Annotated in this window: 54 protein-coding genes (2 of these 54 running past the window's edge); 21 read left to right on the top strand and 33 right to left on the bottom strand. The window is 71.6% G+C overall.

The features are described from left to right. Positions 1–382 carry the 5' portion of a hypothetical protein gene (locus ABH935_RS37285; protein ID WP_370382681.1) on the bottom strand. The gene continues 1079 nt to the left of window position 1, outside the view, so the window shows 382 of its 1461 coding nt (coding positions 1–382); it begins with the start codon at positions 380–382; the stop codon falls past the left edge of the window. A 226-nt stretch (positions 383–608) separates the two neighbouring features. Here ABH935_RS37285 and ABH935_RS37280 point away from each other — a divergent pair, with 226 nt between their 5' ends. Next, on the top strand, positions 609–1109 hold the full coding sequence (locus tag ABH935_RS37280) for a hypothetical protein (RefSeq protein WP_370382680.1): 501 nt from the start codon (positions 609–611) through the stop codon (positions 1107–1109). 102 nt (positions 1110–1211) lie between these two features. Beyond that, a complete protein-coding gene (gene ftsY / locus ABH935_RS37275) occupies positions 1212–2396 on the top strand; it encodes a signal recognition particle-docking protein FtsY (RefSeq protein WP_370382679.1) in 1185 nt (394 codons plus the stop codon). An 88-nt stretch (positions 2397–2484) separates the two neighbouring features. Here ftsY and ABH935_RS37270 read toward each other — a convergent pair whose 3' ends face one another. Further along, complete coding sequence (locus tag ABH935_RS37270; RefSeq protein ID WP_370382678.1) at positions 2485–3423, bottom strand: WXG100 family type VII secretion target; 939 nt, start codon at positions 3421–3423, stop codon at positions 2485–2487. A 5-nt stretch (positions 3424–3428) separates the two neighbouring features. Continuing rightward, positions 3429–3797: a hypothetical protein gene (locus ABH935_RS37265; RefSeq protein WP_370382677.1), complete on the bottom strand. Its 369-nt coding sequence runs from the start codon at positions 3795–3797 to the stop codon at positions 3429–3431. Positions 3798–3878: 81 nt separating this feature from the next. Between ABH935_RS37265 and ABH935_RS37260 the strand changes: the two genes are divergently transcribed. Further along, complete coding sequence (locus ABH935_RS37260; protein ID WP_370382676.1) at positions 3879–4307, top strand: OsmC family protein; 429 nt, start codon at positions 3879–3881, stop codon at positions 4305–4307. Positions 4308–4528: 221 nt separating this feature from the next. On the opposite strand, the gene ABH935_RS37255 is transcribed toward ABH935_RS37260, so the two are convergent. The 3 genes from ABH935_RS37255 to ABH935_RS37245 form a co-directional block, all read right to left on the bottom strand. Next, the gene (locus ABH935_RS37255) at positions 4529–5092 is read right to left on the bottom strand and encodes a GNAT family N-acetyltransferase (protein ID WP_370382675.1); all 564 of its coding nucleotides are present in this window, start codon (positions 5090–5092) and stop codon (positions 4529–4531) included. A 16-nt stretch (positions 5093–5108) separates the two neighbouring features. Beyond that, positions 5109–8783 (bottom strand): chromosome segregation protein SMC, encoded by a 3675-nt coding sequence (gene smc, locus ABH935_RS37250; protein ID WP_370382674.1) that lies wholly within the window; start codon positions 8781–8783, stop codon positions 5109–5111. 186 nt (positions 8784–8969) lie between these two features. After that, complete coding sequence (locus ABH935_RS37245; protein WP_194913159.1) at positions 8970–9179, bottom strand: hypothetical protein; 210 nt, start codon at positions 9177–9179, stop codon at positions 8970–8972. Between the two features lie 448 nt (positions 9180–9627). On the opposite strand from ABH935_RS37245, the gene ABH935_RS37240 reads away from it, so the two are divergent. Further along, the gene (locus tag ABH935_RS37240) at positions 9628–10452 is read left to right on the top strand and encodes a CAP domain-containing protein (protein ID WP_370382673.1); all 825 of its coding nucleotides are present in this window, start codon (positions 9628–9630) and stop codon (positions 10450–10452) included. 171 nt (positions 10453–10623) lie between these two features. On the opposite strand, the gene ABH935_RS37235 is transcribed toward ABH935_RS37240, so the two are convergent. Next, on the bottom strand, positions 10624–11145 hold the full coding sequence (locus ABH935_RS37235; protein ID WP_370382672.1) for a hypothetical protein: 522 nt from the start codon (positions 11143–11145) through the stop codon (positions 10624–10626). Here ABH935_RS37235 and ABH935_RS37230 point away from each other — a divergent pair. After that, on the top strand, positions 11138–11545 hold the full coding sequence (locus tag ABH935_RS37230; protein ID WP_370382671.1) for a CAP domain-containing protein: 408 nt from the start codon (positions 11138–11140) through the stop codon (positions 11543–11545). The two genes, ABH935_RS37235 and ABH935_RS37230, sit on opposite strands and share 8 nt — an antisense overlap. A gap of 76 nt (positions 11546–11621) precedes the next feature. Next, complete coding sequence (locus ABH935_RS37225; RefSeq protein WP_370382670.1) at positions 11622–13271, top strand: hypothetical protein; 1650 nt, start codon at positions 11622–11624, stop codon at positions 13269–13271. Positions 13272–13339: 68 nt separating this feature from the next. On the opposite strand, the gene ABH935_RS37220 is transcribed toward ABH935_RS37225, so the two are convergent. Both ABH935_RS37220 and ABH935_RS37215 read right to left on the bottom strand, forming a co-directional pair. Beyond that, positions 13340–14899 (bottom strand): NAD(P)/FAD-dependent oxidoreductase, encoded by a 1560-nt coding sequence (locus ABH935_RS37220; protein ID WP_370382669.1) that lies wholly within the window; start codon positions 14897–14899, stop codon positions 13340–13342. A 59-nt stretch (positions 14900–14958) separates the two neighbouring features. Then, positions 14959–17004 carry a DUF2142 domain-containing protein gene (locus ABH935_RS37215; RefSeq protein WP_370382668.1) on the bottom strand — a complete coding sequence of 682 codons (2046 nt, stop codon included), beginning with the start codon at positions 17002–17004 and terminating at the stop codon, positions 14959–14961. Positions 17005–17232: 228 nt separating this feature from the next. On the opposite strand from ABH935_RS37215, the gene ABH935_RS37210 reads away from it, so the two are divergent. After that, positions 17233–19590: a hypothetical protein gene (locus ABH935_RS37210; RefSeq protein ID WP_370382667.1), complete on the top strand. Its 2358-nt coding sequence runs from the start codon at positions 17233–17235 to the stop codon at positions 19588–19590. Here ABH935_RS37210 and mutM read toward each other — a convergent pair. From mutM to ABH935_RS37180, 6 genes are all read right to left on the bottom strand, one after another. Continuing rightward, a complete protein-coding gene (mutM, locus tag ABH935_RS37205) occupies positions 19538–20419 on the bottom strand; it encodes a bifunctional DNA-formamidopyrimidine glycosylase/DNA-(apurinic or apyrimidinic site) lyase (RefSeq protein WP_370382666.1) in 882 nt (293 codons plus the stop codon). The two genes, ABH935_RS37210 and mutM, sit on opposite strands and share 53 nt — an antisense overlap. Positions 20420–20551: 132 nt before the next feature. Continuing rightward, positions 20552–20821, bottom strand: a complete 270-nt coding sequence (locus ABH935_RS37200; protein WP_370382665.1) for a hypothetical protein — start codon at positions 20819–20821, stop codon at positions 20552–20554. Positions 20822–21388: 567 nt separating this feature from the next. Further along, on the bottom strand, positions 21389–22216 hold the full coding sequence (rnc, locus tag ABH935_RS37195; RefSeq protein ID WP_370382664.1) for a ribonuclease III: 828 nt from the start codon (positions 22214–22216) through the stop codon (positions 21389–21391). Positions 22217–22239: 23 nt separating this feature from the next. Next, positions 22240–22413, bottom strand: a complete 174-nt coding sequence (gene rpmF, locus ABH935_RS37190; protein ID WP_015796566.1) for a 50S ribosomal protein L32 — start codon at positions 22411–22413, stop codon at positions 22240–22242. Positions 22414–22417: 4 nt separating this feature from the next. Further along, positions 22418–23032, bottom strand: coding sequence for a DUF177 domain-containing protein (locus ABH935_RS37185; RefSeq protein ID WP_370382663.1), 615 nt, complete (start codon positions 23030–23032; stop codon positions 22418–22420). A gap of 197 nt (positions 23033–23229) precedes the next feature. Continuing rightward, positions 23230–24189: a hypothetical protein gene (locus tag ABH935_RS37180; RefSeq protein ID WP_370382662.1), complete on the bottom strand. Its 960-nt coding sequence runs from the start codon at positions 24187–24189 to the stop codon at positions 23230–23232. A gap of 226 nt (positions 24190–24415) precedes the next feature. Between ABH935_RS37180 and ABH935_RS37175 the strand changes: the two genes are divergently transcribed. Further along, positions 24416–26431, top strand: a complete 2016-nt coding sequence (locus tag ABH935_RS37175) for a hypothetical protein (RefSeq protein WP_370382661.1) — start codon at positions 24416–24418, stop codon at positions 26429–26431. 97 nt (positions 26432–26528) lie between these two features. On the opposite strand, the gene ABH935_RS37170 is transcribed toward ABH935_RS37175, so the two are convergent. From ABH935_RS37170 to ABH935_RS37150, 5 genes are all read right to left on the bottom strand, one after another. Continuing rightward, complete coding sequence (locus ABH935_RS37170) at positions 26529–27755, bottom strand: hypothetical protein (protein ID WP_370382660.1); 1227 nt, start codon at positions 27753–27755, stop codon at positions 26529–26531. 95 nt (positions 27756–27850) lie between these two features. Beyond that, a complete protein-coding gene (gene coaD / locus ABH935_RS37165) occupies positions 27851–28348 on the bottom strand; it encodes a pantetheine-phosphate adenylyltransferase (RefSeq protein ID WP_370348004.1) in 498 nt (165 codons plus the stop codon). A gap of 17 nt (positions 28349–28365) precedes the next feature. Then, complete coding sequence (gene rsmD / locus ABH935_RS37160; RefSeq protein WP_370382659.1) at positions 28366–28974, bottom strand: 16S rRNA (guanine(966)-N(2))-methyltransferase RsmD; 609 nt, start codon at positions 28972–28974, stop codon at positions 28366–28368. Between the two features lie 37 nt (positions 28975–29011). After that, positions 29012–31225, bottom strand: coding sequence for an ATP-dependent DNA helicase RecG (gene recG, locus ABH935_RS37155; protein WP_370382658.1), 2214 nt, complete (start codon positions 31223–31225; stop codon positions 29012–29014). A 16-nt stretch (positions 31226–31241) separates the two neighbouring features. Beyond that, a complete protein-coding gene (locus ABH935_RS37150; protein WP_370382657.1) occupies positions 31242–33086 on the bottom strand; it encodes a DAK2 domain-containing protein in 1845 nt (614 codons plus the stop codon). Between the two features lie 286 nt (positions 33087–33372). Between ABH935_RS37150 and ABH935_RS37145 the strand changes: the two genes are divergently transcribed. From ABH935_RS37145 to egtD, 4 genes are read left to right on the top strand one after another with little or no spacing between them, the layout of a single operon-like run. Beyond that, a complete protein-coding gene (locus ABH935_RS37145; RefSeq protein WP_370382656.1) occupies positions 33373–34464 on the top strand; it encodes a glutamate-cysteine ligase family protein in 1092 nt (363 codons plus the stop codon). Beyond that, complete coding sequence (egtB, locus tag ABH935_RS37140) at positions 34461–35801, top strand: ergothioneine biosynthesis protein EgtB (RefSeq protein ID WP_370382655.1); 1341 nt, start codon at positions 34461–34463, stop codon at positions 35799–35801. The genes ABH935_RS37145 and egtB overlap by 4 nt, the downstream gene beginning before the upstream one ends. Then, a complete protein-coding gene (gene egtC, locus ABH935_RS37135) occupies positions 35801–36547 on the top strand; it encodes an ergothioneine biosynthesis protein EgtC (protein ID WP_370382654.1) in 747 nt (248 codons plus the stop codon). The genes egtB and egtC overlap by 1 nt, the downstream gene beginning before the upstream one ends. Continuing rightward, entirely contained in the window at positions 36544–37515 is a 972-nt protein-coding gene (gene egtD / locus ABH935_RS37130) for an L-histidine N(alpha)-methyltransferase (RefSeq protein WP_370382653.1), read from the top strand. Before egtC ends, egtD begins: the two co-directional genes overlap by 4 nt. A 145-nt stretch (positions 37516–37660) precedes the next feature. Here egtD and thiD read toward each other — a convergent pair whose 3' ends face one another. From thiD to ABH935_RS37115, 3 genes are all read right to left on the bottom strand, one after another. Beyond that, positions 37661–38500 (bottom strand): bifunctional hydroxymethylpyrimidine kinase/phosphomethylpyrimidine kinase, encoded by an 840-nt coding sequence (thiD, locus tag ABH935_RS37125; RefSeq protein ID WP_370382652.1) that lies wholly within the window; start codon positions 38498–38500, stop codon positions 37661–37663. Between the two features lie 63 nt (positions 38501–38563). Then, the gene (locus tag ABH935_RS37120) at positions 38564–39088 is read right to left on the bottom strand and encodes an N-acetyltransferase family protein (RefSeq protein ID WP_370382708.1); all 525 of its coding nucleotides are present in this window, start codon (positions 39086–39088) and stop codon (positions 38564–38566) included. A 14-nt stretch (positions 39089–39102) separates the two neighbouring features. Continuing rightward, positions 39103–40005 carry a LysR family transcriptional regulator gene (locus ABH935_RS37115; protein WP_370347518.1) on the bottom strand — a complete coding sequence of 301 codons (903 nt, stop codon included), beginning with the start codon at positions 40003–40005 and terminating at the stop codon, positions 39103–39105. Between the two features lie 142 nt (positions 40006–40147). Here ABH935_RS37115 and ABH935_RS37110 point away from each other — a divergent pair, with 142 nt between their 5' ends. Then, entirely contained in the window at positions 40148–40435 is a 288-nt protein-coding gene (locus tag ABH935_RS37110) for a YciI family protein (RefSeq protein WP_370382651.1), read from the top strand. Between the two features lie 28 nt (positions 40436–40463). Here the strand turns inward: ABH935_RS37110 and ABH935_RS37105 are convergent, their stop codons facing one another. Further along, positions 40464–40751 carry a Dabb family protein gene (locus ABH935_RS37105; RefSeq protein ID WP_370382650.1) on the bottom strand — a complete coding sequence of 96 codons (288 nt, stop codon included), beginning with the start codon at positions 40749–40751 and terminating at the stop codon, positions 40464–40466. Between the two features lie 107 nt (positions 40752–40858). On the opposite strand from ABH935_RS37105, the gene ABH935_RS37100 reads away from it, so the two are divergent. Further along, positions 40859–42238, top strand: coding sequence for an MFS transporter (locus ABH935_RS37100; protein WP_370382649.1), 1380 nt, complete (start codon positions 40859–40861; stop codon positions 42236–42238). Between the two features lie 125 nt (positions 42239–42363). Here the strand turns inward: ABH935_RS37100 and ABH935_RS37095 are convergent, their stop codons facing one another. Then, positions 42364–43365, bottom strand: a complete 1002-nt coding sequence (locus ABH935_RS37095; protein WP_370382648.1) for a thiamine-phosphate kinase — start codon at positions 43363–43365, stop codon at positions 42364–42366. 131 nt (positions 43366–43496) lie between these two features. Here ABH935_RS37095 and ABH935_RS37090 point away from each other — a divergent pair, with 131 nt between their 5' ends. Continuing rightward, positions 43497–43736 (top strand): Lrp/AsnC family transcriptional regulator, encoded by a 240-nt coding sequence (locus ABH935_RS37090; RefSeq protein WP_015796587.1) that lies wholly within the window; start codon positions 43497–43499, stop codon positions 43734–43736. Between the two features lies 1 nt (position 43737). Further along, complete coding sequence (locus ABH935_RS37085) at positions 43738–44364, top strand: DUF3515 family protein (protein WP_370382647.1); 627 nt, start codon at positions 43738–43740, stop codon at positions 44362–44364. Positions 44365–44386: 22 nt separating this feature from the next. On the opposite strand, the gene ABH935_RS37080 is transcribed toward ABH935_RS37085, so the two are convergent. Then, a complete protein-coding gene (locus ABH935_RS37080; RefSeq protein ID WP_370382646.1) occupies positions 44387–45559 on the bottom strand; it encodes a D-alanine--D-alanine ligase family protein in 1173 nt (390 codons plus the stop codon). Between the two features lie 38 nt (positions 45560–45597). Here ABH935_RS37080 and ABH935_RS37075 point away from each other — a divergent pair, with 38 nt between their 5' ends. Beyond that, positions 45598–46908: an MFS transporter gene (locus ABH935_RS37075; protein ID WP_370382645.1), complete on the top strand. Its 1311-nt coding sequence runs from the start codon at positions 45598–45600 to the stop codon at positions 46906–46908. A 24-nt stretch (positions 46909–46932) separates the two neighbouring features. Here the strand turns inward: ABH935_RS37075 and ABH935_RS37070 are convergent, their stop codons facing one another. Next, positions 46933–47940: an NAD(P)H-dependent glycerol-3-phosphate dehydrogenase gene (locus ABH935_RS37070; RefSeq protein ID WP_370382644.1), complete on the bottom strand. Its 1008-nt coding sequence runs from the start codon at positions 47938–47940 to the stop codon at positions 46933–46935. Continuing rightward, positions 47937–48749, bottom strand: coding sequence for a lysophospholipid acyltransferase family protein (locus tag ABH935_RS37065; protein ID WP_370382643.1), 813 nt, complete (start codon positions 48747–48749; stop codon positions 47937–47939). The genes ABH935_RS37070 and ABH935_RS37065 overlap by 4 nt, the downstream gene beginning before the upstream one ends. A 74-nt stretch (positions 48750–48823) precedes the next feature. On the opposite strand from ABH935_RS37065, the gene cofC reads away from it, so the two are divergent. Further along, positions 48824–49561 carry a 2-phospho-L-lactate guanylyltransferase gene (gene cofC / locus ABH935_RS37060; RefSeq protein ID WP_370382642.1) on the top strand — a complete coding sequence of 246 codons (738 nt, stop codon included), beginning with the start codon at positions 48824–48826 and terminating at the stop codon, positions 49559–49561. 7 nt (positions 49562–49568) lie between these two features. Further along, a complete protein-coding gene (locus ABH935_RS37055) occupies positions 49569–49787 on the top strand; it encodes a hypothetical protein (RefSeq protein WP_370347540.1) in 219 nt (72 codons plus the stop codon). A 753-nt stretch (positions 49788–50540) separates the two neighbouring features. On the opposite strand, the gene ABH935_RS37050 is transcribed toward ABH935_RS37055, so the two are convergent. From ABH935_RS37050 to leuC, 4 genes are all read right to left on the bottom strand, one after another. Continuing rightward, complete coding sequence (locus ABH935_RS37050; protein WP_370382641.1) at positions 50541–51251, bottom strand: HU family DNA-binding protein; 711 nt, start codon at positions 51249–51251, stop codon at positions 50541–50543. Between the two features lie 131 nt (positions 51252–51382). After that, positions 51383–51667, bottom strand: a complete 285-nt coding sequence (locus ABH935_RS37045) for a hypothetical protein (protein ID WP_370382640.1) — start codon at positions 51665–51667, stop codon at positions 51383–51385. Positions 51668–51741: 74 nt separating this feature from the next. Continuing rightward, a complete protein-coding gene (leuD, locus tag ABH935_RS37040; RefSeq protein WP_370382639.1) occupies positions 51742–52341 on the bottom strand; it encodes a 3-isopropylmalate dehydratase small subunit in 600 nt (199 codons plus the stop codon). A gap of 31 nt (positions 52342–52372) precedes the next feature. Continuing rightward, entirely contained in the window at positions 52373–53779 is a 1407-nt protein-coding gene (gene leuC / locus ABH935_RS37035; RefSeq protein WP_370382638.1) for a 3-isopropylmalate dehydratase large subunit, read from the bottom strand. 128 nt (positions 53780–53907) lie between these two features. On the opposite strand from leuC, the gene ABH935_RS37030 reads away from it, so the two are divergent. Together ABH935_RS37030 and ABH935_RS37025 are read left to right on the top strand one after the other, a co-directional pair. Next, positions 53908–54624, top strand: a complete 717-nt coding sequence (locus ABH935_RS37030; RefSeq protein WP_194909796.1) for an IclR family transcriptional regulator — start codon at positions 53908–53910, stop codon at positions 54622–54624. 70 nt (positions 54625–54694) lie between these two features. Then, entirely contained in the window at positions 54695–55969 is a 1275-nt protein-coding gene (locus tag ABH935_RS37025) for a PQQ-binding-like beta-propeller repeat protein (protein WP_370382637.1), read from the top strand. Positions 55970–56041: 72 nt separating this feature from the next. Here the strand turns inward: ABH935_RS37025 and ABH935_RS37020 are convergent, their stop codons facing one another. Then, positions 56042–56360, bottom strand: the end of a protein-coding gene (locus ABH935_RS37020; protein WP_370382636.1) for a bifunctional 5,10-methylenetetrahydrofolate dehydrogenase/5,10-methenyltetrahydrofolate cyclohydrolase. 518 nt of this gene lie beyond the right edge of the window; only the last 319 of its 837 coding nucleotides appear in the window; its start codon lies beyond the right edge, outside the window — the gene reads right to left on this strand; its stop codon occupies positions 56042–56044.

The raw sequence follows: 56360 nt of genomic DNA, 5'->3' as shown, positions 1-56360 counted from the left end.
GCGAGGTGCCGAGGAAACCGCGGCGGTTGAGCATGAGGTCGCTGCGGGCGAAGTCGCCCAACAGCTCGATCGACCTCCGACCGGCCCACGGCAGGTCCACGCCGGAGGTGGCGGGCGGCGCCGCGGGCTCGCGCAGCCCGAGTTCGGCGTGCGTGATGACGGTGCCGAAGCGCTCGGAGAACAGCTCGACGAGGATGCGCGGGGCGGGGTCGCGGGGGTGTTCGCCGTCCAGCCAACGGCGTACCCGCGAGGTGTCGGTGGAGACGTGCGCCGCCCCCAACTGTCTCGCCCGTTTGTTGACCAGTCTCGCCAGTTCCCCCTTCGACCACCCGGAACGCTGGAACCAAGAATTGAGGAGTTCGTTGGGCGGCTTGCCGGTCATTCTTTGTTGCCCCCTGGAGATTCACGCCGGTCCGGCCGGAATGCGAAACCCTGTGTTGCAGAACGTAACCGCACCGCGACGATGCCCGCAGCCGAACGTTTTCGAACACCGGGATTCGCCAGAGTTCGCCACCTTGTCGAACCAGAAGTTGTCGGACAACACAGGTCTAACGACCATCCCGGGCGGGCAGCGTGACCCCGAGGCGTCCGTCGGCGTTGGAGGAAGCATGCGAGTGCGCCTGGGGGGCAGGGGGCCGGTACCGACACCGTGCGCCGGATCACGGCTGCCCGCAGCCTACGACCTGCTCGACGTCCCGGGCGGCGCGGGACACCGGGTGCTGCTGCAGTTGGAGCGGTTGGGGACGCCTCTGGGCCCGGTGCTGACGGTACAAGGAGCGGGGCGGGGGCTCCTGCACGGCCGGGAGGCCGGAGACGGCACCGGAAGCCGGCTGCAGTTCTTCGTGGAGGCGGGAACGACGGCGTCGTTCCTCGCGGACTTAAAGGACCTCGGCTGGGACCCGGCGGACACGGACATCCGCACCGTTGGCGTGGTACTCGCGTCCGAAACGCCGCTGCCCGCAGCCGCGAGCCCCCGCTGGGTGCGCCCGCCGGAGACCGAGCGGACGGCGGTGCTGCCGCCGGCGCGGTTGTTGTTGGGGGCGCTGGCGTACGCGTGCCGGCGAGCCGAGATGCGCCGATTCCTGCCCGCCGGAAGCCGCGCGCAGTAGCTCACAGCGCTTCGGGATCGCTCGTTCGCAGCAACTTTCGACGCTCATCACCGCCTTCCGAGCCGAACGAACCCCCCACCGCCGCGTGCGAGGATGTCTCCCATGGAGTTCCTCGTCATCGGCATCATCATCGCGGCCATAGCCATCATCGGCGCGGCCGCCCTGTTCTACCGGGCGCGGGGGCGGCGGGCGGTGGAGGCGCCGCCTGCGGCTCCGGCTGTGACGGGTGAGGCGCGGGAGGCGGCGGGCGGCGATTCCGCTACCGCCGTCGCCGAGCGGGCGCCTCCTGTTGTCGAAGCCGTACCGGTGCCTGCTGAGGCCGAGGTGGCGCCCGAGCTGGAGGTGCCCGAGCCCACCGCGGGACGGATGGTGCGGCTGCGGTCGCGGCTCTCGCGGTCGCAGGGGACGTTGGGGCAGGGCCTGCTCAAGCTGCTGAGCCGGGACAAGCTCGACGAGGCGACGTGGGAGGAGATCGAGGACACCCTGATCGCCGCCGATCTCGGGGTGGGGCCGGCGACCGAGCTCGTCGAGCGGTTGCGGACCAGTACCCGGGTGCAGGGGACGCGGACCGTCGACGAGGCCCGTACGCTGCTGCGCGGCGAGCTGATCGCGCTGATCGACCCGACGCTGGACCGGTCGCTGAAGGTGGCCAAGCACGCCGCGACCGACAGTGCGCCGGAGCGGCCCGCGGTGGCGATGGTCGTCGGGGTGAACGGCACCGGCAAGACCACCACCACCGGCAAGCTCGCGCGCGTGCTCATCGCCGACGGCTACACCGTCGTGCTCGGTGCCGCCGACACCTTCCGGGCCGCCGCCGCCGACCAGCTCCAGACCTGGGGGCAGCGTGTCGGCGCCTACACGGTGCGCGGGGCCGAGGGCGCGGATCCGGCTTCGGTGGCGTTCGAGGCCGTCAAGGAGGGCACCGCGATGGGCGTCGACACCGTGCTCATCGACACCGCCGGCCGCCTGCACACCAAGACCGGGCTGATGGACGAGCTCGGCAAGGTCAAGCGGGTCGCCGAGAAGCAGGGCAGCGTGGACGAGGTCCTGCTCGTGCTGGACGCCACCACCGGCCAGAACGGCCTGGTCCAGGCCCGGGTGTTCGCCGAGGTGGTGGACGTCACCGGCATCGTGCTCACCAAGCTCGACGGCACCGCCAAGGGCGGCATCGTGGTCGCCGTGCAGAAGGAGCTGGGCGTCCCGGTCAAGCTCGTGGGCCTCGGCGAGGGGTCGGACGACCTGGCGCCGTTCGACCCTGAGGCCTTCGTGGACGCACTGCTTCAGTAGAGCAGTAGAGGTGCAGTAGAGGTATAGACAAGCAAAGTACAGAGAAAGGGCGGCCGGAGACCCGGCCGCCCTTTCCATGTGGTCAGCGCTACTCGGTGTCCACCAAGCGCTCGATCCGCTGCACCACATCCGTCTGGAAGCAGCTGTGCATGTGCGTCAGCCCCTTGAACCCGCTCACGCTGTCCAGCACGTGCCGCGTGTTCGCGTAGATCCCCTGCAGCCGCCCGGCCGCCATCGCGATCTGCTTCAGCACCCACGTGATCTCCACCTGGGCCTGCGCCGCGACCGCCGGCGTCATCGTCCCCACCGACATCACCTCCTCGACCAGGAAGCCGCCGAGGGAGCCGATCAGCAGGTTGATCAGCCCGGCGACGGTGCCCTCGGTGAGCGCCGCCTCGCCGCGCAGGCCGCGCAGCGTCTCGGCGCTCGTGGCCAGGTTGTCCGCCAGGGTGTCGAGCTCGGCCAGGAAGTCGGCCAGCAGCGGGTAGAAGCGCTCCGCGGTCTCGCCGTCCCAGCTGCTGTGCAGGGCCGCGGCCGCCTTGCACAGGTCGGTGACCGTCTGCTGCACGTGGGTGTGCGCGTCGTCCCAGGCCTTGGCCGCCCGCTCCAGCTCGTCGGGGTCCCCGGTCAGCTTGTCCAGGAACTCGAACGGGCTGGGCAGCCCGGTGTGGTGCGAGACCCAGGCCAGCAACCGCTTCTCCAGGCCGGTGATGCCGACGAGATGGATGTGCGGGTGCGGCACGTCCAGGTGCGGGAAGTGGTGCTTGGCCAGCGCCTCCAACCGCTCCTGATCGCGCTCCCGCGCGTGCTCCGGACGCGGCTCCGGCTTCTGCCCCTCCGGCAGTGCCTCGGCCCGCGCGATGAACTCCTCGATGCTGTGGACCTCGGCGGCGGTCTCCTCGATCTGCTCGGTCAGCTCCGCGCCCGGCTCGTCCTGCATCTTGCGGCGCTGGTTGCGCACCACCAGGACGCCCAGGCCCCACATGCCGAAGATCAGGACCGCGAAGCTCAGACCCGTGATCAGCATGACCTTCACCCGTCCGCACCCCCCGCCTGCTGCTGCGGGATGGTCCGGCGCCAGGGGAAGCCGTCGGGGGTCCACTCGGTGGCCTGCGACACCGCCGGGTCCGGCCCCGCCGGATTGGCCCCGATCAGGTGCCCGGCCCGCAGCCCGGCGATGAAGTGGTCGATGACATCGCAAGCCTCGACGATGTCCTTCTCGGTCTCCGGCAGCCGCTTGTGATAGGCGTCGCGGACCTCGGTGGCCTCGAACATCTTCCCGAACGCGAAGTCGTGAACCCGGGCGCCCTCCAGCTTGCCGGGCACTTCCCGCAGCGACGCCTCCGCAGTGCGGAGCGCGGCCGCGAACGCGCCCATCGGGTCGGTCTCCTCCGTCGTCACCGTACCCCTCCCATCAGTAGGTTCGGCGCGGAGCCTACTCCGAGTTGCGGGGTTCGCAGCACCCCGCGAACACTGGTTCCCATGTATGAGATCAAGGTCGAACGCACAGATGACGGCCGCTACATCGCCACCAACGAACGCGGCGCCCGCATCGAGTTGAGCGGAGACGGCCAGGGCCCGAACTTCTCCCCCGTCGAGCTGCTTCTGGTCGCGGTGGCCGGCTGCAACATCGTCACCACCGAGCCCCTGACCGCGCAGCGCGGCCACCGGATGACGAAGCTGGCAGCGTCGGCGACCTCGGAGAAGATCGAGCGGAACAAGCTCGGGCCGGTGACCTTGAGCTACAGCGTGGAGCTGCCCGAGGGCGACGCGGACGCCGAGAAGGTGTTCCGGGACGTCGCCGAGCGCGTGGAGGAGCGGCACTGCACGGTCAGCCGCTCACTGCGCGAGGGAACGCCGGTGAACCTGGACCTGGGCCCGGACCTGGGCCCGGGCCTCGGCGAGGACTGAGAGGGCGGATTGTGGCGATTTGCGGCATACGGAACCGCCGGCTGACTACGAAACGAGCGAAACGGTCTAGGAGCAAGCATGGCTAGACAGGTGGCCTGCCGCATCCTGGTTGGCTGTAAGGGCCACCTGGCGACGCCAGGCGCCGCTCATGGGCCGTTTCGCGCCGCGAATTGTCACAATCCGCCCTCTGGGACCCGAACCGGGGACAGGCGGAGGGGATATCAGGGCTTGAGCGAGTCCGTGTGGAGGATCCGGTAGAACTGCTTGCTGTCGGCCCACCGGCCGTTGACATACAGGTGCGACCGGGACAGCCCGATCTCCTCGAACCCGCACTTCGCCAACACCCGCTGCGAGGCGACGTTCTCCACGTTCGTCCCGGCCTCGATCCGGTGCAGGTTCCAGCGCTCGCGGGCGTAGTCACACACGCCGTTCACAGCGGCGGTCGCCAGTCCCCGGCCGACCAGCTCGACGTCCACCCAGTAGCCCATCCGGGCGTTGAGAAAGATGCCCAGCTCGATGTTCGACAGGGTGAGGCTGCCGTACACCTCGCCGTCGCCGCGGTCGAAGGTCCAGCGCTCGATGTGGCCGGCACCGCGGTCCTGGTCGAGTTTCTTCAGCCGCGAGTACTGCCCCGGCTCGGTGTAGAAGTCGTCCGGGCGGATCGGGTCCCACTTCGCCAGGTGCGCGCGGTTGCGGTCGAAGGCACGGGCCAGGGCGGCGGCGTCCGTCAGTCGCATCGGTCGCAACAGCACGTCTTCGCTCAGGCGTATTTCCCCAGTGGTCATCGCAGCAGGGTAAGCCTCAGACCGTCTCGTCTTCCATTGCGTTCTCTGCCGCGGCCTGCGCGGACTCCTGCGCGGCGGCCTCCGCCGAAACCTCGGCCGCGGCCTGCGCCGGCACGACCTTCGGCGCGTCGCTTATGGCCCCGGTCTCCTTGTTGCGCAGCTTCTGGCTGATGACCGTGGTGACGCCGTCCCCGCGCATGGTGACGCCGTACAGCGCGTCGGCGACCTCCATGGTGCGCTTCTGGTGCGTGATCACGATCAGCTGCGAGGTGGCCCGCAGCTCCTCCATGATGTTGATCAGGCGGCCCAGGTTGGTGTCGTCCAGCGCCGCCTCGACCTCGTCCATGATGTAGAACGGCGAGGGCCGGGCCTTGAAGATGGACACCAGGAACGCCACGGCGGTCAGCGACCGCTCGCCGCCGGACAGCAGCGACAGGCGCTTCACCTTCTTGCCCGGCGGGCGGGCCTCGACCTCGATGCCGGTGGTCAGCATGTCCTCGGGGTCGGTGAGGATCAGCCGGCCGTCGCCGCCCGGGAACAGGCGGGAGAACACGCCCTCGAACTCGCGCGCGACGTCGGCGTAGGCCTCGGTGAAGACCTGCTCGACCCGGTCGTCGACCTCCTTGATGATGTCCAGCAGGTCCTTGCGGGTCTTCTTCAGGTCCTCCAGCTGCTCGGACAGGAACTGGTGCCGCTCCTCCAGCGCCGCGAACTCCTCCAGCGCCAGCGGGTTGACCTTGCCCAGGGCGGCGTAGTCCTTCTCCGCCTTCTTCAGCCGGCGCTGCTGCTCGGCGCGGTCGTAGGGCACCGGGATGTCGCCCTCGACGGTCGGCGGGATCGGCACCTCGGGCCCGTACTCGGCGACCAGCACGTCGGCCTCGACGCCGTGCTCGGCGAGCGCCTTCTCCTCCATCTGCTCGATGCGCATCCGGCGCTCGGCGCGGGCGACCTCGTCGCGGTGCACCGAGTCGGTGAGCTTCTCCAGCTCGCCGGACAGCTCGCGGACCCGGGCGCGCACGACCTGGATCCCGGCGTCGTGCTCGACCCGGGCCTGCTCCGCCTCCTCGCGCCGGACCTGGGCCAGCGCCAGGGACTGCTCCAGGTGCCGGATGACCTGCTCGAAGCCGTGGGCCACGGCCCGGGCGACCTCGGCCTCCTCGGCCAGCCGCTCGGCCCGCTCTATGGCCCGCTCACGGGCCTCGCGTTCCTGCTGCGCCGCGCGGTCCAGCTGGTCGGCACGGCCGGCCAGGGCGCGGGCCCGCTCCTCGGCGGTGCGCACCGCCAGGCGCGCCTCCATCTCCGCGGTGCGCGCGGCGGTGGCCTGCTGGGCGAAGTCGTCGCGGCGGCCGGTGGACAGCACGTCGTCGAGCTCTTCGGCGGCAGCCGCGACCTCTTGGGCTTCGAGCAGCTGCCCCTCCAGCTCCTCGACCTGCCCCAGGTCCCGGTCGCGCGCCTCCTCGGCCTTCTCGATCGCGGCGACGAAGCGCTCGACCTCGCTGAGCGCGGCGCGGGCCTGGCCGCCGAGCCGGCCGAGCTGCTGCGCGACGCCGGCCTTCTGGCTGTCGGCCTCGCGGCGCTGCGCCATCAGGGTGTCGACACGGGCCTTGGCGGTCTGCCGCTCGGCGGTCGCGAACTCCAGCTCGGTCCGCAGCCGCTCGGCGCGGGCCCCGGCCTCGTACAGCTTCTCGGTGGCCTCGTCGACCGCGGCCTGGACCTCCAGCAGCGTCGGCGCCGAGGACGAGCCGCCGCGCGCCGAGTCCCGGCCCAGCACGTCGCCGTCCCGGGTCACGGCCCGGACGTCCGGGATCCGCCCGATGAGCTCGGAGGCCTCCGACAGGTCCTCGACCACCGCCATCCGGTTCAGCAGCCGGGTGAAGGCCGGGCGCAGCTCCTCCTGGACCTGGATCAGGTCGATGACATAGCGGGCGTTGGCAGGCAGCTCGGGCCATTCGCCGTCGTCCGGGTAGGAGACGTCGCCGCCGACGATGACCGTGGCCTGGCCGGCGTCGTCGGCCTTCAGCAGCCGGATGGCGTTGACCGCGCTGTCCACGCTGGTCACGGCGACCGCGTCGGCCGCGGTACCGAGCGCGGCGGCGACCGCGGCCTCGGCGCCGGATTCGACGGTCAGTATCGCCGCGACGCTGCCGAGCAGGCCGGAGAGCCGGTCGGTGGCGGCCAGCAGGGCGCCGGCGCCGTCCTTGCGGTTCAGGCCGAGTTCGAGGGCTTCCTTGCGGGCCGCGAAACCGGCCTGCTCCTTCTGGGCCTCGCGCTCGGCGGCCCGCAGCTCGGTCAGCTTCTCCTCGGACTCGGACAGCGCCTGGGAGGCTTCTTCGACCTCGTCGTCGAGCCCGCCGCCGTCCGTCTCCAGGCTCTCGACCTCGGCCTTGAGCTCGTCGTACTCGCGCTGCACGCCGGCTGCCCGGCCCCGGGCCTCCTCGGCGGCGGCGCCGAGGCGGCCGATCTCGGCGTCGGCGGCGGCGGCCTTGGACCGCATCGCGCCGACCCGGCCCTCCAGCTTGGCCAGGCTCTCGCGCTGGTCGGCGGCGGCGCGCACGGAGGCGGCCAGCCGGCGCTCCTCCTGCTGCAGCGCGGTCTCGGCGTCGGTGCGCTGCATGACCGCGCCGGCCAGGGTCTCCTGCGCCTCGGCGATCTCCTCGGCGAGCTCGGCCTCCTCCTCGCGGATGCGCGCGGCCTCGGCCTGCATCTCCTCGGGGTCGCGGCCGTGCCGCTCCTCGGGGGCGGTGCGCGAGGCGTTGCGGACCCGCTCGACGGCCAACTGCGCCGAGCCGCGGTAACGCTCCTTCAGGGAGCTGAGGCGGTACCAGGTCTCCTGGGTCTGGGCCAGGTACGGGACCAGGGCCGCGCCGCGCTGTTCGAGCTCGGATTCCTGGGCCTGGGCTTCGGAGTACTCGCGCTCCAGCTGTTTGCGCCGGACCTTCATCGCCTCTTCGTCGGCGGACTCCTGCTCGAAGGCCTGGCGCATGGTGACCAGGTCGTCGGCGAGCAGCCGGAGCCGGGCGTCGCGCAGGTCGGCCTGGATGACCACGGCGCGCCGGGCCACCTCGGCCTGCCGGCCGAGCGGCTTGAGCTGGCGCCGCAGTTCTCCGGTGAGGTCGGTGAGCCGGGTCAGGTTGGCCTGCATCGCGTCCAGCTTCCGCAGCGCCTTCTCCTTGCGCTTGCGGTGCTTCAGGACGCCGGCGGCCTCCTCGATGAAGGTGCGGCGATCCTCGGCGCTGGCCTGCAGCACCGCGTCGAGCCGGCCCTGGCCGAGGATGACGTGCATCTCGCGGCCGATACCGGAGTCGGAGAGCAGCTCCTGGATGTCCAGCAGCCGGCAGGGGTCGCCGTTGATGGCGTACTCCGAGCCGCCGTTGCGGAACATGATCCGCGAGATGGTGACCTCGGAGTAGTCGATGGGGAGTGCACCGTCGCCGTTGTCGATGGTCAGCGCCACCTCGGCGCGGCCCAGCGGCGCGCGGCCGGTGGTGCCGGCGAAGATGACGTCCTCCATCTTGCCGCCGCGCAGCGACTTGGCACCCTGCTCGCCCATCACCCAGGCCAGGGCGTCCACGACGTTCGACTTGCCCGAGCCGTTGGGGCCGACCACACAGGTGATGCCCGGTTCCAGGCGCAGGGTGGTGGCCGAGGCGAAGGACTTGAAGCCGCGCAGGGTCAGGGTCTTCAGGTACACGTGCGGCGACACTCTCCTGCGCTGCCCGGCCGGCGGGCCTGGTTAGGGGTCCGGTAGTAGATGCTTCGCCAGTTCACAAGCCCGGCGACGCTACTCGGAGCGTACCCCCTCCAATGCAAGGGACGCCGGAGGTCGCTCCAACGTCCCTTTAGTGGAGATGCCGCTGATGGGACCGGCTTTCGCCGATCAGCGGGTCAGAGCGGGTTCCCGCTCCAGCTCGCTGAACTCGGAGTCCAGCCCGGTCGAGCTGTACTTCGAAGCGGCCAGCGCCGCGTTCTCGTCCTCGAGGCGGGACACATACGCCTCCAGGTCGACGACGCGCTGCTTGAGCCGCCTCATCTCGGAAACCATGCGGTGGTCCACCGCAGCGACATGCCCGAGAAGCGCCTTAGCCATAGTGAGGGTCCTTCACGATGAGTGTCTGGCGTCTTCGCCAGAACCTCTGTAGGTGTCAACCTGCCAGACAAGGTGGTGCCGTGGTCGCGCACCGGCTGCGGGGTGGCAGCGTCGGAAGCGTTATGAATCAGCGATGACCCCGGCGTTTAGCCGGTTTCACCACAGGGCATACCGCGCCGACAAAAAGGAGTGCGCGACTACCAGGGTCGCACCGAATGGGGTCTTGGGTCAACACGAAGGCAGGCACCGCAAAGCGGACCGCGCGGGCCGTGAGGCCACTCGATCACTTCGGGCACCCGGCCGTCAAGCTTTATCCGTGCCGGATCCGCCTTATCCGGAGCGGGAATTCACCCTGGAGAGGTCACTCACGAGGTCCGGGACGGCAAGGGTCCGCAAAGGTTTACCCAAGTCACTCGAACGGACTAAAAGCCCTTTGTAGCTTGGCGATATGGCCTCAGTGCTTGACGCCGGAGAGCGGTACGACCGCCCCCGCCGCCCCACCAGCCACCGCCGCCGGGCGCCGCGCCGGCACCGGGGGCTGCGCCGCCCGGTGATCACCGCGGTGGTCGGCGGGCTGGCGATCGTGACGCCCTTGATACTGCGCCCGCACGTCGACACCGAGGTCGCGCTCGGGCCGGGGAGTTCGGCGCCGGTCGTCCCGCCGCCGGCGTCCTCCAGCGGGAGTACGCCGGGCCCGATGCCGTCCGCGGACGCCTCAAGCCTCAGCGGCAGCCGCGGCGCCTCGCCGGTGTCCCGGGACGCGACCCGCTCCTCGTCGCCGCCGGCGCCCTCACGGACCGTGACCACCACCACGACGGCGACCTCGCCGGCGATCACCAAAGGGGCCTCCGCCGGGAACGGCGCGCCGACGGCGCAGATCTCCTCCGACCAGGCGGCGGCGTACGAGGCCGAGGTGGTCACGCTGACCAACGACCAGCGCGCGGCACACGGCTGCCCGGCGCTGCGCGACGATCCCCGGCTGCGCGCGGCGGCGATCGGGCACAGCGTCGACATGCGGGCCCGGAACTATTTCGCCCACAACACCCCGGACGGCGTCACGCCGTGGACCCGCATCGAGGCCCGGGGATACTCAGATCCCTCAGCTGAGAACATAGCGATGGGCCAGCAGACGCCGCAGTCGGTCGTCGACGCCTGGATGAACTCCCCGGGGCACCGCGCCAACATCCTGAACTGCTCGTCCAAGGCCATCGGGGTGGGGGTGCAGTTCGGTCCGGGCGGGCCGTGGTGGACCCAGGACTTCGGCTATTCCTGAGCCGTCGCCGATAGGCAGATCCTGCCCCGGAATTCCTGGCCGGACCTCGAATTCTCTTACGCCCCACCCGCCCCGGCGGTAGCATCTGGTGACTTCGGCGCCGGCGGGACAAGGGGGATATCAGTATATGGACATACGCACCTGGCAGGAGGCCGGCGTCCGGGCCGGCGCCTACAGCGCGCGCCATCGGGCCCGCAGCCCGTTCAGCCCGCTGCGGCCGACACCGATCGCCATCGGCAGCCTGTCCACGGCGGCCATCGCCGCGTTCGCCTTCGTCGCGCCGGGGATCCTGCACAGCCCGGCCGGATCGACCTCGACCGTCCTGGACGGCGCGCCGAACCGCATGGCTCCGCTGTCCCCGGGCGGCGGCGGCAACGCGGCGCCGGGGTACGTGAACGTCACCTCCCCGACGACGTCGGCGACCTCGGACTCCCCCGCCGCGCCGAGCAGCACGGCGACCTCCTCCGCCGCGCCCACGACGAGCTCGACCAGCCCGTCGCCGTACACGGTGCACACGCCGACCATGTCGTCCTCCGCGCCGCGGCCCTCGCAGCCGCCGCCGAGCCAGTCGCAGCCGCCGCCGTCCGGCCCGACCTCGCCGAGCCAGTCCCCGACGACGCCGACCACCGCGCCGACCTCGCCGACCACGCCGCCTCCGACCACTCCGACGGCGCCGCCGACCACCGTGAGCACGACCGCGCCTTTCAACTCCTCGGCCGCGGTCTCCTCGGCTCTGAACGAGATCAGCGGCGCGCGCTCGCAGCAGGGCATAGACCTGCTGAGCACCGACTCGCTGCTGGCCAAGCTCGCGCGGGTGCACTCCACCGACATGGCGCACACCGGCGACTTCAGCCACATCGGCTCCGACGGCTCGGACCCCTTCCGCCGCGCCGCGAACCTGGGCTGTTACACGCTCTCGCAGGAGCTCATCGCGCACGGCAAGCCCGGGGACGACGTCATCGGGGCACTGATGCGGGACCCGTCCTCGCGGCGGGCGCTGCTGTCGTTCTGGAACAGCTCGATCGGCGTCTCGGCGCAGCTGGACCCGGCGACCGGGGACGTGTACTGGTCGATCGAGCTCGGCTGGGGATAGCCCGCACCTCTTCCGAAGTTCACTCGCAGAGCGGACAAAACGTGCTGCCGCACGGCCTCGGTCGTTGAACCAAGGCGTGCGTAAACCAAGGATCGAAGATCTCCGTCCGTCCCGGCTCCCGGCGACCGTCCTCGCGGCGGCCGTCGGCGCGGGTTCGACGGTGTTGCTCATGCTGCGCCTGTTCGTGCCGCGGCCGGTCGGGGTGGCCGACAACTACGACGGTGTCCGGTTGATGTGCCACCTCGGCGTGGACGTGCGGCTGCCGCGGAACACGCCCCGGCTGCGCGACTACGTGTACTACCGCTACGACCACCTCGCGCACTTCAGCTGCCAGCGGCACGCGCTCGGCACGATCCGGCTGCCGGACGTGCCCTATCGCAGCAGCCAGTTGCTGGTGCTGTACGCCGCGCGGGGGCTCACGCGGGTGCTCGGGCTGCCGGGCTACCTGGACCTGCGGGCTGTGGGGATCGTGTGCTGTCTGCTGATCGGCGCGGCCGTGGGGCTGCTGTACCGGGTCGCGACGCTGCGGCACCGGTACCGGCTGCTGGTGTGCGCCGCGGTGGTGGCGGTCGTCGCGGACACGGTGTTCATCGACTACGCGGTCTCGCCGTTCAGCGAGATCGCGTCGGTCATCGGGCTGCTGTACGTCGCGGTCGGCGTGCTGATGCTGGCCGGGCCGAGCCGGCGGCGGCGGTTGGCGGGGATCGCGGTGACCGGGGCGTCCGGGCTGTTCCTGGCCACCGCCAAGACGCAGAACGTGCCAGCGGTGCTGCCGCTGGCGTTGGTTCTGCTGGCTCCGGCGGTGCCGGTGGCGGTACCGGAGCGCCTGGCCCGGCTCGCCGGGCTGGCCGACGCGCTGCGGCTGCACGGCCTGGACCGGCGGCTGCGGCACCGGCTGACCGGCCTGGTGGCCGTGGTCGTGATGGCGGCCGGGGCGTTCGCGGTGTCCGGCAACGAGGACAAGCGGACGGCCCAGCTGACCGAGGCCAACTTCGTGAGCGTCACGCTGCTGCCGACCTCGGCGCATCCGCAGCGGGACCTCGCGGAGTTCGGGGCGCCGGCGTGGCTCGCGCAGTACGCCGGGGCGCCGCCGTGGTGCGCGCCGACCGCGTTGCAGGACAGTGCCGGGTATCAGAAGTTCACCAAAAGCCTGTCGCACCAGCGGATCCTCGGCTTCTTCCTGAACCACCCGACGCGACTGCTGCCGGTGCTGGACACGGTCGCAGGGTACTTCTACGAGCCCCGGCCGACCGCGACGCTGTGCGGCGTCGGGCCGCACGGTACGCAGGTCATGGTCCTGCCGCGGCTGGGGAACTACACCCACCTCGGCCACACGCCGCGCGGCCTGCAGGACCACCGCTGGTCGCCGGTGACCGATGCGCTGGGGCTGCTGCGGGGCTTCGGTATGGGGACGCTGCTCCTGCTGTGGTTGATTCCGGCGGCCGCTGTGACCGCGGTGCGGCGCAGGAGGGCTCTACGGGGCGTCGGGGCGCTGCTCGGGCTGCTGCTGACGGTCGCGGTGACGCAGTTCGGGGCCTCGGCGTTCGCCGACGGGATCGACACCGCGAAGCATCTGGACCTCGCGGTGCTGGCGACGGCGCTGGCGTGGGTGTTCGCGGCGGTGGAGGTGCTGGCGGCGCTCACGGCGCGCGGTGCGCGGGACGAGGCCGGAGTCGCCAGCATCCCGCGCCCGGCTTCGCAGCCGGAGTCCGAGCCGGTGCGCTGAACGACAAACGGCGATGCCGCGGGTCCATTCGGATCCCGCGGCATCGCCAACGTCGTTCTGGGAGTGCGTCAGACCTTCTGGTCGGACTGCGCCTGCGTCTGCTCGACCCGGCGGCGCGGCAGGATCGGCGCGTCTCGGCCGGTGCCCGAGGTGCCGGCCGGCTTCTGCTCCGAGCCCTCCTCGTGGTACTCCTCCTCGACGTTCACCGACCACACGTCGTGCGTGGTGCCGGCGGCGATGTTCTCGGCGGTGAGCATCGCCGTCATCATCGAGTGGTCCTGGTTGTTGTAGCGGTGCATACCGTTGCGGCCGACCGGGTGCACGTTCGGCACCTCGCGCGCCAGCCACTCGCGGATCACCTCGACGTTGCCGCGGTAGTACTCGTCGTAGACCGGGTACGCCTTCGGCATCCGGACCACGTAGCCCTCCTCGACGGCGTCCGAGGACACCAGGCCGAGGGCTTCGAGCTCCTGCGCGCCCTGCTTGATCAGGACGTCGTCGGCGGCCTCCCACAGGTCGTCGCCCTCGGAGACGAAGTACTCCAGGCCCAGGCAGGTGCGCCCTTCCTTGACCAGGTACGGCGACCAGGAGCCGAAGTTCTGGATCCGGCCGACGCGCACGCCGGGGGTGTGGATGTAGATCCAGTTGTCAGGGAAGCCGGCGGACTCCGGCACCACCAGCGCGACGGTGAGGAAGTCGCGGTAGCGCAGGTCGTCGGCGGCGGCCAGGACCTCGGCCGGGGCCGGCGGGTCCATGGCGCGCACCAGGGCGGAGATCGGCATCGAGGACACGACGTGGTCGGCCGGGACGGTGCGCTCGCCGTCGGCGTCCTTCACGGTCACGGCGACGGCGCCGCCCTCGGCCCGGTGCACCGTCTTGACCCAGGTGTTCATCACGACCGAGCCGCCGCCGTCGGCGACCAGGTCGCGGCAGCGCTCCCACATCATGCCGGGGCCGTACTTCGGGTACTGGAACTGCTCGATCAGGCTGGTGATCTGCTTCTGGTTCCGCTTCGGGGCCAGCGCGTTGGCGACCGCCTTGAACAGCGACAGGTTCTTGATGCGCTGGGCGGCCCAGTCGGCCTCGATCTCGTTGGCCGGCATGCCCCACACCTTCTCGGTGTAGGTCTTGAAGAAGATCGAGTAGAGCCGGAAGCCGAAGCGCGCGGCGACCCAGCCCTCGAACTTGGTCTGGTCCTTCGGCGGCTTGATCTGCGCCCACATGTAGGAGCCGACGCAGCGCGCGGCCTCGACCAGGCCCAGGCCGGACAGCGCGTTGCCGGCCTTGAGCGGGTAGTCGAACAGCTTGCCGCGGTAGTGGATGCGGCTCATGCGCGGCCGCATCAGGAAGTCCTCGTCGGGCAGGATCTCGTGCCACAGCGCCTCGACCGGCCCGGCCTTGGTGAAGAAGCGGTGGCCGCCGATGTCGAAGCGCCATCCGCCGCGCTCCACGGTCCGGCTGATGCCGCCGACCACGTCGTCGGCCTCGAAGACCGACGGCCGCACGCCGGACTTGACCAGCTGGTAGGCGGCGGTCAGCCCGGCCGGCCCGGCTCCGATGACGACGACGGCGGGCGCGTCGGGCGCGCCCTGTCCGGATTCTGGCGCTTGCGAAGAGATTGTTGACACGACGCACCAACGATCCGAAAGGCGCCGAGTAACGCGTATTACGCCAATAGGTGATGGAACTAGGAGTTTGCCGGCTCTCGTACCACCTGCGGTTCGGCCGGCGCCCCGGCGGCCGCGGGGACGGTGGTCGGAACCGCGGCCGGGACCGTCCTCGCCACAGGCGCGGAGGGCGCCTCGACGACGGGCGTCTCGGCGGCGGTGGCGGCCCACACCACGGCGATCAACACGACCGCCCCGAGCCCCGCGACGACCAGCACAGCGAGCGAACCGACGGCCGGATGCCAGGAGCCCGCGAGCGGGTCCACCGGGGCGTGGGGCCCGGCCTGCACGCGCGACATCTCCACGGCGAGCACCCAGAGCTGGCAGAACGCGGCGCCGACAGCGACCAGGCGCGGAATCCGGCGCCGCAGCACCGGCGGCAGCTCCGTGGCCGGACCGGACGCCAGCAGCACGGCCGTACCGGCCAGCCCCGGCAGGAAGTAGCGGCCGTACTGGGACCAGCCGAGCGTGCCGAGGTACTTGATCTCCAGCACGACGGTGATGCCGAGCGACGCCGCCGCGACCCCAAGCGCCACGGCCACCACACGCCGGCTCCGCAGCATCGCCAACGGGATCAGCACCACAGCCGCGAGAGCAGCCCACAGCATCGGAGCCCACGAGGCGGGCACATCGAGCGCGAACGCCTCGGAGAACCAGCCGCCGACCCGGTTCACGACGATCACCCGCAGCAGGGTGCTGACGCGATGATCGGCGGGGTGCACGGCGATGAGGGTGTGGGTGACCTTGGAGTTGCCGGACACCACGTTCCACGCCACCGCCGCCACCCCGACGACGAACCACGCGGCGGCGACTCGGCGGACCGCACGCCAGCGGAGCAGCTCCCCGACCCGGCCACGCTCGGCCGCCAGCAACGAGCCGCCGACGGCCAGCGCGAACCAGAACGGGCCCTCGGCACGGACGGTGAGGACGACGACGCCGGAGATCGCGGCGAGGGCGAGGAGGGCGGGCTGGGAGACGGCTGCGGCGCCGGAATCCACGCGCATCGCCTGGCGGACCCGCTGCGGCATAGCGCCCAGGGACAACCGGGCCGCAGATCCGTGCTCGGAGGTCGGCACAGTAGACCTCGACTCGGCTGATGACCCGGTGGCAGAAACTCCGCGCGACCGCCGCCACTGCAATGCACCGACCGACAACCGACGGGCCGCAGACCCCGACACCGCCGAAGCCTGTTCGCCCGCGCGCACCATAGCGCCGGTCTCAGCCGCCGGCGCCGCCGAGGCCGCCCGCCGCCAATGCAGCCTTCCAGCTGGCGATTTTCCCGCCGCCGAGGCCAGTTCGGTCTGAGTCGCCGGCACCGCCCCGGCCACTCCGCGCCGCCACTCCGCCGCACTGCCCAGCGAAGCGCGCAGCGCCGCCCCCGGCCGCGCCAGGTCGACCATGCACACCCACAGCAGCAGCGCCGCCGAGATCTCGATCCCGTTCGGGTTCACCGTCGAGTTCAGCGCGATCGTCGTCGGGGTCAGGACCGTCAGCAGCGCGGCCAGCAGGAGCGGGCGCCGGGTCCGCAGGGCCACCATCGCGGCAGCCGCCACGAAGGCCGAGGCCAGCAGTGCCGCGAGGATGCGGCTCAGCAGGATGCCGGTCATGGTCGGCCAGAAGCGCAGGGGGCCGCCGACCGCGAGGTAGTAGAGCGGGTTGTAGCGCCCCACCCAGGAGACCACGCGCACCTTCGCGTGCGTCGTCGGAGCCGGGTGCTGGCAGTTCGCTGCGCGGGCGACCCAGCTTTCGTCCTGGTGGTAGTTCGGGAAGTAGACGCACAGGGCGTTCGGCGGCAGCAAGCTCTTGGGGACCTCGAAGGCTGCTCCCGGGCGGTGCACCAGCGGGTCCTCGCCCTGCGGTGCCAGCAGCTGGCCGGTCACCGCTCCGTAGGCGCGCTCCAGGTGCTGGCGCTCGTCGGTGGTGCCGTCCGGCGGCATCGCCAGGGACCAGGCGACGGCCAGCAACGCGAACGCCGCGAAGGCCGACAGCCAGGTGCGGCGGACGAAGGCTAGGCGGGACTGGCGTTTGAAGGCCTGGCGCTGCCGCGCGGGCACGGTCCGGGACACGGGTCAGCCTCCTGTGACGGGCGTGAACGGGCGCGGGGTGTCCTGCGGACGCTAGACCACCGGCGCCTCCGCGGGCCGCGCGGACACACGTGCGTCACCGGAAGCGGTGAACATCCCAGCCGTTCGGCGCAGCAGCCGGTGCCGGGGGCGGTTCTGGCTCGTTGAACAGCCTCGGCGCGCGTCCCCGTCCGCAGAGCGCGTCCTGCGCCCCGCCCGAGGAGTTCTGCGTTGAGTGTCACGCCCCCGGCCCTGCGGCCGCCGGCCCCCCGTCGTCCCCCCGCCGAGGCGGCGGTCGGCCCCGGCTCCGGCCTCCTGCCGAAGGGCCGGCTGTCCCGGCCCTTCGGCAGGACAGATCTCGGGACCGCCGCGCTGGTCGCGGTGGTCGTCGCGGTGCTGGCGCAGATCCCGCTGCTGACCAACCGGTTCTTCTACCTGTGGGACGACAGCGCCGCGGAGTTCCTGCCGGTCTGGCACCGCATCGGCGCCGATCTGCTGGCCGGGCACTGGAACCCGCTGGTGCCGGGGATGTGGAACGGCGGCAACTTCGCCGCCGAGGCGCTGTTCGGCATCTGGAACCCGGTCGAGCTGCTCGACTCGGTGTTCACCGCGCTGACCGGCGACCTGCTGATCGCCGCGATCGTGATCAAGACCCAGTTCCTGGTGCTGCTGACGCTCGGCATCTACGCGGTCTGCCGCGAGTACCGGGCCGGCCGGGCCGCCGCGGCCGTCGTCGCCGTCGCGCTGCCGTTCTCCGGCTTCACGCTCTACTTCGACGCCGCCTCCTGGATCGCCGGCCTGATGGGCTTCGCCTGGACCGCGCACTTCTGGTGGTCGGCGCGCCGGTACATGCGCGGCCGGCTGAACCCGGCGGTGCCGATCGTCTTCGGCCTGCTGATCGTCACCACCGGCAACCCCTACGGCCTGCTCGGCATGGTGGTCGTGGCGTGCGCGCTGGCCGTGGAGTCGCTGGCCGCCGACGACCGGCACGCGATCTGGCGGCTGGCCGGGGTGAGCGCGGTGGCGGCGTCGGCGGCCGCGCTGGTGTTCCTACCGCTGGTGCTCAGCGCCGCGGTCACCACGCGCTCGCCCGGCTCGGGCATCATGAACACCGGCTTCCTGGTCCCCGGCGTCGGCGACCTGCTGAACCTCAGCGCCCCGGCGTATCTGCCGCACTCGGTGTCCTGGCACATGGCGTTCTGGTCGGTGCCGGCCACGTACCTCGCCTGGTTCATCGCGCCGCTCGCGCCGTGGCTGGACTGGCGCCGCGTGATGCGCCAGCCGCGGACGCTCATCGGCGTCGGCCTGCTCGCGGTCGTGTACCTGGCGATGACCGTCGGCCCCTCGCAGATCTGGCTGTTCCGCTGGCCGCTGCGCGTCATCGAGTACGCCTACCTGGGCCTGTGCGTCGTCCTGGCCAGGGCGCTCACCGAGTCGCCGCGCACCGACCTGGCCCGCCGCCGCACCGTGGCCACCGCGGTGATCATCCTGGTCGGCGGCTACCTGTCGTGGTCGGCGCAGCCGGGCCGGGCCGGCACCGTCATCGCCGCGACAGCGCTGGTCGGCGCGCTGTCCTGGCTGATGGTCCGCAAGGTGCGCGCCGGACGTCCGCTGTCCCGGCTGCTGATCGGCGGGACGGTGGCCGTGCTGGGCTTCCAGGCCGTGGCGTTCCCGGCCAACCAGAACGTGACCGACTGGCACCCGCAGCACGACGTGGCCTCGATGAAGCAGCACTTCGGCACCCTGTACCAAGGCAACACCCTGATGGTCGGCGACCCGCTCACCGAGGCCGACCGGCTGGGCCGGCGCCGGGTCTGGCACGACCTGCCCGGCGGCAGCCTGCTCCAGGTGGCCGGGGTGACGAGCCTGAACAACTACACCGGCGTCTCCTACCGCGCCTACATGCGGCACCTGTGCATGTCGTACTACGGTGGCACCTGCCAGTCGCTCTACACCAACCTGTGGCGCAAGGACACCGACTCCCCCGCCGAACTGGCCGACCTGCTGCGGTTGCAGACCGTCGTGGTGCAAACGCAGCAGCACGTGCTGGACGCGCTGAATCCGCCGGTGGTGCCCGGCAAGAAGCCCGCGAAGCCGCTGACGGTTCCGGCCGGCTGGAGCGTGCGCGCGCTCGACGACCACACGGCGCTGCTGAACCGTCTCAAGCCCCTGCCCTGGCCGGACGGACGGGTGTCGTACACCGCGTCGAGCGCGCACGTCACGGCGGACGACGTCGCCTCGGACGGCGTCGGCGAAACCGTGCGCTACACCGGCTCCGGCGAAGTGCGGATCGCGGCGCTGCTCTGGCCCGGGTGGCGGGCCACGGTCGACGGACACCAGGTGCAGTTGAAGGGCACTGATGTCGGGATCATCAAGGTTCTGCTTCCGCAGTCACGCAAGGGCGGCAGCACGTTGAAGCTCAGCTTCCGGCCGCCGGGCTACAAGATCGGGCAGGCGATGGCGCTGCTCGGGCTGTGTCTGGCAGCGCTGATCATCGCGCTGTGGTACCGCGGCAAGCGCAGGCCGCGGGTGCGCGTCAGCGAGGCAGCCGCTGGCACTTCGGACAGAAGTAGCTCGACCGATTCATGAAGGACTCACGCTTGATCGGCGTACCGCAGCGTTCGCAGGGTTCTCCTTCGCGGCCGTACGCGTGCAGCGATCGGGCGAAGTAGCCGCTCTCGCCGTTGACGTTCACGTAGAGACTGTCGAAGGACGTGCCGCCGACGGCGAGGGCGGCGATCATCACCTCGCGCGCGCCCTGGAGCACGCGGTCGGTGTCGGGGCGCCGCATCTTCGAGGTGGGCCGGTCGTAGTGCAGGCGCGCGAGCCACAGGGCCTCGTCGGCGTAGATGTTGCCGATGCCGCTGACGCGAGTCTGGTCCAGCAGCGCGCGCTTCAGGCCGGTGTCCCGGCGGCGCAGTTCGCTGTGGAAGTGGTCGACGTCGAACTCCGGGTCCAGGACGTCGCGCGCGATGTGGGTGACCGAGGCCGGGACGACGACGCCGTGCCGGTCCTGCTCCAGCTTCTCCAGGGCCATGCCGCCGAAGGTGCGCTGGTCGACGAAGCGGAGTTCGGGGCCGTTGTCGGTGAAGGTGAAGCGGATGCGGAGGTGCTTTTCGTCCGGGGTGCCCGGGGGTTGGAGCAGGAGTTGGCCGCTCATTCCGAGGTGGCCGGTGACGGCTTCGCCGATGCTCACGCCGGTCGCGCCGCCTTCGCCGAGCGGCAGCCACAGGAACTTGCCGCGGCGCTCGGCGCTGAGCAGGGTAAGCCCGGCGACGTGGGCGGCGAAGTGCTCGGGGCCGTCGGCGTGGCGGCGGGTCGCGCGGTCGTGGAGGACCTCGGCGGTGGCGACGGTGCGGCCGACGGCCCAGCGTTCTAGGCCGCGGCGGACGACTTCTACTTCGGGTAGTTCGGGCACGGGGTGAGGGTATCGGAGGGGAGGGTTAGGGCGGGGCGGGGGTTTTTGGGGCGCGATTTTGGGCGGTGGGTGGGTGAGGTGGTGGGTGGGGTGCGCGGGGTGCGGTCGGGCTGGGGTTTTACAGGCGAATTTTTACGGCTTCGCGCAGGGGTTGATGGCCTCGCGGGGGGACGCAGTTCGGTTGAGCGCCGCGTGTTGCGCTGGCGGCTGGCGGTGTTCGTGGACAAGACCGCGCGGTGGTTCGGGTCTGAGCGTGGCGCGCTGGCGGCTGCCGGTGTTGGTGGCGGTGTCGGTGTCGGTGTCGGTGGCGGTGTCGGTGTCGGTGTCGGTGTCGGTGTCGGTGGCGGTGTCGGTGTCGGTGTCGGTGGCGGTGTCGGTGGCGCGTGCTATATCTACGTACAAGGGGGGATAATTCCGTAACAAAATGCCAGCATGCCCGACTCGAACGCTGGGTCACGTCGGCGGCTGCCGGTTTTCGTGTCCACAACCGCGCGCCGGTCCGAGTCACTGCGCACACGTTGCGTAGGCGGCAATCGTCGGGCGTGGTGGGCACCTTGAGGCCTCCGGCGGGCGCTCTACAGCGAGGGGGCGACCCGCGCGTCCGGCGCTTCGGCGGCGGCCCGCGACTGCTCGGCTTTCTGTCCGCTGTTGCCTGCGTTGCGTCGTTCGGCGGCGGTGTTGCTTGTGGTCGCCGAGGTTCTGTGCCCCTCGCCACGTCGTCGCCTTACGGAACCAGCCCGGTCCGGCGGCGTCAAGCCGCATCACACCTGCTGTGGTACAGCCTCGTCCGGCTTGACACCACCGAACCGGCCAGGTTGGCTTCGCCCGCCGACGCGGCGAGGGGCACAGAACCAACACCCCGCATGGTCCGGTCGGACACGACTCACCACGTGGCCGGCCGCACAGACCCGTCACCACTCGCAGGCGCCGGGAGTCGCCTCACCAGCCAGGGCGGCAGCCGCCGCACCCTCAGGCTACGTCCGCCGGGTCCGGCTCGATGTCGTAAGGGCCGTGCGTGAGCTTGCGATCGCCGGCGGCGCCGGGCAGTACGCCCTTGGCGGCCAGCGCCTCCGCGTGGGTCTCGCGGATGGTGCGCCATGCTTCTTCGGCGGCTTGCTGCTCGGCTTCTTTCTTGGAGCGGCCGGAGCCGTGGCCGTAGACCTCGCCGGCGACGCAGGCGTCGGCTTCGAAGAATTTGTCGTGGTCTGGGCCGGTTTCGGTTACTCGGTAGTCCGGGACGCCGATGCCGGCGACTGCGGTCAGTTCCTGGAGGGAGGTCTTCCAGTCCAGGCCGGCGCCGAGGGTGGCGGAGGTGGCGATCAGTGGGCCGAAGAGGCGGCGGACCAGGTCGAAGGCGACTTCGATGCCGTGGTCCAGGTAGACCGAGCCGATCAGCGCTTCCAGTGTGTCGGCGAGGATCGAGGCCTTGTCGCGGCCGCCGGTGGTTTCCTCGCCTCGGCCGAGTTTGACGTAGTCGCCCAGGCGCAGGCCGCGGGCGACTTCGGCTAGGGCCTTGGAGTTGACCACGGCTGAACGCAGCTTGGCGAGCTGCCCCTCGGGCAGCTCGCTGTGCGTGGTGTAGAGCGTGTCGGTGACCACCAGGCCCAGGACCGAGTCGCCGAGGAACTCCAGGCGTTCGTTGGTGGGCAGGCCGCCGTTCTCGTACGCGTACGAGCGGTGGGTGAGGGCCCGGTCGATGAGCCGGGCGTCCACGGGCAGGCCGAGTCTGGCGATGAGGTCCTCCGGCGGGGCGGAGGCTCCTGTCCCGCCCTTGCCGGACTTGTTCGAAGACGCCACAGCTATCGAGATCTCCGGGTTGCTCAGACCTCGACGACCTGGCGGCGGTCGTAGGTGCCGCAGTTCGCGCACAGGTGGTGCGGGACCTTCGTCTGGCCGCAGTTCTCGCAGGCCACCAGGGTCAGCGGGGCGGCCTTCCACTGGGCACGGCGGGAACGGGTACGGCTGCGGGACTTCTTGCGCTTCGGGACGGCCACGGGCCTACTCCTGGTCTCGGGCGGGCGGGGCGACCGGCGCCGTACCGCTGTTGCTTGCTACTTGGTCCTTCAGGTCCGCCAAGGCCGCCCACCGGGGGTCGGCGGTCTCGTGCGAGTGGTCCGGGTCGTCATTCAGGTTCGCCCCGCATTCGGGGCACAAACCCTGGCAGTCGTCCCGGCACAGCGGTGCCGACGGCAGTGCGAGCACCACCGCGTCGTGCACGACCGGCTCCAGATCGAGCAGATCGTTGACGAGGAACACCGCGTCCTCGTCGCCTCCCGTGTCTTCACCCGGGAAGAAGTACAGCTCCTGGAACTCCGCCTCGACCTCAAGGTCGAGCGGGTCCAGGCAGCGGACGCACTCCCCGGCGACGGCGGCACTGGCGGTACCGGTCACCAGGACGCCCTCGACGACGGCTTCCAGCCGCACGTCCAGGTCCACGTCCGAGCCCGCCGGCACGTTGGCGACCCCGTCCTTGTCCCCGAGGGACTCCGGCGCCGGGACGGTCTCGTGCAGCTTGCGCATCGAACCGGGGCGCCTGGCGAAGTCTTGGGTGTCCACGACATACGGCGAGCGGGGGTCGGGCTGCGCCGGATGCTTCGGCGTCGTGCCAGGCATGATCCCTCTATCGTCGTGTGTGGTGGACCTCAAGGCGAAAGGCGTGCGTCAGCCGTTCGGCAGTCAGGCAGACGACCACGATAGCCGAGGGCCGGGGTGTCGGCCAAACTCAGAGCCGCTCCGCCTGCCCAGGCCATGCTTCGAGGTGCCGCGGCGAGGTCCGCGGCACGCTCTGGGCGATCTTCAGATGGTGACTCTCAGTAGCTGACGACGACCTCGCCGCCGGTTCCGGGCTGCGGGTCCACGTTGTCGCCGCCGCCGTCGCCGCCGAGCCCGGTGCCGTCGGCGTTCCCGGTCCCGCCGCTGCCGCCCACCGCGCTGGTGGTGCTGCCGGCCGCGGAACCGCCGGTGGCGTCCCCGCCCGGGGTCACCGTGGCACCGATGGCCTGCCCCTGGGAGACGCAGGCTCCGTCCCGGCCGCCGAGCCCGGGCAGGCCGCCGTAGCCGCCGTCCTCCGCGCCGACCGAGCCGGCGCTGCCGCCCCAGCCGCCGGAGGCCACGACGTAGGTGTTCAGGTCCGCGGTGGCGAAGGTGCTGGCTCCGCCGCCCCCGGCCCCGCCGCCGCCGGTGTAGACGTCGGTGGCGCCGTTCCCGCCGGTGCTGGCGATGCCGGAGATCAGGGCCGAGCCGTTCCCGCCGTTCCCGCCGTGCGGCTCCATGCCGGTCGGCAGGCCGTTCGCGCCGCCCCCGCCGCCGCCCCCGCCGGTCCCGGGCGCGCCGTCGCCGCCGTTGGACGCCACGTCCTGACCGTCCTGGCCCGCCGTGCCGCCGCCGGTCCCGCCGCCGGGCGTGGCCGTGACCATGGCCGCGGCCTGGGACGAGCCGCGGCCGCCGTTCCCGCCCACCGAGACGGTGAAGACCTGGCCCGGCGTCACCGGGAGCACGCACTGCACGATCGCGCCGCCGCCCCCGCCGCCGCCGCCCCACGAGGCGACGCCAGGCTGGACGCTGTCCCCGCCTCCGCCGCCCCCGCCGCCGACCGCCGTGACGGTCAGCTGGGTGACGCCGTCGGGGACCGTGAAGGTGCCGTCCTGGGTGAAGGTCTGCGAGGTTTGGGCCCACGCCGGGGCGCTGCCCAGGCAGGCGGCGATCAGCGTGGCCGCGCCTGCGGCCGTCGCCAGGCGCCGGGTCAGGACCGGCTTCACGTCCTCGCGCACGATGGCTCCCTGGGTCACGGTCGATCAGGCATGGTCGAGCACTGTCGGCGCCCACTTGACTACCGCCGACCCCGCGCCGACAAGTCCCTTTGCGCCGAATGAGCGCATTGCGACGTGCCGGATCGGACTCCGCGTGTCGCGCCGGGGTTCAACCGCATCAGAAGTGTATGGATAGCCCGAAACGGCCCGAAGCTGTCAGTTTCCCACCATCGGACAGGACTTCTCCATGCGTCGCCATCTCAGATTCCGCGCCGCCGTGCTGGCGTTCGCGGCGGCCCTGCTCGGCGTGCCGCCGTCACCGGCCCGCGCCGACACCTTCGTCGCCTCGCCGACCATCGTCCAGGTCGTCGCGCACGCGGACGACACGTTCCTGTTCTTCAACCCGGACCTGCGCAAGGTCTACACCTTCCCGCTCGTCACGGTGTTCCTCACCGCCGGCGCGGCCACCACGCAGGTCGGGCCGGGCCAGCCGTTCGCCGACACCTGCCTGTACGGCGAGAGCCGCGACATGGGCGCCCGGGCGGCCGCCGCGGAGATCGCCGGCGTGCGCAACCCGACCTGGACCCAGACTCCGCTCACCTTCGCGGGCAAGGTCGTGGAGGAGGACACCCTCGACCAGGCGCCGCAGGTGAAGCTGGTGTTCTTCAAGCTGCACGACGCCGGGGACGCCAACTACGTCAGCGGCGTGAACCACCAGGGGATCCTGGAGCAGATCTACAACTCCGGCCAGATCACCGGCTGGCACGAGGCCACCATGGGCACGCTGGCCGCGGACGGCGGCTCGGACTGCGAGCGGCAGTACGCGAACCAGACGTACACGAAGTCCCAGCTGACCGCCTCGCTGACGGCCTTGTACGCGCACTACAACGCGACCGTCGTCTACGGCATGGACCCGCACCGGTTCGACAGCGACCCGGGGAACACCGACCACCTCGGCGCCGGCGGCTTCACACTGGACTCGGTCGCGGCCTACCACGGGCCGGGCAACAACGGCCACGTGCTGCTGCGGCCCTACCGCGACTACAACATCAGCAACGAGGAATCAGACCTCGACGCTGGCAACGCCGCAGCGAAGAACGGCGACTTCCTCAGCTATCTCGGCCCGGACCGCGGCGACATCCCCGGGGTCTACCACGGCTTGTACGACACCTCGCCGGATCCGAACAACTCGTTCTACTCGCCGTTCTACACGCGCCAGTACTCGCGCTGGCCGAACGGCTCGGTGTGGACGGCGACGGACGGGACCGGCAAGCTCAACGCCTTCGCCATCCTGGACAGCCAGATCCAGCAATGGGTCGAGACAGCCCCCGGCGGGGCCTGGACGGGCCCCGTACCGGTCCCCGGGAGTGCGGGGCTGACCCCGAGGCTGTCGGTCACCGTGGACCCCTCAGGCATGCTTCGGGTGTTCACCACGAGGCTCTCGGACTACTCCGTCATGACGGACGTGGAGACCGCGCCGGGCGTCTGGGGAGGCTGGAAGTCGCTGGGCACCCCGAACATGTCGAACCCGACGCTGGTCGGCGATCCGGCCGCGTTCACCGAGCAGAACGGGAACGTCACGGTGTTCGTGCGCAACCTCGGCACCGGGGTCAGTGCCAAGACCCTCAACCCCGGGAGCGCCTGGCCGAGCACCTGGGCCGACCTCAAGGGCTACCAGGTGCGGGACGACCTGGCGGTGGGCCTCGGCGGCAGCGGCGCCGGCGAGCTGTTCGCGCCGTCCGGCCAGGGCATCCTGCACTGGAAGCAGAACGCCCAGCGGCGGTGGGCGATGGACCCCGCGCCGCTGACCCCGGCGGCGATCGGCAAGACGCAGGTCTCGTTCGCGCTCAACGCTGACGGCCGGCCGGAGATCTTCTACGCCGATCCGGACAATCCGACGGTCGCGACGCAGTGGACGCAGCCGAACGGCGCCTGGACCACCTCGCCGGGGCTGCTCGGCGGCAGTCCGCCGATGCTGGAGAGCGTCGGCGCGGCGACCGCCGGCGACGGCCGGATCACCATCGCGATCCGGAACTCCGGGGGTGGGGTCAGCATCGTGTCGCAGACCGCGCCGAACGCCGGGTTCGCCGGGTCCTGGCCGGACCTGGGGAACGTGGTCGTCGGGGCGCCGGCGTTGGCGGTCGACTCCGACGGCTCGCTGGTGGTGCTGGCGTTCGAGCTGGACGGGGCCCTGCACGTCAATCGGCAGACCGCGGTGGGGACGGACAGTCCGTTCGGCGGATGGCAGTTGGCAGGGGCCTGATACCGCCGAACACCACTACGGCGAACGGCCCGCTCCCCTTCACCGGGGTGCGGGCCGTTCGCCGTTTCAGGCGGTGCTCAGTGCTGCTCAGTGCTGCTCAGTGCTGCTGGTACGGGTCGTCCCGGAACTGGCGGACGTCGATCATCCCGGTGTCGAAGAACCCGGATGCCTCGGGGTGCTGCTGGTGCGAGGGCTGCTGAGCGTACTGCTGTTGCTGCTGCTCGTGCTGCGGGTACGCCTGGTACTCACCGGTGTGGTACTCCGGCTGCTGCTCGTACTGGGTGCCGTAGGGCTGCACCGGGTACGGGACCGAGGCCGGGTCGTTGTAGTTCGCGGCGTAGCCGTTCTCCTGGTCGTAGCCGTAGCCCACCGCGACCTGCGCCGGCTGCTGCTGGTGCTGGTACTCCTGCGGCGGGTAGTCCTGGGAGAAGTCCGGACGCTGGAAGACGCCGCTCATGTCGGCCGCGGCGAACTCGTGCGAGAGCTCGGGCTCCGGCAGGCCGTACTCGCTGTGGCCGTACTCGTTCTGACCGTATTCGCCGGCCTGCGCGTAAGCGGGCTGCTGGCCGTAGCCGGCGTCGGCCGGGTAGGCGGCCTCCTGGTAGGCGGGCTGCTCCTGGTAGGCGGGCTGTTCCTGATACGAGGGCTGCTCCTGATAGGACGGCTGCTCCTGGTACGAGGGCTCCTGCCCCTGGTAGGCGGGCTCCTGCTGGTAGCCGTCCTGCTGGGCCTCGTACCCCTCGTCGGTGTACTTGGGGTACTCGCCGGTGTTGTACTCGATGCGGGCGCCGGCGTCGCGCTCGTTGAAGTCGTACTCCGGCCGGGTCGCGGCCTCGACGGCGTCCTGCTCGGCCATGTGCTCGCCGAGCTCGGCCATCGGGTCCTGGCCGACCATCTTGGCCCGGCCGCGGCCCACCGCCTGCAGCGTCTTGGTGAGCACCACCTCGAAGTTGGCGAGCTTGTCGTCGACGTAGTTGTCGGCGTCCTCGCGGATCCGGCGCGCCTCAGCCAGGGCGGCGCCGCGGATGCGCTCGGCCTCGCGGCCCATCTCGGTGCCCGAGAGCATGCTGCCGCGCTCACGCCGGGCGGCCTCGATGTGCTCGGAGGCGTCCCGCCGAGCCTGGGCTATAACCTCGTCGCGCTCGGCCACGAGGCGCCGCGACTCGGCGAGTTCCTCGGACACCCCGGCGGCGAGCTCGTGCAGGATCTCCAGGACCTCGGCGCGGTTGATCACGCAGGAGGCCGACATGGGGACCGCCTTCGCGGTCTCCACGATCTGCACGAGATCTCCGACCATCTGCTCCAGGCGGTCGCTTGTGGTCACTTCTCACTCGCTCCTCTAGCGGCCCTGAGGGGCCGCCCCTTCTTGGCGACGGTCGGTCTTCGCGGGGTCCGTTCGCGAGCCCCTAGCGGCAAAGGCTACGCGGACTTCTTCTTCCGTTCAGCCAGTCGGTCGGTAAGGGCCGAAAGCACCAGGTCCGGGACCAGGCCCGAGACGTCCCCGCCCAACGAGGCGACCTCTTTCAGCAAAGACGAGGACAGGTAGCTGTACAGCGGGTTCGAGGCCACGAACAGTGTCTCGATGCCGGACAGCCGGTGGTTCATGTGCGACATCTGGAGTTCGTACTCGTAGTCACTCACGGCCCGCAGGCCCTTCATGATGGCCCGGATCCGGTGCGTGGCGCAGAAGTCGACGAGCAGTCCCTCGAAGGGCTCGGCCCGCACGTTCCCGTACTCGGCGCTGACCTGCTCCACCAGATCGATCCGCTCCTCGATGGTGAACAGCGACCCGGCCTTGCCGGCGTTCACCCCCACCGCGACGATCACCTCGTCGAACAGCCCCGAGGCGCGTCCGATGATGTCCAGATGACCGTTGGTGATCGGGTCGAAGGACCCGGGACAGACCACTCGGCGGATGACGGGCTCGTCCATGGTTACTCCGGCGGATTGAGGGGACCGGTCGTTGACGCGCCGCGAACGTACCAGACAGCGAAGTTCATGCGGGCCTCCCCGTAGTCCTTGGTCCGCGTCGCCTCATAGCCCGCCGGCCAGCGGAAAACCTCATCGCGTGCTGATCGTTCCAGGACGACGACCGCGTCCGGAGCGAGCCAGCCGCCCGCACCGAGCGCTGTGAGGATGGTCACGACCTCGGCGTCCGGCACCGCGTACGGAGGATCGAGCAGCACCAGGTCGAACGGCGCCTCCTTCGGCACGCCGCCGGCCACCGCCCGCTCGGCCCGATCGGCGACGACCCGCGCGCCGGGCAGGTCGACGACCGCGACGTTGTGCGCGATCAGCCGAGTGACCCGCCGATCGGCCTCGACCAGCAGCACCCTGTCGGCGCCGCGCGAGAGGGCTTCCAAGCCCAGCGCGCCGGAACCGGCGAAGAGGTCGAGCACTGACAATCCGGACAAGCCGCCGAACTCGGATTCCAGGGCGGAGAACAGGCTCTCGCGCGCCCGGTCGCCGGTGGGCCGGGTGCCGTCGCCCGGCGGGACGGCCAGGCGGCGGCCCCGGGCGGTGCCGGCGATGATGCGGGTCATGAGTGGTGTCCCGGACTCCTGGCAGGCTGGCGCTTGATCATGTCTTGCCCAAGTATTCCGCGCGCTCCGGGTCCAGCAAGACGGCAATTGTCCGGGCGAGCGCCGGGTACGCGGCCAGCGTCGGGTCCGCCTCGACCAGGGGGGTGGCCTCGTCGCGGGCGGCGCGGATCACGTCCTCGTCGTCGATGACGCTCAGCAGGCGCAGTGAGCTGCGGTAGCCGGACTGGGTGGCGCCCAGGACGTCGCCTTCCTTACGGATCGCGAGGTCTATCTTCGACAGCTCGAAGCCGTCGAGGGTGGAGGCCACCGCCGCCAGGCGTTCGCGGGCCGGCGCGCCGTCCGGCGACTCGGTGACCAGCAGGCACAGGCCGGCCCACCGGCCTCGGCCGACGCGGCCGCGGAGCTGGTGCAGCTGGGACACGCCGAAGCGGTCGGCGTCGAGCACCACGATCACCGTCGAGTTCGGGACGTTCACGCCGACCTCGATGACCGTGGTCGCGACCAGTACGTCCAGCTCGTGTGCGGCGTACGCGCGCATCACCGCGTCCTTGGCGTCCGGCGCCATGCGGCCGTGCAGCATGCCGACGCGCAGGCCCTTCAGCGGGCCCTCGGCCAGCTTCGCCGCGACGTCCACCACGGCCAGCGGCGGGCGCTGCTGGCCGGGCTCGGAGACCAGTTCGGAGCCGTCGTCCGACACTTCGTCCGCCTCGCCGATGCGCGGGCACACCACATAGGCCTGATGCCCCGCGCCGACCTCCTCGCGGATCCGCTCCCACACCCGCGCGAAGTGCGACGGATGCTCGTGCGCGGCGACCACGTGGGTGGCGATCGGCGAGCGCCCGGCCGGCAGCTCGGACAGGATCGAGGTCTCCAGGTCGCCGAAGACCGTCATCGCCACGGTGCGCGGGATCGGGGTCGCGGTCATGACCAGGACGTGCGGCGGGTCCTCGCCCTTGGCGCGCAGCGCGTCGCGCTGCTCGACGCCGAAGCGGTGCTGCTCGTCGATCACCACCAGGCCGAGGTCGGCGAACTGGACGTGGTCCTGGATCACCGCGTGCGTGCCGATCACGATGCCCGCCGCGCCGGAGGCCGCGTCCAGCAGGTTGCTGCGGCGGTCCTTCGCGTTCTGCGATCCGGTGAGGAGCGCGACCTTCACCTGCTTGCGGGACGGATCAAAAGCCGGCGCGTCAGCCTCGGAGAACAAGTCCATCGGCACGTCCGCCGAGGCGCCCAGCATCTGCACGATCGACCGGTGGTGCTGCTGCGCCAGCACTTCGGTCGGGGCCAGCATCACGGCCTGCCCGCCGGCGTCCACCACCGCGAGCATGGCGCGCAGCGCGACCATAGTCTTGCCCGAACCCACGTCGCCCTGCAGCAGCCGGTGCATCGGGTGTGAGGAGGCCAGGTCCTGCGCGATCTCCACGCCGACCTGGACCTGGCCGGCGGTCAGGGTGAAGGGCAGGGCCGCGTCGAAGGCGTCGAGCAGGCCCCCGGCGACGCGCGGGCGCGGCACGGCCGGCAGCGCCTTCAGCGCCTCGCGCCGCTGCGCCAGCACGACCTGCATCGGCAGCGCCTCGTCCCACTTCAGCCGCTTGCGGGCGACCGCGATCTCCGGCCAGTCGTCGGGGCGGTGGATCTTGCGGAACGCCTCGGTCAGCGGGAGCAGGCCGCGCCGGGCCCGGACCGGGCGGGGCAGCGGGTCGTCCGCCAGATCGGCGTCGAGCTGGTCCAGGACCATCCCGACGCAGCGTGCGATCATCCGCGGCGACAGGCCGCTGGTCGTGGGATAGATGGGCAGCAGTTCGCCGGCCCAGCTGTCCACGTCGGTGTCCTCGGAATCCGGGTCCAGCTTCTCGAACTCCGGGTTGGTCAGCTGGATCTTGCCGTGGTACTCGCCGACCTTGCCGGCGAACATGCCGAGCATGCCGGGCTTGAGCGCGTTGGCCGCGCGCGGGTTGAAGAACGTGATCTCCACCGGCACGTCGGCGGCGTCCCGCACCTCGACCGTCATCATCTGGCCGCGCCGGGCCGCCATCGGGCGCCGACTGACCTTGGTGACCTGCGCGATGATCGTGGCCTCGCTGCCCGGCTCCAGCTCGGAGAGCTCGGTCAGCTGGCCGCGCTTGACGTACCTGCGCGGATAGTGGCGCAGCAGATCGCCGACCGTCTCCAGGTTGAGTTTGGTGCGCAGCACCTTGGCGGTGCGGTCGCCCACGGCCTTGTGCAGGGGCTCCTCCAAGCGGATGCCCATTCGGACACCTCCCGGACTACTCGACGCCGATCAGGAGCGGGTAGCCGGTCTGCCCGCCCTCGTACACCACCACGTCCACGACCGGATGCCGGGCGCGCACCCGGTCGGTCACGGTCTCGGGCACGCCGAGCTCGGCGTCGTCACCGACCACCAAGGTCACCATCTCACCACCCGCCGACAGCATCCGCTCCAGCACGGCCTCGGCCGCGGCGACCTGGTCGTCCTCGATCAGCGCGACATCGTTCTCGACGTGCCCGAGCACCTGCCCGGGCCGGCACACGCCAGCCATGGTCCAGGCCTCGGTGGCGGCCACCTCGATGGCCCCGTACCGGGTGGCGCCGGCCGCCGCGGTCATGGCCACCACGTCGGCGTCGAAGCGCCGGGACGGCTCGTGCACCGCCAGCGCCGCGATCCCCTGCACGGTCACCTTCGCCGGCACCGCCGCGACCCGCATCGACGGCTGCCCGGCGGACAGCCGCTCGGCCACGGCGGCGGCGACCGCGGTGGTCTCCGCGTCGTTGGACAGCAGCACCACCTCCGAGGCCCGGGTGGCGGCCACGGCCCGCTCGAAGTCGGCGGCGCTCGGCGGCCGGCCGGGCTCGGCCCGCAGCACGTGCGCCCCGGCCGACTCCAGGAGCCCGGCGATACCGTCGCCGTAGGCCACGGCGACCACGGCCCGGGTCGGGCGCACGGTGGTCGGACGCACGGCCGGCACCGCCGGGGCGCCCGAGCCGGCCGAGCCGGCCGAGCCGGCCGGGAGCGACGGCGGCTCGGCGTGCGACGCGGCCTGGGAGGCCAGGTGGGTGATCTGGATGTCGCGCGGACGCCCGGCGGCGATCCCGGCCTCCAGCGCGGCGCCGGCGTCGTCGACGTGCACGTGGACCCGCCACAGCCCGTCGCCGCCGACCACCACCAGGCTGTCGCCGCCGCCGCGCGCGCAGAACTCGTCGAGCTCGCGCCGCAGCTCGGCGATCGCGGTGTCGGTGGCCTCCACCAGGTAGATGACCTCGAACTCGGGGTCGGTCCGGGCCGGGGCGAGGGCGCGCCCGACGGCCGGGGCGGCGGCCAGCCGCCGCTGCCGGAAGGCGCCGCGCGGGTCCAGGCCGCCGGTGTAGGCCGCGAGGGTGTCCAGAAGCACTACCAGGCCGAGCCCGCCGGCGTCGACCACGCCGGCCTGGCGCAGGACGTCGAGCTGGTCGGGGGTGCGGGCCAGCGCCTCGCGGGCGCCGGCCGCCGTGGCCTGCGCGACGTAGGCCAGGGAGTCGTTCGCGGTGAGCTGCGCGGAAGCGGCGGTCAGCTCCCCGATCGCCACCACCGCCGCCGAAGCGGACTGGGCCGCCGCCGCGGCCACCGACAGGATCGTCCCGGGCGCGGGCCGCGCCACCGCGTCGTACGCCGATTCGGCCCCCGCCGCGAGCCCCGCGGCCAGCGCCGCACCGTCGACGGCGGAGCCGGTGTAGCGGGCTCCGGCAGCGCCGCGCAGCAACTGGCTGAGGATCACGCCCGAGTTGCCCCGGGCGCCGAGCAGGGCGCCGTGTGCCAGGGCCTGCAGCGCCTCCGGGACCGAGGGCGCGGGGCCCGAGGCGGCCAGGCGGTCGTCAAGCGCGCGGCACGCGGCCTCGAACGTGAGGTACATGTTGGTGCCGGTGTCGGAGTCGGCGATGGGGAAGACGTTCAGCGCGTCGATCTCCTCGCGGTGCCGGCCCAGCACCGCCAGCGCCGCCCCGGCCCAGCGGCGCAGCGCCCCGGCGTCGACGGGGGACGCGTCGGGGGTGGCGTCGGGGGTGGCGTCGGGGGTGGCGTCCGCGCGCGAAGGCGGCACGGCGGCGCTCGCGGCGGATCCGGGGACGCTGGGGGGCATGGCCGCCAGGGTACCGCTGCCACCCGTGAGGGCCGGCGCACGCGAGGTCGGGCGCCGCGTCCCGGACCCTGAAGGTCGCGCGCTGAGCGTGTGCTTCGGCGGAGGCGCACTGTGCCTTCGGGAAGCGCCTTCGGGAAGGCAAAGTGGTGGTAAAAGCCGCACGCCGTGACGACTTGAGAAACCGCAGGTCAGCCCCACCGGGGCGGACCTGCGGTTTTTCGTGTTCAGAAAACGGTAAGGCTCTCGACCCGCGACTGTGTCGGTACCGCATGTCACGATGGAGTGCATGACCCATCTCACGGTGGAAGGTGCTCTGGAGTACATCTCGGGCATCTGTTTCAAGACCGGTCCGCCGAGCCGCGTCGGGGTGGAACTGGAATGGTTCCCCCGGGACGCATGCCGTCCGGAGCACCTGCCGGAGCGTGACCGTCTCCTGCGTGCCTTCGCGGACGCGGCGGAGCAGCCGTTGTCCGGCTCTCTCACGATGGAACCCGGCGGCCAGTGGGAACTCAGCTCCTCCCCCGCCGACACGGTCCGCGATCTGATCGCCGCCACGGACCGTGACCTGACTCTTTTACGGCGATCGGCTGCGGAGGCAGGCTTAGAGCTCGTCGGCATGGGCCGCGAGCACGGCCACCCCCCGAGTCGCGTCATCGACCATCCCCGCTACGTCGCGATGGAGCACTTCTTCGACCGCGACAACGGCTCCGGCCGCGTCATGATGTGCTCGACGGCCTCGATCCAGGTGAACCTGGACGCCGGCACCGAGCACGACGGTCCGGAGGGTTTCCGCCGCCGCTGGCTGCTGGCGCACCAGCTCACCCCGGTCCTGACCGCCGTCTTCTGCCGGACCGACCGGCCGGCGGTGTGGGCCGCGATCGACCCCGGGCGCACCGCCGCCCCACCCCTGGAATCCCCCGACCTGCGTCTGGCGTACGCGCAGTACGCGCTGGACGCCAAGCTGATGTGCGTCCAGCGCCCGGACGGCGCGCCCTGGACCGCGCCGCCGGGGCTCACCTTCCGGGAGTGGATCAAGACCGGTGCGCTGGAACCCGGCGAGGACCGCGCCCCCACCCTGGACGACCTCGCCTACCACCTGACCACCCTCTTCCCGCCGGTCCGGCCGCGCGGGCACCTGGAGTTCCGGGTGCTCGACGCGCTGCCCGGCGATCTGTGGCGCGTGCCGACGGCACTGCTCACAGCCCTGTTCCACGACGCCCGGGCGGCGGACGACGCCCAGGCCGCCCTCGAACTGACCCCGATCCGGAAAGCCGCCGCGGCCTGCTTCGACGCCGCTCTGTCCGCCCTGGAGCGGATGGACGTGCCCGCCGAGCTGACTGCCGAAGTCGCGCGCTACGCCGAGGAGGACCTCCCATGACAGTGCCCATAGACCACACCAGCTCACCAGCCGGCGCGGCCGACCTGACCGAGCGCATAGCCCGCAGCCTGGAGCGCGCCCGCGAGCGCACCCAGGGCCTGACCGGACCGGTCGACGAGCCCGACCTGATCCGCCAGCACTCCCCGTTGATGTCGCCCCTGGTCTGGGACCTGGCGCACATCGGCAACCAGGAAGAGCTGTGGCTGCTGCGCAATCTCGGCGGCCGCGAGCCGATGCACCCCGAGATCGACCCGCTGTACGACGCCTTCGAGCATCCGCGCGCCGAGCGCCCCACCCTCCCGCTGCTGCCCCCGGACGAAGCCCGCCGCTACGTCCACGAGGTCCGCGGCCGGGTGATGGACCTGCTGGAGCAGCCGCGTTGGGGTGACGCGGAACTGAGCCAGGGCGGCTTCGCCTTCGGCATGATCGCGCAGCACGAGCAGCAGCACGACGAGACCATGCTCATCACGCACCAGCTGCGGACCGGCGAGCCGGTCCTGCACCGCCCCGCGCCTCCCGCACCGCCGGCCGACGCGCCCGCGCTGCCCGCGGAGGTCTTCGTCCCGGCCGGGCCGTTCACCATGGGCACCTCGACCGAGGCCTGGGCCCTGGACAACGAGCGGCCGGCGCACGAGGTCGACGTCGCAGGGTTCTGGCTCGACACCACGCCGGTCACCAACGGCGCGTACCTGGAGTTCATCGCCGACGGCGGCTACGACGACCCCCGCTGGTGGTCGGAGGCCGGCTGGGCGCACCGGCAGAAGGCGAGCCTGGTCGCCCCGCTTTACTGGACGCGCGAGGGCGAGCAGTGGCTGCGCCGGCGCTTCGGCATCGTCGAGCCGGTGCCGGCCGAGGAGCCGGTCGTCCACGTCACCTACTACGAGGCCGAGGCCTACGCGGCCTGGAAGGGCCGGCGCCTGCCGACCGAGGCCGAGTGGGAGAAGGCCGCGCGGTACGACCCGATCAGCGGCCGGTCGCGGCGCTATCCGTGGGGCGATGAGGATCCCTTGCCCCAGCACGCGAATCTCGGCCAGTCCTACCTCCAGCCCTCGGCCGCGGGCTCCTATCCGGACGGCGAGGCGCCGTGCGGGGCGCGGCAGCTGATCGGCGACGTCTGGGAGTGGGTGTCGTCGGACTTCCTGCCCTACCCCGGCTTCGTCGCGTGGCCGTACCGGGAGTACTCGGAGGTCTTCTTCGGCCCGGAGTACAAGGTGCTGCGCGGCGGCTCGTTCGCCGTCGACCCCGTGGCGTGCCGGGGTACCTTCCGGAACTGGGACTACCCCATCCGGCGGCAGATCTTCTCCGGCTTCCGGACGGCGCGGGACGGGGTGCTCTGATGTGCCGGCACCTGGCCTATCTGGGGCCGCGAAAATCGTTGCGCGAGTTACTGATCGACCCGCCGCACTCCCTGTACCGGCAGAGCTGGGAGCCGGCTCGGCAGAGGCACGGCGTGGTGAACGCCGACGGGTTCGGCGTCGGCTGGTTCGCCGAAGGGGACCCGGTCCCGGCGCGGTACCGGCGGGCCGGTCCGATCTGGGCCGACCCCTCGTTCCCGGACGTCGCCCGAGTGACGCGCAGCGGTGCGGTGCTGGCGGCCGTCCGCGACGCCACGACCGGCTCGGCCACCGGCACCGAGGCCGCCGCGCCGTATCAGGGCGCAGGCTGGCTGTTCAGCCACAACGGATCGATCGGCGGCTACCCGAGCTCGGTGGCGAAGCTCGCCGAGATCGTGCCCGCCGCCGACTTGCTGGCCCTGGAATCGCGGACGGACTCGGCGTTCGTCTGGGCCCTGATCCAGGCCCGGGTCCGCGAGGGCGCCGCGATGCGCGAGGCGGTCGCCTCGGTGGTCGCCGACGTCGCCGCGGTCGCCGAGGCCCGGCTGAACCTCTTGCTGATGAACGAGACCACGATCGTCGCCTCAGTCTTCGGCGACACCCTCAGCGCCCGGACCGGCGACGGCTTCACGGTCGTCGCCTCGGAGCCGGACGACGACTCGCCTGACTGGGCCGATGTCGGCGAGGGGGTCCACACGTGGAGCGCGGAAGGCCGGAAGGGATCCGAGGAAAGGTCAGTGGGACGATGAGCGGTATAGAGATCGAGCGGCACCTGCCGGAGGACTTCTTCGCGGCGGCGCTGCGGGACGACGTTCTCAAAGGCCTGACGGACGAGCCGAAATGGCTGCCGCCCAAGTGGTTCTACGACGCGCGCGGCAGCGAGCTGTTCGAGGAGATCACCCGGCTGCCGGAGTACTACCCGACGCGCGCCGAGCGGGAGATCCTGGCGGCCCGCGCGGCCGAGATCGCCGACGTGACACGCGCCGAGACGCTGGCGGAGCTCGGTTCGGGCTCGTCGACCAAGACGACGCTGCTGTTGGACGCCCTGCGCGACGTCGGCACGCTGCGCCGGTACGACCCGATCGACGTCAGCGAGGCCGCGCTGCTGGCGTCCGGCGAGCAACTACAGCAGCGCTACCCGGACCTGACCATCCACGCGGTCGTCACCGACTTCGAGGAACGGCTGGCGATCCCGGAATCGGCGGGCCCGCGGCTGGTGGTCTTCCTCGGCGGAACGATCGGCAACCTGCTGCCCGAGGAGCGCTCGGTGTTCCTTTCCCGGCTGCGCGCCGGACTTCGGCCCGGCGAGTGGCTCCTGCTCGGCACCGACTTGGTGAAGGACCCTGAGACGCTGGTCGCGGCCTACGACGACGCGGCCGGCGTGACGGCGGAGTTCAACAAGAACGTGCTGACCGTCGTGGACCGCGAACTGGACGCCGACTTCGATCCGGACGACTTCGACCACGTGGCGCTGTGGAACGCGGAGGCGGAGTGGATCGAGATGCGGCTCCGGGCCCGGCGAGACCTGTCGGTCCGACTCAAGGAGCTGGATCTGGGGGTGTCGTTCGAGCGCGGCGAGGAGCTGCGAACCGAGATCTCGGCGAAGTTCCGCCGCGAGGGCGTGGCGCGCGAACTCGGCGCGGCCGGGTTCGCGGTGCGGCGGTGGTGGACCGATGAGCTCGGGCGGTTCGGGCTTTCGCTGGCCGAGGCGGTCTGAGGGCTGAGGCTGGCTAAGGGCTGATGTCGTCCGGGGAACGGGATGCGGATCCCGTTCCCCGGACGGCCACGGTGTGCGCCCCGGGTCAGTGCAGGTGGACCAGCTGGGGTCGCCGCCGCGGGACTGAAGGGCGCGCGGCTGAGTGCTACCGCCAGCGCCAGCCGTGGTCCACCGGCCCGATGCCGGTGCCGAGCGGGAAGCCGGCCGCGATGCCGCCGGTGACGTACTCCTTCGCGGCGTGGACCGCGGCTGGGACGTCGTCGCCGAGGGCCAGGCGGGAGGCGATGGCGCTGGCGAGTGTGCAGCCGGTGCCGTGGGTGTGGCGGTTGTCGTGGCGCGGGGCGCGCAGCCAGTGCTCCTCGCCGTCCGGGCCGACCAGGAGGTCCACCGATTGCGGGTGGTCGCTCAGGTGGCCGCCCTTGACCAGTACCCAGCGCGGGCCGAGGTCGGCCAGGGCTCGGGCGGCGGCCGCCATCTCCGGCTCGGCCACCACGTCCAGGCCGGTGAGCAGGCGGACCTCGTCGAGGTTCGGGGTGACGACCGTGGCGTGCGGCAGCAGTTCGCGCCGCAGGGCGTCGAGGGCCTCCGGGGCCAGGAGCGGGTCGCCGTGCTTGGACACGCTCACCGGGTCGACGACCACCGGGACCGCCGGGTCCAGCGTGCCGATCAGCCGGGCGACCGTCGAGGTCAGCTCCGGCGAGGCCAGCATTCCGGTCTTCACCGCGTCCACGCCGATGTCGTCCACGACGGACCGGAACTGGCGTTCCACCGCCTCGATCGGCAGTGCCCAGAAGTCCTGGACGCCGACCGAGTTCTGCGCCGTGACCGCGGTGAGGACGGACATGCCGTGCACGCCGTGCGCCAGCATCGTCTTCAGGTCGGCCTGGATGCCCGCGCCGCCGCCGGAGTCGCTGCCGGCGATGGTGAGCACGCGGGGCGGGGCGCTGGAAGCGGAACCTGCGGGGGCACCGGGGGCTGCGGACATGGTGATCAGCATACGAGCCGCGGGGGTGAGGTCTCCGGGCGCCTCACGCTCGGTCAGGCTCGGTCAGACCCGGAAGTCGAGCATGTAGAAGACCTTGTCGTAGCGCCGCTCCCCGACCGCGACGAACCCCGGGAGGCGGCCGTACTCGCGGAAGCCGAGTGTGCGGTACAGGTGCAGCGCGTTCGCGTTGTCGCCGCGGGCGTCGAGGGTCAGGACCTCGATGCCGGCCGCACGCGCGCTGTCCACCAACGCGGCGGTGAGCAGGCGGCCGACTCCCATGCCCTGCGCGTCGGAGGCGATGGCGAGCTTTTCCAGATCCGCGTTCGGACGATGCGTGGGCCGCTCGTAGCGCAGCCAGTAGCCGAGGCCCAGCAAGCGGTCGCCGGAGTACGCCAACCGCAGCGCGGCGTCGCCGGCGCGCGAAGCAGCGCTCACCTTCGCCAGGAGCTCGGCGACCGCAGGCTTCGACGGCGGCTCCACCCAACCGAGCGCGGCGCCGCCGGCGACCAGGTCGGCGAGGATGCCCTGCGCGGCGTCAACCACATCCTCAGCGACCACACCCTCATCGACCGCGACACCATCGCGGATCTGCACAGCATCGTTCACGCCATCGCCCAAGCCGCCGGGCTGAACTTCTGCGTCAGCTCCACCAAGGCCTTCAACGGCGCCGCCGCCGGCCCGATCCCGTCCCGCCACCGCGCCTCGATGGTCAGCGGCGCCAGGCCCTGCTTCAGATCCAGCATCACCAGGTCCCCGGACTCCAGTTCGGCCGCGACCGAGAATCTCGGAAGCAGCGCAGCGCCGCGGCCGTTCACCGTCAGGCGCCGCAGCGCGTTCAGCGAGCCGGTGATCATCGCGATCTTCAGCGACGGGCCGAGGTCGCGTCCGCTCTCGTCGAAGAGCTGCCGGTAGATGCAGCCGATCTCGGTCACCATGAACTCGGTGGCGCGGACGTCGTCCAGCGTCAGCGGGTGCACGCTCGCCAGCGGATGCGAGGGCGCCGTCACCAGCACCACGCGGTCGGTGCCGACCACCGCCGTCGGGCCGTCGTAGGCCGGGCCGCTGTCCAGCGTGAACACGGCGTCCAGGCGGCCTTCCTGCAGCTCCTCCATCAGCCGGGTGCGGCTGGTGACGGTGACCGTGACGTCCGCGGTCTCCGGGCCCGCGGCCCCGTGGTCGAAGGCGGTCAGCATCTCGGGCAGCCACTCGTCGGCCAGCGACTGCAACGCCCCGATGCGCAGCAGCGGACGCTTCCCGGAGACAGTGCGCCGCATCTCGCCGTCCAGGTCCAGCATCCGGCGCGCGTACGGCAGCAGGCGCTGCCCGGCCTCGGTGGGGACCGTGCCGATGCTCGTCCGGTTCAGGACCGGCGTGCCGAGGTCCCGCTCCAGGGTCCGCAACTGGTCGCTGACGCTGCTCTGCGCGTAGCCGAGCTGCTCGGCGGCCGCGGAGATGCCGCCGGCGTCCACGACCGCGAGGAACGCGCGCAACTGTCGGGTGTCCATGCCACCATCCTGCCATCGGCTTCTCCGATAGGGGCGGTCCGCAGGGTACGGTGCGTGCGAAGCCCGGGGCCGCGCGCCGGATCCCCCGGAGCCTTTGAACAGAACGCCGTCGCTGGACTGAAACTTCCATTCCCAAGGAGACATGGTGGCTCGCTTCGCCGTCGAATACGTCTACACCGCGGACACCGCCAAGCGGGACGAGATCCGCCCCGCGCACCGCGCCTTCCTGGCGGAGGCCCAGGGCCGCGGGGAGCTGCTGGTGTCCGGGCCGTGGGCCAACAACACCGGCGCGCTGCTGATCTTCGAGGTCGAGGACGAGCCGGCGCTGAAGGCCCTGCTGGAGCACGACCCGTTCGCCGAGGCCGACCTGGTCAGCCGGGTGCGGATCAACGAGTTCAACCCGGTGCTGGGGAGTTGGCTGGCCGGCTGAGGCAGCGCCGCCGCCGGCCGGACCGACGTCAGATCCGGAACAGGATCCGGTCCCGCTGAGCACGGATCGGGTCCAGGAAGCGGGACCGCACCTCGTGGTGGCCGGGGTCCGCGACCCAGGCCCGGTATGCCTCCTCGTCGTCGAAGTCGGCGATCACCGCGGCGTCCATCGCGTCGTCCGTCAGGCGGACGTCGCGATGGAACTCGAAGTGGCGCCGCCGCTCGAACGGCAGGTCCCCGAGAGCCTTGCCGAAGGCCTCGATCTGTTCGTCGGTGGCTTCGGGCGTGAATTTGATGAGCAATATGCTTCTGATCACGCTCCGATCTTCGCGCAGGCTCCGCTGATCCCGCCATCGGAGTCCCCGATGGGGCGATCGGAAAGTCGGCCTGTCGGGGCGGGCGGGGCCGAGGCGATCCTCGGGTCATGGCACTGACCGACGACGCCGCACCGAAGACCACCGTTCCCGCCCCCGCCCCCAGCGCCGCGCCCACCGGCCGGACCAAGGCCGCCTTCGCCGGCATCGTGGCCGGCAACTTCATGGTCCTGCTCGACGCGACCATACTGAACGTCGCCCTCCCCGACCTGAAGGCGAACCTGCACGCCTCGGCCTCGGCGCTGCCGTGGACCGTGGACGCGTACACCGTCGTGTTCGCCGGGCTGATGCTGGCCTCCGGCGCGATCGCCGACCGGTTCGGCGCCCGCCGCGTGTACCAGAGCGCAGTCGCCCTGTTCGGATTGATATCGCTGCTGTCCGCGGCCGCGCCGAGCGTCGGCGGCCTGATCGCCGGCCGCGCGCTGCTCGGTGCGGCGGCGGCAGGCATGGTCCCGGCCTCGCTGGCGCTGCTCGCCGGCCTCTACCCCGACGCCAAGGAACGGATGAAGGCCGTCGGCGCGTGGGCCGCGCTGTCCGGGATCGGGCTGGCCGTCGGGCCGGTGCTCGGCGGCGCGCTGGTCGCGGCCGGCGGCTGGCGCCTGGTGTTCGTCGTGAACCCGCCGCTGGCGCTGGTCTCGTGGTTCCTGGTGCGCGGCCTGTCCTCGAACCGGTCCGAGCAGCGCAAGAAGTTCGACGTCCCCGGCCTGGTCCTGTTCACCGTCGCGCTCAGCGCCCTGACCTACGGCCTGGTGGACGCCGGCACCGAGGGCTGGGGCACGCCGGCCGCGCTGATCGCGCTGGCGGTCGCGGTGCTGGCGACGGTCGCGGTGGCCCTCGTCGAGCGCCGGGCCGAGACACCGGTGCTGCCGCCAGAGCTGCTCCGCCTGGGTCGGGTCCGCAACAACCTGGTGACCGCGGTCGCCGCGAACTACATCTTCTACGGCCTGCTGTACTCGGTCACGCTGTGGCTGGAGGAGACGCGGCACATGAGTGCGGCCATGACCGGCATCGCGTTCCTGCCGATGATGGTCCCGCTGTGCTTCCTGCCGTTCGCGACCAGCCGGCTGGCCCACCGCTTCGGCGCCCGCCCGATGGTGATGGTGGCGATGGCGGTGAACGTCGCGGTCGGCGCGGTCCTGTACACGGTCGGACCGCACACCTCACTGGCCGTGGTGACCGTCGCGCAGGTCCTGATGGCGATCGCCACCACGATGACCATCCCCTCGATCACCGCCGACATGGCCGTCGCCACGCCGCGCGCGCTCGCCGCGACCGGCCAGGGCGCCCTGAACGCGGCCCGGCAGACCGGCAGCGCGCTGGGGGTGGCGATCCTCGGCACGCTGTCCGGGATGCACGCCGCCGGGATCGCGATGGCCGTCGGCGCGCTGGTCACGCTGGTGCTGACCGGGCTGACGCGGCGCGGCGCCTGATCCGGAGGCCGGGTGCCTGGTGCTTGGTGCCGGGTGCTTGGTGCCGGGCGCTTGGTGCCGGGCGCCGAGGTGCGGTTTGCCCGGCGGGCGGCGCCGGTCCCACGGGGGGATCGGCGCCGCTCCCGTTACGCCGAATGGCCGAAGTGGCTGAAGCCGCCGGGACCCTCCCAGGGCTTGCCGTCCACGGTCACGGCCGCGGCGCCCTCGTACACGGTGCCGATCGGACGCCAGCCCTCGGGAACCTCGGCGGCGAAGGTCGCGACCAGCGCATGATCTTCGCCGCCGGTCAGGATCTGGTCCAGGCGCGGGCCCGGCGTGGCGGACAACAGAGTGCTGTCGACGTCGACCGCGACCCCGCTGGCCACGGCGAGATGCTTCAGGTCGGCCAGCAGACCGTCGCTCACGTCCAGCATCGCCGTGGCACCGGCCCGCGCGGCTTGCGGACCGGCGGCGTACGGCGGACTCGGGCGGCGATGCGCGATCAGATAATCACCAGGCTGCGGCGCCGCCGAGGTCGCGAACCCCGCCCCGGTCCCGCCACCCGCCGCTTGCGCCGCGCCATCACCCGCTTCACCGTGCGGATCCTGCCCGGACAGCAGCAATTCCAGCCCCGCCGCCGACCACCCGAGCCGTCCGGCCACGGCCACCGTGTCGCCCGGCCGCGCGCCGGAGCGCAGCACCGGCGCCCGGCCCTCCAGGGTGCCGAGCACCGTCACCGAGATGGTGATCACGTCGCCGCGCACCATGTCGCCGCCGGCCACGATCGCCCCGAGCGGGGCGCACTCCCCCGCCACGCCCTCGGCGAACTCCTCGACCCAGGCCACCGGCAGGTCGCCGGGCAGCACCATGGACAGCAGCAGCGAGGTCGGGACGCCGCCCATCGCGGCGATGTCGCTGAAGTTCTGGGCCGCGGCCTTGTGCCCGACGTCACGCGGGCTGGACCAGTCGCGACGGAAGTGGCGGCCCTCCAGCAGCACGTCGGTGCTGATCGCCAGGCGGCCGTCCGGCGCGGCGAGCACCGCGGCGTCGTCGCCGGACGGCACCAGGGTGTCGGGGCTGGTCAGGGGCAGGCGCGCCTGGACGCGGGCGATGAGCCCGAACTCGCCTACGTCGTCGATGGTCTCCACGCCGGTACCGTAACCCGGCCCGGTCCGGCACTACTCGTTCGGGTGAACCGTGGCGGTCCGCCCAACGGGCATGGACTCCCGGAATGTGGGAACCGCAGGCTAAGGTGGCGTTTCCGACAGTAGGAGGACACGTGGTTCAAGCGTACATCCTGGTCCAGACCGAGGTGGGGAAGGCGGGCGCCGTGGCGCAGGCGATCGCCGAACTCGAGAGCGGCATCACCACCGCCGAAGACGTGACCGGGCCCTACGACGTCATCGTTCGCGCCGAGGCCGCGACCATGGACGAGCTCGGCCGGCTGGTGATCGCCAAGATCCAGGTCATCGAAGGCATCACGCGCACACTGACCTGCCCCATCGTGCACTTCGAGTGATGTGGTAGACCAATCTTCCGTGTCGGTGACTGCGGGAGATTCCAAGAATCCATACTCGGGGACCAGGTGGATACCGGCCGCGGCTGTAGCGACAGCCGCGGTTTTGGCGTGCGTGGGGGCGGTGTGGGGCTACCACGTCGGCCACACCGGCGCCGTCGGCGTCGAGCTGCCGGAGACCTCCGACCCGGCCGTCCTCACCACCTGCGCGAACCTCGTCAAGGCCCTGCCGTCGGACTTGGAGGGCAAGCACCGGCGTGGCGCGGTCGGTACCGACGGCCACGTCCGGCAGCGCGCCGCGGTCTGGGGCTCCCCGACCACCGTGCTGCGCTGCGGCGTCGCCGAACCGGCCGCGGTCGTGGTCGGCGGCCCGGACTACACCCCGCTGTCCAACCAGTACGCGAGCATGGGTGACGACACCTCGCAGGTCAACTGGCTGATCCAGGACAACGGCACGGACAGCGTCACCTACACCACCACCGACCGCGCCGTGTACATCGAGGTCACAGTCCCCTACGACGGCGCCGCCCAGAAGCAGAACGCGTCGAACGCGCTGGTGGACCTGGCCCCGCTGATCGTGAAGACCGTGCCGACCAGGGCCGGGCAGTTCGTCAGCGACCAGATCCAGTAACCGCTCGGCAAGGTCAGCGCGATCAGCGCAGCCCGGTCGGCCGGCGTAGCGCCGTGTCGATCAGCCGGGCGATCAGCTCCGGGTACGACAGCCCGGCCGCCTGCCACATCTGCGGGAACATCGACGTCGGGGTGAACCCCGGCATGGTGTTGATCTCGTTGACGATGAACCGGCCCGGGCCGCCGTCGGCCGACTCCTGGTAGAAGAAGTCGACGCGGGCCAGCCCCTCGCAGCCCAGCGTCTCGAAGACGCCGACGGCCTGCTCCCGGATGTCCGCGATCTCCTCGTCGCTCAGCCGCGCCGGGATGTCGGCCTCGGTGGTGCCGTCCAGGTACTTCGCCTCGAAGTCGTAGAACGCGTGCGACCCGGTGACCCGCAGCTCGGCGGGCATCGAGGCCTCGGCCGGGGCCAGCGGATCGGTCGCCTCCAGCACCCCGCACTCGATCTCGCGGCCCGCGATCGCGGCCTCCACCAGGACCTTGGGGTCGTGCCGCCGAGCGGTGTCGATCGCCTGGTCCAGCTCCTCGGGCCGGTCGACCTTGGTGATGCCCATCGAGGAGCCGGCGCGGGCCGGCTTGACGAACACCGGGTATCCGAGCTCTTCCACGGCCAGCCGCACCGCGGACCGGCCCTCCTCGGCGGCCCAGTCCCGGGGCCGCACGACCTCGTACGGGCCGACCTCGAACCCGGCCTGGGCCAGCAGCCGCTTCATGAACTCCTTGTCCATGGAGACCGCGGAGGCCAGCACGCCGGAGCCGACGTAGGGGATGCCGGCGAGCTCCAGCAGGCCCTGCAGCGTGCCGTCCTCACCGTAGGGGCCGTGCAGCAGCGGCAGCACCACGTCCACCTCGCCGAGCGACTTCGGCACCGCGCCGGGCTCGTGCACGGTCAGCTCGCGCGCGGTCGGATCCCCGGCCAGAGTGACCAGGTTCGCGCGCTCGGCCGAGGCGGGCTGCCCGATCTCCGGCAGCCGGCCGTCGGAGATGGCCAGGTTCAGGCCGCCGCCGTCCGGCAGCTCGGCCAGCACCCAGCGGCCGTCGGCGGCGATGCCGATCGGCAGGATCTCGTAGCGCTGGGGGTCGGGCCCGTTGCGCAGGGCGTCCAGCACGGAACCGGCGGTGACGCAGGAGATGGCGTGCTCACTGGAGCGCCCGCCGAACACGACGGCCACCCGGATCCGCTTCTGATCGCTCATGGGACTGACCCTACCGAAGTCGGCGTAGGGTCCGGTGCATGATCAAGCGGGGTCGGAATCCGGCGGGTTACGACGATTCGGCTCGTCACGAAGCCCCGCGGCGTATCCCCGGCTGGTTGGCGCGGGCGCTCCCGGACACCGGGCCGCAGCGCGCGCTGGTGATGTCGAGCTTCGTGAACCGGGTCGGCACCGGCATGTTCCTGGCCACCTCGGCGCTGTATTTCACGGTGATCGTGGGCATCCCGGCACGCCAGGTCGGCACCGGCCTGAGCCTGGCCGGACTGGCCGCGCTGCTGGGCTCGGTGCCCGCCGGGACGCTCGCCGACCGGGTCGGGCCGCGCACCGTCCAGCTGGTGACGCTCGCGGTGCAGACGGTCACGATGGCGCTGTTCGTGGTCGTGCATTCGTGGTGGGCGTTCACTGTCGTCGCGGCCTTCGACTACGTCGCCGACGCGGCGAACAACGCGGCGCGCGGGGCGATGATAGGCCGGGTCGGGGGCGAGCGCCCGGCGCTGTTCCGGGCGAAGCTGCGGACGTTCGTGAGCGTCGCGGTGGTGGCCGGGACGCTGCTCGCGGCAGTCGCGATCCAGATCGGGACGCGTGGGGCCTATGTCACGGTGATTCTGGTGAACGCGGTGTCGTATGTGGTCTGCGCACTGTTGCTGTTGCGTGTCCCGAACTTCACACCGCTGCCGCGTCCCGAGGGAGCGCGGCGGTTCGCGGCACTTGCGGACCGGCCCTACGCGATGTTCGCGGTTCTCAATGGTCTGATCAACCTGCAAGCGGTGGTGGTGACGCTGCTGATCCCGCTGTGGATAGCGTCGCGGACGCACATCCCGCACTGGGCCGCCGCCGCGGTGTTCGGGCTGAACTTCGTGCTGGGGACGGCGCTGATGCAGCCGGTCGGGCGCCGCATCGAGACGACCGAGCAGGGCGGGAAGGCGTTGCGCGTCGCGGGTGTCGCGATCGGTGTGGGGTGCGCGGTCCTGGCCGGCAGCGGTTCGGGGCCGCGGTGGGCCGAGACGCTGGTGTTGTTCGCCGGGGCGGCGGTGCTCTGCGCGGCCGGGGTGTGGGTGACCGCCGCCGGGTTCTCGTTGAGCTTCGGTCTGGCTCCGGCTCACGCGCAGGGTCAGTACCAAGGACTCACGCTGCTCGGGCTCGACGCCGCCGGCGCGGTGGGGCCGGCGTTGTTGACGGCGTTGGTGCTGGGACTCGGCGGGCCGGGGTGGATCGTGCTCGCCGGGGGATTCGCGGCGGCCGGGTTGGCGGGGCTGGTGGTCACGCGGTGGGCCGAACGGACCCGGCCCACGGACATCACGATCGGCGACGCCGCACCGGAACCCGCATAGCGCTTAGTGCCCCGTGCCCAGCGCCTAGTGCCCGTGGCGCTCCGGCTTCACGGGCCGCGTCATCAGTTCCTTGAGCATCTCCGCCGGCGCCCGGCCGTCGTGCACGATCGCCACCACCGTCTCGGCGATCGGCATCTCCACGCCGTGCCGGTCCGCCAGCTCCAGCACCGCCTCGCAGGACTTCACGCCCTCGGCGGTCTGCTTCACCTCCGCCTGGGCCTGCTCCAGCGTCAGCCCGCGCCCGAGGTGCACGCCGAAGCTGCGGTTGCGGGACAACGGCGAGGCGCAGGTGGCCACCAGGTCGCCGAGCCCGGCCAGCCCCGAGAACGTGTAGGGATCGGCGCCCAGCGCCGCACCGAGCCGCGCGGTCTCGGCCAGTCCGCGGGTGATGATGGTGGCCTTGGTGTTGTCGCCGAAGCCCATGCCGTCGGCGATGCCGACCGCCAGGCCGATGACGTTCTTCACCACGCCGCCGAGTTCCACGCCGGTCACGTCGCTGGCGGTGTAGGTGCGGAAGTAGGGGCCGTTCGTGGCGGCCTGCAGGCGCAACGCCACGTCCTCGTCGCGGCTGGCCACCACCGAGGCGGCGGGCTGGCGGCGGGCGATCTCCGGGGAGAGGTTGGGGCCGGAAAGGACCGCGACGCGTTCGCGGCCGAAGCCGGTCAGCTCGCGGATCACCTCGGTCATGCGCTTGGCGGTGCCGACTTCCAGGCCCTTCATCAGCGACACCAGGACGGTGTCCGGGCCGATGAGGTCCTTCCAGGCCGTGAGGTTCGCGCGCAGCGTCTGGGCCGGGACGCTGAGGTACGCGAACTCCGCGCCGGCCAACGCCTCGGCGGCGTCGGTGGTGGCGCGGACCGCGTCGGGGAGGCGGACGCCGGGGAAGTACTCGGCGTTCTCGTGGTCGGCGTTGATCGCGGCGATCTGCGCCTCGCGGCGTCCGACCATCACGACCTCGTTGCCGGCGTCGGCCAGGACGATGCTCATCGCCGTGCCCCACATGCCGGTGCCGAAGACGGCACAACGCCTCATGCGCTCTCGACCTGCTTTCCGCTGTCGCCGTTCTCGTTCTCGCGCTCGTCGTCGAGCCCGTTCTCGCCGTTCTCGCCGTTCTCGACCCCGTTGGCCGGCACGTAGCGCACCGCGGGCGGGGCCTCGCCGCGCACCTTCGCCAAAAGCTCGGTGATGGCGTCCATGATGCGGTCGGTCGCCTCGCGCAGCGTCTCCGCGGTCTGCGGGAGGCCGCGCAGGTCGTCGAGGTCCACCGGCGGGCCGGCCAGCATGATCATCCTCTTGCGGGGCAGCAGGTGCGGCCTCCTCTCGTGGTACGCCAGGATTTCCTGCGGACCCCACTGTGCCACCGGGACGACCGGACAGCCCGTCGCCAGCGCGATCCGCGCCGCGCCGCTCTTGGCCGCCATCGGCCACAGGCCGGGGTCGCGCGTGATGGTGCCCTCCGGATACAGCGCGACCGCCTGGCCGTCGTTCACGGCGGCGATCGCGTCGCGCAGCGCGTTGGCCGCGTCCGCGGTGTCCCGGTAGACCGGGATCTGCTTCGCCGCGCGCAGCACCCCGCCGACGAACTTGTTCTTGAACACCCCGGACTTGGCGAGGAACCGCGGGACGCGGCCGTTGCCGTAGACGTAGTGGCCGAACGCGAGCGCGTCCACATGGGAGATGTGATTGGCCGCGATCACCACGCCGCCGGTCTCGGGGACGTTCTCCCCGCCGCGCCAGTCCCGCTTCATCAGCACGCGCAGTAGTGGCACTATCACCACAACGATGAACCTGAAGGCCGCGCCCTGTTTCCTCGGCGGCCGGTAGGGGGTGCTGGAGGGCATCTCCCAAGTGTCCCCGAGTGCGGGGCGTCCGAACAAGTACGCCGGTCGTCGTCCCGGCGTGACAGGATCAAGTCATGCCCCGGTCAGACCTCTCCGAGCCCGGCGCGAGCAGCACGCCACGCGACGCGGACGCCACCCCCTGGTGCCTGGTGGTACCGGTGAAAAGACTGGGGCTGGCCAAGACCCGTCTGGCCGGCCCGGACGTGCCGCCGGCACTGCGCGAAAGACTGGCCCTGGCCTTCGCTGCGGACGCGGTGGGCGCGGCCCTGTCGGCGTCCCGGATAGCGCACGCTGTGGTGGTGACCGACGACCCCCGCGCCGCCGAAGTCCTCGGCGCGATCGGCGCGACGATCGTCCCCGACAAGCCCGACGCGGGATTGAACGCCGCATTCTTGTTCGGTGCCGCAGCCGCCCGCCGCGAATTCGGAACCGAAATGGGTATCGCCGCCTGCACAGCCGATCTCCCGGCATTACGCGCCGCCGAGTTGGATATCGCACTTGCGCACATCTCTTCGCCCGCGAACAACTCCACCGCCACCCGCCATTTCATCGCCGACGCCCACGACATCGGCACCACGATGCTCTTCGCACCCCCCGCCACCGAACTGAACCCCCGCTTCGGCGGCCCCTCCCGCGCAGCCCACACCGCCAGCGGCGCCCTGGAACTGCCGGCACTGCCGCCCGCCGGCATCAGCTCACTGCGACGCGACGTCGACACCGCGGCGGACCTCGCCGACGCCCTCCGCCTCGGAGTGGGCCCGCACACCACCGAGATCTGGAGCGCACGGGACCGAGTCGCCTCGGGTGTATAAACAGTGCGTGACGCGCAAAGAGGCCCAAGGCACCGCAAGGGTTTTCGACCCCACGACCCGCACCGGCACCCTCCTGCTCGACGACGGCACAGAGGTCGCCTTCGACACCGCCGCCTTCGACGCCGGCGGCCTGCGCCTGCTGCGCATCGGCCAGCGCGTGAAGATGCGCGTGGAGGACGGCCGGGTCACGGCGGTGACGCTGGTGACGCTGCCGCTGCCGGAGTAGGGCGGGCCGCCGCGCACACCAACCACCCGAGCCAGCCGCAGCACGCCATCACCTGCACACACCCCAGCGGCCGCGAAACCCTCGGTCCAAGCGCCGCGCCGCCGCCGGCATGGCCAGGCAGACCTCCGCGCGCCAACCACTCGCTGAAGCACCGTGGCGGCGCACTCGCCCGAGCCAAGCCAGCCGCCGCAGCACGCCAGGCCGCCCCGCGCCAATCGCCCCGTTGAAGCAGCGTGGCCGGCAAATACCAAAACCGCGCGACCAACCAAGCCGGGCGAGCCGCGGCACGCCATCGCCTACGGGCATCGAGCGCCTGGGACAACCTCGATCCCGGCGGCGCGCTGCCGGAGAGCAGACCGCCGCGCCCGCCGACCGAGTCAAGCCGACCGCCGCAGCACCCCAGAGCGCACCGGCCGGCCTCAGCGCGCCTCGCGCACTGACCATCCGCCTGAGCCATGTGACCGCGCGCTCGGCCGAGTCCAGCCCGCCGCGGCACCATCGGCTCATCGCGCCCGGCAGCCGCGGGCCGCGGGACATCATCATCTGAGCACTCTGACTCGCCGCCCCACGCCCCCTTCGCCCCGCACCCCAAGCGCGCAGCCCGCCGCGCGAATGCGACGAGGCGGCGCCCACCAGGGGCACCGCCTCGTATCAGGCTGCTGGGACACGGCCCCAGCCGCCGCACTACCGCTTGGCCGCTGGGCGCCCGGCCTTTCGGCGCCGTCCCGGCCGTCATACCATCATCGCGCGGAATTAGCGCTTCGCGGCGGTCTTCTTGGCCGGGGCCTTCTTGGCGGTGGTGCGCTTGGCCGGGGCCGCCTTCTTGGCCGGGGCCTTGGCGACCTTCTTCGCGACCGGTCGGGCGGCGGCCTTCTTGGCCGGGGTGGCCTTCTTGGCCGGGGCCTTCTTGGCGGTGGCGGCCTTCTTGGCCGCCGCCTTCACGACGGTCGCCTTCTTGGCGGCGGCCTTCTTGGCCGGCGCCGCCTTCTTCGCCGGCGCCTTCTTGGCCGGGGCCGCCTTCTTGGCGGTGGCCTTGACGGCGGTCTTCTTCGCGACGACCTTCTTCGCCGGGGCGGCCTTGGCGGCGGTCGCCTTGGCCGCGGTCTTCTTGGCCGGGGCCGCCTTCTTGGCGGCGGCCTTGACGGTGGTCTTCTTGGCGGCGGCCTTGGCGGCGGCCGGGGCCTTCTTGTCGCCGTTGACCATGTCCTTGAAGCCCTGACCCGCCTTGAACTTCGGCGCGGAGGAGGCCTTGACCTTCACCGCCTCGCCGGTGCGCGGGTTGCGGGCGGTGCGCGCCGGGCGCTTGACCTTCTCGAAGGAGCCGAATCCGGTGATGGAGACCTTGGTCCCCGAGGCCACCGAGGCGATGATCGCGTCCAGGACCGCGTCGACCGCGTCCCCGGCGTCCTTCTTGGACGCGGCGAGCTTGTCGGCGACGGCCTCGATCAGCTGGGCCTTGTTCATGTCTACCTACCCTTGGGGCTGTTGGTACGTCTTGCTCTGATTTCGGCCGTACGTCGCATGCTTGCTCCGTATCAGAACCAATCGCACCGTATGGTGGCGCCAGAGGGCGAATCAAATACCTAGGGGTTAAATCACCCTTGTGTCGCAGTGTTTTTCCCAGAAGGGGTGCCTTCGGGGGAAGAAACGGCCCCCGGAGCGAGCACCGCGAGTTCGTTGAAGAACTCTTCCAAACGGTGCGCCGCGACGGTCACGTCGTGCCGCGACAAAGCGGTGATGGCGAGCACCCGCTTGGTGAGTTCGGCACGCCGCTGCGCGGGGATGCGCGGATCGCCGAGCGCCTTGTGGACGTCCTTCAGACGCGCCGCGAAGGCCGCATAACGCGAAGGGCGGGGTCGCAGAGGCGCGTCGGGTGGCATTCACCCATAGTGCCCCCGGGCCCCGCCCAAGAAGAAACTGATCAAGCGGCGACGTCAGCAGACGCCGCCAATCCTCACACCGCAGCCGGCAGCGTCTTCGGCTTGAACCCCGGACGCTCCTCCTCGAACCCGTCGATCGCCTCGCCGTGCCGCAGCGTCAGGCTGATGTCGTCCAGCCCCTCCAGCAGCCGCCACCGCGTGTAGTCGTCCACCTCGAAGCTGAACACGTGCCCCTCGACCCGCACCTCGCGAGCCTGAAGGTCGACCGTCACCTCCAGCTCCGGGTTCTCCTCCACCAGCTTCCACAGGAGCTCGATGTCCTCCTGCTTCAGCACGGCGGTCAGCAGCCCGTCCTTGGCCGAGTTGCCGCGGAAGATGTCGGCGAACCGCGCCGAGAGCACCACCTTGAACCCGTAGTCCTTCAGCGCCCACACCGCGTGCTCGCGCGAGGAGCCGGTGCCGAAGTCGGGACCGGCGACCAGCACGGTCACGTCCTGGTACTGCTCCTGGTTCAGGATGAACTCCGGGTCCGCGCGCCAGGCGGCGAACAGCCCGTCCTCGAATCCGGTACGCGTGATGCGCTTGAGGTACACCGCCGGGATGATCTGGTCGGTGTCGACGTTGGAGCGGCGCAGCGGCAGCGCGCGCCCGGTGTGCGTCGTGAACTTCTCCATGACTGTCCTCGCTCCTAAAATCTCTGCCGGCTCAGGCGGCCAAGTCCGACGGGGACGACAAGGTCCCCCTGACCGCCGTCGCGGCGGCCACCAGCGGCGACACCAGGTGCGTGCGCCCGCCCTTGCCCTGCCGCCCTTCGAAGTTGCGGTTGGACGTGGACGCCGAGCGCTCGCCGGGGGCCAGCTGGTCGGGGTTCATGCCCAGGCACATCGAGCAGCCGGCGAACCGCCACTCGGCGCCGGCCGCGGTGAACACCTCGTGCAGGCCCTCGGCCTCGGCCTCCAGCCGCACCCGCGCCGAGCCCGGCACGACGAGCATCCGGACGCCGTCGGCCACCTTGCGGCCCTTGATGACCGCGGCCGCCGCGCGCAGGTCCTCCAGCCGGCCGTTGGTGCACGAGCCGAGGAAGACGGTGTCCACCTTGATCTCGCGCAGCGGCGTGCCGGCCTCCAGGCCCATGTATTCCAACGCCTTGCGCGCCGCGACCTTGTCGGTCTCCACGCCGAAGTCCGTCTCCGGGTCCGGCACCGACGCCGACAGCGGCAGGCCCTGGCCGGGGTTGGTGCCCCAGGTGACGTACGGGGTCAGCGCGTCGCCGTCGATGACGACCTCGGCGTCGAAGGTCGCACCCTCGTCGGTGCGCAGTGTCTTCCAGTACGCGACCGCCGCGTCCCAGTCGGCACCGGACGGCGCGTGCGCGCGCCCCTTCAGGTACGCGAACGTGGTCTCGTCCGGCGCGATCATCCCGGCGCGGGCGCCGGCCTCGATGGACATGTTGCAGACCGTCATCCGGCCCTCCATCGACAGCTTCTCGACGGCCTCGCCGCGGTACTCCAGGACGTAGCCCTGCCCGCCGCCGGTACCGATCTGCGCGATGACGGCGAGCACCACGTCCTTGGCGGTGACGCCCTCGGCCAGCTCGCCGGTGACCGTGACGGCCATCGTCTTGAACGGCTTCAGCGGCAGCGTCTGGGTGGCCAGCACGTGCTCGACCTCGCTGGTGCCGATGCCGAACGCCAGCGCGCCGAAGGCGCCGTGGGTGGAGGTGTGCGAGTCGCCGCACACCACCGTCATCCCGGGCTGGGTCAGGCCCAGCTGCGGGCCGACGACGTGCACGATGCCCTGCTGGGCGTCGCCGAGGGAGTGGATCCGGACGCCGAAGTCGGCGCAGTTCTTGCGCAACGTCTCGATCTGCAGCCGCGACACCGGGTCGGCGATCGGCTTGTCGATCTCCAGGGTCGGGGTGTTGTGGTCCTCGGTGGCGATGGTGAGATCGGGGCGGCGCACGGACCGGCCGGCCTGGCGGAGTCCGTCGAACGCCTGCGGCGAGGTCACCTCGTGCAGCAGGTGGAGGTCGATGTAGAGCAGGTCGGGCTCGCCGTCGGCCGAGCGGACCACGTGGTCCGCCCACACCTTCTCGGCCAGGGTGTGGGGCATCGTCGCTCCTGTCTTCCCACTTGGATACTTCTGTTGTCGCCGATCGCGCGCCGGCGCCGCCGCAGCGGTTTCGATCATTCCCCGCGCACGCCTTGCGTCTCGGGATCTGAGACGGCAGAATTCGGTCTATGGACAACTCTAGCGGAGTCGGCGTCCTGGACAAGGCCGCCGTCGTATTGAGCGCCCTGGAAGCGGGCCCGACCACCTTGGCGGGCCTGGTCACGGCCACGGGATTGGCGCGCCCGACAGCTCACCGGCTGGCGGTGGCCCTTGAGCACCACCGTCTCGTATCCCGGGACATGCAGGGCCGCTTCATCCTCGGGCCCCGGTTGCAGGAACTGGCCTCGGCGGCCGGCGAGGACCGGCTGCTGGCCGCCGCCGGGCCGGTGCTGGCCGCGCTGCGCGACCACACCGGCGAATCGGCGCAGCTCTACCGGCGCCAGGGCGACCTGCGGGTGTGCGTGGCCGCCGCCGAGCGCATGTCAGGGCTGCGCGACACGGTGCCGATCGGCTCGGCGCTGCCGATGACCGCCGGCTCGGCGGCGCAGATCCTGCTGGCGTGGGAGGAGCCGGACCGGCTGCACCGCGGCCTGCAGGGCGCGCGCTTCACCGCGACCACGCTGGCCGGCGTGCGCCGCCGCGGCTGGGCCCAGTCGGTGGCCGAGCGCGAGCAGGGCGTGGCCTCGGTCTCGGCGCCGGTGCGCGGGCCCAACAACCGCGTCATCGCCGCGGTGTCGGTCTCCGGACCGATCGAGCGCCTGACGCGCCAGCCCGGGCGGCTGCACGCGCAGTCGGTGGTCGAGGCGGCGGCACGGCTGAGCGAGGCTGTGAAGCGCGGCTCGTGACGCCCGCCACAGGAGCACACTGGAGCACACTGGACCGATGAGGTCCTTTCGGAGTCGACGACACAACGGCGTGTCCGTCGCCCGGACCGCGGGAGTGCTGCTGGCACTCGGCGTGGCCGCGACGGCGAGTTGTTCGGCGACCGGCGGCGGTAGCGGCAAGCCGGCGACGCCCGCGTCGACGGCAGGAACCGCGGGATCAGCGGTTCCGACGGTGAAACTCGACGGGCCGGTCTACGGAAAACCCGCCGACGGCGGGGACAGGGTCTTCGCCGCCACCGAGAACGACACGGTTTACGCGCTCTCGCCGACCGACGGGTCGGTGATGTGGAGCAGGCATCTGGCCGAACCCTTCAGGCCGCACGGGTGCGGGAACATCGTTCCCCTGGGGATCACCGGGGCTCCGGTATACGATCCCGCCTCTCGTCTCGTGTACGCGGTCGCCGAGGACGCGAACGCACACCACGTGTTGTACGGACTCAGCGCCACGGACGGCCACGTCGTCTCGCGCGTGACGGTCGATCCGCCGGTCGGCGACCAGGCCTCCCTGCAACAGCGTTCGGCGCTGACCCTGTGGCACGGACATGTGTTCGCGGCCTTCGGGGGTTTGTTCGGGGACTGCGGTACCTACACCGGAGCGGTCGCATCCGTGGACGCCGCCTCGGGATCCGTCAATTGGTTCGAGGCCTCGTCGGACGGACGCGGAGGCATGTGGGCTCCGGGCCCCGCAGCGGTGGGCACGGATCGCCTGTACTTCTCGATCGGCAACGGCAACGCGGATAAGGCAAGCCAACCCTTCGACGGCACCGACTCCGTCGTGGCGCTGAACGAGAACGCCGAACGGGTGGACTTCTTCGCGCCGGCCTCGTGGGCCGCCGACAACGCATCAGACCTCGATCTTGGCTCGATGAATCCTGTGCTGGCCGCCGGACATGTGATCATCGCCGGTAAATCAGGACAGGGATACCTGCTGGATCCGACGCGGCTCGGAGGCGTCGGCGCGGGAACGGCGTTCTCTGCGTGCGCCGCCTTCGGCGCGGCAGCGGTGCAGGGCGACGTGGTGTACCTGCCGTGCGCGGACGGCACGCGCGCGTTCCGGATCGGGAGCCAGGCGACGCAGCTCTGGCATGCGGCGCACAGCAACGGACAGCCGGTCGTGGTCGGCAACCGGATCTGGGTCACCGACTACGACGCCGGGGTGCTTCACGCGCTCGATCCGGCGACCGGACAGACGACGCGACAGGTGTCGACCGGGGCGTTGCCGCATTTCGCCACGCCGGCCGTCGTCGGGGACAGGCTGTTCCTCGGGACGGTGACAGGCGTCGCGGTCATCAGTGCGACGCCATAGCCTTCGACCCGAGGTCGCGCCGTAAAGCCAGCGCCCCGTCAGTCAGCGCCCCATCAGTCAGGGCCCCGTCAGTCAGCGCCGCGTGAGCTGCCGCCGCGCCGCCTCCACGGTCTGCTCCAGCAGCACCGCGATCGTCATCGGCCCGACGCCGCCGGGCACCGGCGTGATCAGGCTCGCCTTCTCCACCGCGCTGTCGAAGTCGACGTCGCCGACGTTGCCCGGGTTGTAGCCGGCGTCGATGACGACGGCGCCGGGCTTGATGTCGGCGCCGGTGATGAACCTCGGCCTGCCGACGGCGGCGACCAGGATGTCCGCCTGCCGGGTGTAGGAGGCCAGGTCGGCAGTGCGCGAGTGGCAGTAGGTCACCGTCGCGTCCCGGGCCAGCAGCATC

This window comes from Catenulispora sp. GAS73 (genome assembly GCF_041262085.1).
GTDB lineage: Bacteria > Actinomycetota > Actinomycetes > Streptomycetales > Catenulisporaceae > Catenulispora.
This window is presented reverse-complemented; position numbering and strand designations above follow the sequence as displayed.

Excerpts from the sequence above, each read along its gene's own strand:
- recG (WP_370382658.1), bottom strand. The coding sequence starts at position 31,225 with ATGGGCATCCGCTTGGAGGAGCCCCTGCACAAGGCCGTGGGCGACCGC.
- ABH935_RS37245 (WP_194913159.1), bottom strand. The coding sequence starts at position 9,179 with ATGGCTAAGGCGCTTCTCGGGCATGTCGCTGCGGTGGACCACCGCATG.
- ABH935_RS37175 (WP_370382661.1), top strand. The coding sequence starts at position 24,416 with ATGCGTCGCCATCTCAGATTCCGCGCCGCCGTGCTGGCGTTCGCGGCG.
- rsmD (WP_370382659.1), bottom strand. The coding sequence starts at position 28,974 with ATGACCCGCATCATCGCCGGCACCGCCCGGGGCCGCCGCCTGGCCGTC.
- leuD (WP_370382639.1), bottom strand. The coding sequence starts at position 52,341 with ATGGAGAAGTTCACGACGCACACCGGGCGCGCGCTGCCGCTGCGCCGC.
- ABH935_RS37050 (WP_370382641.1), bottom strand. The coding sequence starts at position 51,251 with ATGAACAAGGCCCAGCTGATCGAGGCCGTCGCCGACAAGCTCGCCGCG.
- ABH935_RS37145 (WP_370382656.1), top strand. The coding sequence starts at position 33,373 with ATGACCCATCTCACGGTGGAAGGTGCTCTGGAGTACATCTCGGGCATC.
- cofC (WP_370382642.1), top strand. The coding sequence starts at position 48,824 with ATGCCCCGGTCAGACCTCTCCGAGCCCGGCGCGAGCAGCACGCCACGC.
- ABH935_RS37045 (WP_370382640.1), bottom strand. The coding sequence starts at position 51,667 with ATGCCACCCGACGCGCCTCTGCGACCCCGCCCTTCGCGTTATGCGGCC.
- egtC (WP_370382654.1), top strand. The coding sequence starts at position 35,801 with ATGTGCCGGCACCTGGCCTATCTGGGGCCGCGAAAATCGTTGCGCGAG.
- egtD (WP_370382653.1), top strand. The coding sequence starts at position 36,544 with ATGAGCGGTATAGAGATCGAGCGGCACCTGCCGGAGGACTTCTTCGCG.
- egtB (WP_370382655.1), top strand. The coding sequence starts at position 34,461 with ATGACAGTGCCCATAGACCACACCAGCTCACCAGCCGGCGCGGCCGAC.
- ABH935_RS37240 (WP_370382673.1), top strand. The coding sequence starts at position 9,628 with ATGGCCTCAGTGCTTGACGCCGGAGAGCGGTACGACCGCCCCCGCCGC.
- ABH935_RS37255 (WP_370382675.1), bottom strand. The coding sequence starts at position 5,092 with ATGACCACTGGGGAAATACGCCTGAGCGAAGACGTGCTGTTGCGACCG.
- ABH935_RS37080 (WP_370382646.1), bottom strand. The coding sequence starts at position 45,559 with ATGAGCGATCAGAAGCGGATCCGGGTGGCCGTCGTGTTCGGCGGGCGC.
- ABH935_RS37185 (WP_370382663.1), bottom strand. The coding sequence starts at position 23,032 with ATGCCTGGCACGACGCCGAAGCATCCGGCGCAGCCCGACCCCCGCTCG.
- ABH935_RS37100 (WP_370382649.1), top strand. The coding sequence starts at position 40,859 with ATGGCACTGACCGACGACGCCGCACCGAAGACCACCGTTCCCGCCCCC.
- ABH935_RS37065 (WP_370382643.1), bottom strand. The coding sequence starts at position 48,749 with ATGCCCTCCAGCACCCCCTACCGGCCGCCGAGGAAACAGGGCGCGGCC.
- ABH935_RS37150 (WP_370382657.1), bottom strand. The coding sequence starts at position 33,086 with ATGCCCCCCAGCGTCCCCGGATCCGCCGCGAGCGCCGCCGTGCCGCCT.
- ABH935_RS37280 (WP_370382680.1), top strand. The coding sequence starts at position 609 with ATGCGAGTGCGCCTGGGGGGCAGGGGGCCGGTACCGACACCGTGCGCC.
- ABH935_RS37115 (WP_370347518.1), bottom strand. The coding sequence starts at position 40,005 with ATGGACACCCGACAGTTGCGCGCGTTCCTCGCGGTCGTGGACGCCGGC.
- ABH935_RS37070 (WP_370382644.1), bottom strand. The coding sequence starts at position 47,940 with ATGAGGCGTTGTGCCGTCTTCGGCACCGGCATGTGGGGCACGGCGATG.
- leuC (WP_370382638.1), bottom strand. The coding sequence starts at position 53,779 with ATGCCCCACACCCTGGCCGAGAAGGTGTGGGCGGACCACGTGGTCCGC.
- ABH935_RS37270 (WP_370382678.1), bottom strand. The coding sequence starts at position 3,423 with ATGCTGATCACGGGTCTGAGCTTCGCGGTCCTGATCTTCGGCATGTGG.
- ABH935_RS37075 (WP_370382645.1), top strand. The coding sequence starts at position 45,598 with ATGATCAAGCGGGGTCGGAATCCGGCGGGTTACGACGATTCGGCTCGT.
- ABH935_RS37260 (WP_370382676.1), top strand. The coding sequence starts at position 3,879 with ATGTATGAGATCAAGGTCGAACGCACAGATGACGGCCGCTACATCGCC.
- ftsY (WP_370382679.1), top strand. The coding sequence starts at position 1,212 with ATGGAGTTCCTCGTCATCGGCATCATCATCGCGGCCATAGCCATCATC.
- ABH935_RS37110 (WP_370382651.1), top strand. The coding sequence starts at position 40,148 with ATGGTGGCTCGCTTCGCCGTCGAATACGTCTACACCGCGGACACCGCC.
- ABH935_RS37030 (WP_194909796.1), top strand. The coding sequence starts at position 53,908 with ATGGACAACTCTAGCGGAGTCGGCGTCCTGGACAAGGCCGCCGTCGTA.
- thiD (WP_370382652.1), bottom strand. The coding sequence starts at position 38,500 with ATGTCCGCAGCCCCCGGTGCCCCCGCAGGTTCCGCTTCCAGCGCCCCG.